The sequence below is a fragment of the Pseudonocardia sp. NPDC046786 genome (assembly GCF_040645415.1).
Taxonomy (GTDB): domain Bacteria; phylum Actinomycetota; class Actinomycetes; order Mycobacteriales; family Pseudonocardiaceae; genus Pseudonocardia; species Pseudonocardia kongjuensis.
This window is the reverse complement of record NZ_JBEYYF010000007.1, coordinates 115343-173013: the sequence shown is the minus strand read 5'-3', so window position 1 is coordinate 173013 and position 57671 is coordinate 115343. Positions and strand designations below refer to the sequence as shown.

52 protein-coding genes and 1 tRNA gene (2 of these 53 running past the window's edge) are annotated in these 57671 nt (G+C 73.8%); 23 read left to right on the top strand and 30 right to left on the bottom strand.

Annotated elements, in window-relative coordinates; all coding sequences use genetic code 11:
* Together ABZ881_RS11395 and ABZ881_RS11390 are read right to left on the bottom strand one after the other, a co-directional pair.
* A protein-coding gene (locus ABZ881_RS11395) for an ABC transporter ATP-binding protein (protein WP_358483804.1) crosses the window boundary here: on the bottom strand, positions 1-3246 show its 5' portion. The gene continues 207 nt to the left of window position 1, outside the view; the window shows 3246 of its 3453 coding nt (coding positions 1-3246); the start codon lies at positions 3244-3246; its stop codon lies beyond the left edge, outside the window.
* 424 nt (positions 3247-3670) lie between these two features.
* Positions 3671-5128, bottom strand: a complete 1458-nt coding sequence (locus ABZ881_RS11390; protein WP_344026377.1) for an RNA polymerase sigma factor — start codon at positions 5126-5128, stop codon at positions 3671-3673.
* A gap of 204 nt (positions 5129-5332) precedes the next feature.
* Between ABZ881_RS11390 and ABZ881_RS11385 the strand changes: the two genes are divergently transcribed.
* Positions 5333-6187, top strand: a complete 855-nt coding sequence (locus ABZ881_RS11385) for an inositol monophosphatase family protein (protein WP_358483802.1) — start codon at positions 5333-5335, stop codon at positions 6185-6187.
* A gap of 10 nt (positions 6188-6197) precedes the next feature.
* On the opposite strand, the gene cei is transcribed toward ABZ881_RS11385, so the two are convergent.
* Both cei and ABZ881_RS11375 read right to left on the bottom strand, forming a co-directional pair.
* Positions 6198-6827 carry an envelope integrity protein Cei gene (gene cei, locus ABZ881_RS11380; RefSeq protein WP_358483801.1) on the bottom strand — a complete coding sequence of 210 codons (630 nt, stop codon included), beginning with the start codon at positions 6825-6827 and terminating at the stop codon, positions 6198-6200.
* Complete coding sequence (locus ABZ881_RS11375; protein WP_358483799.1) at positions 6827-7945, bottom strand: phosphotransferase family protein; 1119 nt, start codon at positions 7943-7945, stop codon at positions 6827-6829. Before ABZ881_RS11375 ends, cei begins: the two co-directional genes overlap by 1 nt.
* 342 nt (positions 7946-8287) lie before the next feature.
* Between ABZ881_RS11375 and ABZ881_RS11370 the strand changes: the two genes are divergently transcribed.
* Entirely contained in the window at positions 8288-8590 is a 303-nt protein-coding gene (locus ABZ881_RS11370) for a DUF4193 domain-containing protein (RefSeq protein WP_020626973.1), read from the top strand.
* A 78-nt stretch (positions 8591-8668) separates the two neighbouring features.
* Here ABZ881_RS11370 and ABZ881_RS11365 read toward each other — a convergent pair whose 3' ends face one another.
* A complete protein-coding gene (locus ABZ881_RS11365; RefSeq protein WP_358483797.1) occupies positions 8669-9172 on the bottom strand; it encodes a DUF3093 domain-containing protein in 504 nt (167 codons plus the stop codon).
* A gap of 25 nt (positions 9173-9197) precedes the next feature.
* On the opposite strand from ABZ881_RS11365, the gene dut reads away from it, so the two are divergent.
* The 4 genes from dut (at position 9198) to ABZ881_RS11345 (ending at position 14631) form a co-directional block, all read left to right on the top strand.
* The gene (gene dut / locus ABZ881_RS11360; RefSeq protein WP_358483795.1) at positions 9198-9713 is read left to right on the top strand and encodes a dUTP diphosphatase; all 516 of its coding nucleotides are present in this window, start codon (positions 9198-9200) and stop codon (positions 9711-9713) included.
* Positions 9714-9736: 23 nt separating this feature from the next.
* Positions 9737-13273 carry a DUF3710 domain-containing protein gene (locus ABZ881_RS11355; protein ID WP_358483793.1) on the top strand — a complete coding sequence of 1179 codons (3537 nt, stop codon included), beginning with the start codon at positions 9737-9739 and terminating at the stop codon, positions 13271-13273.
* A gap of 217 nt (positions 13274-13490) precedes the next feature.
* Positions 13491-13871, top strand: coding sequence for an OB-fold nucleic acid binding domain-containing protein (locus ABZ881_RS11350; protein ID WP_344026310.1), 381 nt, complete (start codon positions 13491-13493; stop codon positions 13869-13871).
* Between the two features lie 46 nt (positions 13872-13917).
* Complete coding sequence (locus tag ABZ881_RS11345) at positions 13918-14631, top strand: DUF3159 domain-containing protein (RefSeq protein ID WP_344026308.1); 714 nt, start codon at positions 13918-13920, stop codon at positions 14629-14631.
* 22 nt (positions 14632-14653) lie between these two features.
* On the opposite strand, the gene ABZ881_RS11340 is transcribed toward ABZ881_RS11345, so the two are convergent.
* A complete protein-coding gene (locus tag ABZ881_RS11340) occupies positions 14654-15313 on the bottom strand; it encodes a TrkA family potassium uptake protein (protein WP_358483791.1) in 660 nt (219 codons plus the stop codon).
* Complete coding sequence (locus ABZ881_RS11335) at positions 15313-15975, bottom strand: TrkA family potassium uptake protein (protein ID WP_344026303.1); 663 nt, start codon at positions 15973-15975, stop codon at positions 15313-15315. Before ABZ881_RS11335 ends, ABZ881_RS11340 begins: the two co-directional genes overlap by 1 nt.
* Positions 15976-16101: 126 nt before the next feature.
* On the opposite strand from ABZ881_RS11335, the gene ABZ881_RS11330 reads away from it, so the two are divergent.
* The 4 genes from ABZ881_RS11330 (at position 16102) to ABZ881_RS11315 (ending at position 20324) form a co-directional block, all read left to right on the top strand.
* Entirely contained in the window at positions 16102-18156 is a 2055-nt protein-coding gene (locus ABZ881_RS11330; protein WP_358483789.1) for an APC family permease, read from the top strand.
* 17 nt (positions 18157-18173) lie between these two features.
* The gene (locus tag ABZ881_RS11325) at positions 18174-19355 is read left to right on the top strand and encodes a class I SAM-dependent RNA methyltransferase (protein ID WP_358483972.1); all 1182 of its coding nucleotides are present in this window, start codon (positions 18174-18176) and stop codon (positions 19353-19355) included.
* Between the two features lie 98 nt (positions 19356-19453).
* Positions 19454-19527 (top strand) — tRNA-Leu (locus ABZ881_RS11320).
* 149 nt (positions 19528-19676) lie between these two features.
* Complete coding sequence (locus ABZ881_RS11315) at positions 19677-20324, top strand: universal stress protein (protein ID WP_358483787.1); 648 nt, start codon at positions 19677-19679, stop codon at positions 20322-20324.
* A 96-nt stretch (positions 20325-20420) separates the two neighbouring features.
* On the opposite strand, the gene ABZ881_RS11310 is transcribed toward ABZ881_RS11315, so the two are convergent.
* Positions 20421-20690, bottom strand: coding sequence for a hypothetical protein (locus ABZ881_RS11310; RefSeq protein ID WP_358483786.1), 270 nt, complete (start codon positions 20688-20690; stop codon positions 20421-20423).
* 315 nt (positions 20691-21005) lie between these two features.
* On the opposite strand from ABZ881_RS11310, the gene ABZ881_RS11305 reads away from it, so the two are divergent.
* Positions 21006-21641, top strand: a complete 636-nt coding sequence (locus ABZ881_RS11305) for a response regulator (protein WP_358483785.1) — start codon at positions 21006-21008, stop codon at positions 21639-21641.
* 345 nt (positions 21642-21986) lie between these two features.
* On the top strand, positions 21987-23315 hold the full coding sequence (locus tag ABZ881_RS11300) for an ABC transporter substrate-binding protein (RefSeq protein WP_358483783.1): 1329 nt from the start codon (positions 21987-21989) through the stop codon (positions 23313-23315).
* 400 nt (positions 23316-23715) lie between these two features.
* On the opposite strand, the gene ABZ881_RS11295 is transcribed toward ABZ881_RS11300, so the two are convergent.
* The 5 genes from ABZ881_RS11295 to ABZ881_RS11275 form a co-directional block, all read right to left on the bottom strand.
* A complete protein-coding gene (locus tag ABZ881_RS11295) occupies positions 23716-24531 on the bottom strand; it encodes an ABC transporter ATP-binding protein (protein WP_358483781.1) in 816 nt (271 codons plus the stop codon).
* Entirely contained in the window at positions 24528-25589 is a 1062-nt protein-coding gene (locus ABZ881_RS11290; protein WP_358483779.1) for an ABC transporter ATP-binding protein, read from the bottom strand. The genes ABZ881_RS11295 and ABZ881_RS11290 overlap by 4 nt, the downstream gene beginning before the upstream one ends.
* Positions 25579-26574 (bottom strand): branched-chain amino acid ABC transporter permease, encoded by a 996-nt coding sequence (locus ABZ881_RS11285; protein WP_344026284.1) that lies wholly within the window; start codon positions 26572-26574, stop codon positions 25579-25581. Before ABZ881_RS11285 ends, ABZ881_RS11290 begins: the two co-directional genes overlap by 11 nt.
* A gap of 10 nt (positions 26575-26584) precedes the next feature.
* A complete protein-coding gene (locus tag ABZ881_RS11280) occupies positions 26585-27991 on the bottom strand; it encodes a branched-chain amino acid ABC transporter permease (protein WP_358483778.1) in 1407 nt (468 codons plus the stop codon).
* Positions 27992-28130: 139 nt separating this feature from the next.
* On the bottom strand, positions 28131-28559 hold the full coding sequence (locus tag ABZ881_RS11275; RefSeq protein ID WP_358483776.1) for a hotdog fold thioesterase: 429 nt from the start codon (positions 28557-28559) through the stop codon (positions 28131-28133).
* A 136-nt stretch (positions 28560-28695) separates the two neighbouring features.
* On the opposite strand from ABZ881_RS11275, the gene ABZ881_RS11270 reads away from it, so the two are divergent.
* Positions 28696-29295 carry a carbonic anhydrase gene (locus tag ABZ881_RS11270; protein WP_358483774.1) on the top strand — a complete coding sequence of 200 codons (600 nt, stop codon included), beginning with the start codon at positions 28696-28698 and terminating at the stop codon, positions 29293-29295.
* On the opposite strand, the gene ABZ881_RS11265 is transcribed toward ABZ881_RS11270, so the two are convergent.
* Positions 29259-30146 (bottom strand): class I SAM-dependent methyltransferase, encoded by an 888-nt coding sequence (locus ABZ881_RS11265; RefSeq protein ID WP_358483773.1) that lies wholly within the window; start codon positions 30144-30146, stop codon positions 29259-29261. The genes ABZ881_RS11270 and ABZ881_RS11265 overlap by 37 nt on opposite strands.
* Before the next feature lie 316 nt (positions 30147-30462).
* On the opposite strand from ABZ881_RS11265, the gene rpsA reads away from it, so the two are divergent.
* The 4 genes from rpsA (at position 30463) to ABZ881_RS11245 (ending at position 35154) form a co-directional block, all read left to right on the top strand.
* Positions 30463-31953 (top strand): 30S ribosomal protein S1, encoded by a 1491-nt coding sequence (gene rpsA, locus ABZ881_RS11260; protein WP_344026274.1) that lies wholly within the window; start codon positions 30463-30465, stop codon positions 31951-31953.
* Between the two features lie 247 nt (positions 31954-32200).
* A complete protein-coding gene (locus ABZ881_RS11255; protein ID WP_358483771.1) occupies positions 32201-33022 on the top strand; it encodes a hypothetical protein in 822 nt (273 codons plus the stop codon).
* A gap of 13 nt (positions 33023-33035) precedes the next feature.
* On the top strand, positions 33036-34193 hold the full coding sequence (coaE, locus tag ABZ881_RS11250) for a dephospho-CoA kinase (RefSeq protein ID WP_358483769.1): 1158 nt from the start codon (positions 33036-33038) through the stop codon (positions 34191-34193).
* Positions 34194-34377: 184 nt separating this feature from the next.
* Positions 34378-35154 carry an RNA polymerase sigma factor gene (locus ABZ881_RS11245; protein ID WP_358483971.1) on the top strand — a complete coding sequence of 259 codons (777 nt, stop codon included), beginning with the start codon at positions 34378-34380 and terminating at the stop codon, positions 35152-35154.
* A 4-nt stretch (positions 35155-35158) separates the two neighbouring features.
* Here ABZ881_RS11245 and ABZ881_RS11240 read toward each other — a convergent pair whose 3' ends face one another.
* Both ABZ881_RS11240 and ABZ881_RS11235 read right to left on the bottom strand, forming a co-directional pair.
* A complete protein-coding gene (locus ABZ881_RS11240) occupies positions 35159-35863 on the bottom strand; it encodes a hypothetical protein (protein ID WP_358483768.1) in 705 nt (234 codons plus the stop codon).
* Positions 35864-35928: 65 nt separating this feature from the next.
* Positions 35929-36471, bottom strand: a complete 543-nt coding sequence (locus ABZ881_RS11235) for a DUF402 domain-containing protein (protein ID WP_358483766.1) — start codon at positions 36469-36471, stop codon at positions 35929-35931.
* Positions 36472-36555: 84 nt separating this feature from the next.
* Here ABZ881_RS11235 and uvrB point away from each other — a divergent pair, with 84 nt between their 5' ends.
* The 3 genes from uvrB (at position 36556) to ABZ881_RS11220 (ending at position 41607) form a co-directional block, all read left to right on the top strand.
* Positions 36556-38775, top strand: a complete 2220-nt coding sequence (gene uvrB / locus ABZ881_RS11230; RefSeq protein ID WP_358483764.1) for an excinuclease ABC subunit UvrB — start codon at positions 36556-36558, stop codon at positions 38773-38775.
* Between the two features lie 126 nt (positions 38776-38901).
* A complete protein-coding gene (locus ABZ881_RS11225; RefSeq protein ID WP_358483762.1) occupies positions 38902-40200 on the top strand; it encodes a glycosyltransferase family 87 protein in 1299 nt (432 codons plus the stop codon).
* Between the two features lie 66 nt (positions 40201-40266).
* The gene (locus tag ABZ881_RS11220) at positions 40267-41607 is read left to right on the top strand and encodes a GAF domain-containing protein (protein WP_358483761.1); all 1341 of its coding nucleotides are present in this window, start codon (positions 40267-40269) and stop codon (positions 41605-41607) included.
* Between the two features lie 51 nt (positions 41608-41658).
* On the opposite strand, the gene ABZ881_RS11215 is transcribed toward ABZ881_RS11220, so the two are convergent.
* Positions 41659-42573, bottom strand: a complete 915-nt coding sequence (locus ABZ881_RS11215; protein ID WP_358483760.1) for an ABC transporter permease subunit — start codon at positions 42571-42573, stop codon at positions 41659-41661.
* A complete protein-coding gene (locus tag ABZ881_RS11210; protein ID WP_358483758.1) occupies positions 42570-45677 on the bottom strand; it encodes an ATP-binding cassette domain-containing protein in 3108 nt (1035 codons plus the stop codon). The genes ABZ881_RS11215 and ABZ881_RS11210 overlap by 4 nt, the downstream gene beginning before the upstream one ends.
* A gap of 497 nt (positions 45678-46174) precedes the next feature.
* Between ABZ881_RS11210 and ABZ881_RS11205 the strand changes: the two genes are divergently transcribed.
* Positions 46175-47269 (top strand): TerC family protein, encoded by a 1095-nt coding sequence (locus tag ABZ881_RS11205; RefSeq protein ID WP_358483756.1) that lies wholly within the window; start codon positions 46175-46177, stop codon positions 47267-47269.
* Between the two features lie 170 nt (positions 47270-47439).
* Here ABZ881_RS11205 and ABZ881_RS11200 read toward each other — a convergent pair whose 3' ends face one another.
* Together ABZ881_RS11200 and ABZ881_RS11195 are read right to left on the bottom strand one after the other, a co-directional pair.
* Entirely contained in the window at positions 47440-47949 is a 510-nt protein-coding gene (locus ABZ881_RS11200) for a YfcE family phosphodiesterase (RefSeq protein WP_358483970.1), read from the bottom strand.
* Entirely contained in the window at positions 47946-48323 is a 378-nt protein-coding gene (locus ABZ881_RS11195) for an FKBP-type peptidyl-prolyl cis-trans isomerase (RefSeq protein WP_344026243.1), read from the bottom strand. The genes ABZ881_RS11200 and ABZ881_RS11195 overlap by 4 nt, the downstream gene beginning before the upstream one ends.
* Before the next feature lie 115 nt (positions 48324-48438).
* On the opposite strand from ABZ881_RS11195, the gene ABZ881_RS11190 reads away from it, so the two are divergent.
* Both ABZ881_RS11190 and ABZ881_RS11185 read left to right on the top strand, forming a co-directional pair.
* Positions 48439-49065, top strand: coding sequence for an SMI1/KNR4 family protein (locus ABZ881_RS11190; protein WP_358483755.1), 627 nt, complete (start codon positions 48439-48441; stop codon positions 49063-49065).
* 249 nt (positions 49066-49314) lie between these two features.
* Positions 49315-50340 (top strand): sodium:proton exchanger, encoded by a 1026-nt coding sequence (locus ABZ881_RS11185; RefSeq protein ID WP_344026239.1) that lies wholly within the window; start codon positions 49315-49317, stop codon positions 50338-50340.
* A gap of 7 nt (positions 50341-50347) precedes the next feature.
* Here ABZ881_RS11185 and pqqE read toward each other — a convergent pair whose 3' ends face one another.
* From pqqE to ABZ881_RS11135, 10 genes are all read right to left on the bottom strand, one after another.
* Positions 50348-51448, bottom strand: coding sequence for a pyrroloquinoline quinone biosynthesis protein PqqE (pqqE, locus tag ABZ881_RS11180; protein ID WP_358483753.1), 1101 nt, complete (start codon positions 51446-51448; stop codon positions 50348-50350).
* Positions 51445-51789, bottom strand: a complete 345-nt coding sequence (gene pqqD / locus ABZ881_RS11175; RefSeq protein ID WP_358483752.1) for a pyrroloquinoline quinone biosynthesis peptide chaperone PqqD — start codon at positions 51787-51789, stop codon at positions 51445-51447. The genes pqqE and pqqD overlap by 4 nt, the downstream gene beginning before the upstream one ends.
* A complete protein-coding gene (gene pqqC, locus ABZ881_RS11170; protein WP_358483750.1) occupies positions 51776-52471 on the bottom strand; it encodes a pyrroloquinoline-quinone synthase PqqC in 696 nt (231 codons plus the stop codon). Before pqqC ends, pqqD begins: the two co-directional genes overlap by 14 nt.
* Positions 52472-53377, bottom strand: a complete 906-nt coding sequence (gene pqqB, locus ABZ881_RS11165) for a pyrroloquinoline quinone biosynthesis protein PqqB (RefSeq protein WP_358483748.1) — start codon at positions 53375-53377, stop codon at positions 52472-52474.
* Between the two features lie 75 nt (positions 53378-53452).
* Complete coding sequence (pqqA, locus tag ABZ881_RS11160; RefSeq protein WP_060712366.1) at positions 53453-53545, bottom strand: pyrroloquinoline quinone precursor peptide PqqA; 93 nt, start codon at positions 53543-53545, stop codon at positions 53453-53455.
* Positions 53546-53590: 45 nt separating this feature from the next.
* Positions 53591-55279, bottom strand: coding sequence for a PQQ-dependent dehydrogenase, methanol/ethanol family (locus ABZ881_RS11155; RefSeq protein ID WP_358483746.1), 1689 nt, complete (start codon positions 55277-55279; stop codon positions 53591-53593).
* A gap of 14 nt (positions 55280-55293) precedes the next feature.
* On the bottom strand, positions 55294-55755 hold the full coding sequence (locus ABZ881_RS11150) for an MSMEG_3727 family PQQ-associated protein (RefSeq protein ID WP_344026226.1): 462 nt from the start codon (positions 55753-55755) through the stop codon (positions 55294-55296).
* A 46-nt stretch (positions 55756-55801) separates the two neighbouring features.
* On the bottom strand, positions 55802-56188 hold the full coding sequence (locus tag ABZ881_RS11145) for a hypothetical protein (protein ID WP_358483744.1): 387 nt from the start codon (positions 56186-56188) through the stop codon (positions 55802-55804).
* A gap of 610 nt (positions 56189-56798) precedes the next feature.
* The gene (locus ABZ881_RS11140; protein WP_358483743.1) at positions 56799-57536 is read right to left on the bottom strand and encodes a ribonucleotide-diphosphate reductase subunit beta; all 738 of its coding nucleotides are present in this window, start codon (positions 57534-57536) and stop codon (positions 56799-56801) included.
* 43 nt (positions 57537-57579) lie between these two features.
* On the bottom strand, positions 57580-57671 hold the 3' portion of the coding sequence (locus ABZ881_RS11135; protein WP_344026222.1) for a rubredoxin. 118 nt of this gene lie beyond the right edge of the window; 92 of the gene's 210 nt are visible here — the last part of the coding sequence; its start codon lies off the right edge, out of view; its stop codon occupies positions 57580-57582.

Below are 57671 nucleotides of genomic sequence, written 5' to 3'. Positions count from 1 at the left end.
GGCGACGATCAGTTCGGCCCCGGTGGCCAGCGCCCTGGCCATCGCGAGCCGTTGCACCTGGCCACCGGAGAGCCGGATGCCCCGGTGCCCGACGACGGCGCCCGGGCCGCCCGCCGCCGTGACGTCGCGGGCCAGCCGGGCGTCGTCCACGGCGGTGGCGACCGGCCGCCGGTGGGAGAGCGCGATGTTGTCGTCGAAGGTGCCGGACAGCACCCGCGGCACCTGGCCCACGAACGCGACCTGACCGGGCCGCAGGAACCGCTGCGGATCGTCGATCGCGTTCCCGTTCCACCGGATGACGCCCTCGTGCCCGACCAGCCCGGCCAGGCCGGCGAGCAGGCTGGACTTCCCGGACCCGACCTGGCCGGTGACCAGCACCAGCTCGCCCGCGTCGATGTCGAGGTCGACGCCCTCCACCCCGACGGTGCCGTCGTCGTGCACCGCGGTGACCTTTTCCAGGGTCAGCCGGTGCAGCGGCTCGCGCGGCACCGGCGGCGGCTCCGGCGCGGTCCCGGCGACGATGTCGACGCCTGCCGGGAGCCGGGTCGGGTCGGTGGGCCCGGTGAACGGCGCGATCGCGCGCAGCCAGCGCCGGGCGATCGGCGCCTCGGTGACCGCGGCCGCGCAGACCTGGCCGAGGAACCCGGCGCCGTTCAGCGTCGTGGACACCAGCAGCGCGATCGCGAGGTCCCAGTGCCCGGTCAGGTACATGGCCCAGGTCAGCACGACGGCCGACTGCATCAGCACACCCGGGACGCCCTCCAGCAGCACCCGGACCCGGTACTCCCGCACGGTCGCCTGCACGCGGCGGGCGTCGACCTCCCCGAGGTGACGCGCCACCACGCCGGTGGCGGCGGCCAGCTTCACCGTGCGGGCCGCGTCGAGCGCCGAGCCGAGCGAGGTGCCGAACCGCGCGCGGGCGTCGGCCGCGGCCCGCCCGGCCCGCCCGGCGAACGGCGCACCGACCGCGGCGATCCCGGCACACAGCAGCAGGAACGCCCCGATCACCGCGGCCACCCGGACGTCGCCGGCGACCAGCCCGGCCACCACCACGACGATCGCCGAGTTCACGACGTCCACCCAGCGGTCGACGTAGAGCACCATCCGGTCCGAGTCGAGCGCGCGCGCCACCACCTCGCCGGCCGGTGCGCGGCCGCCGCGGTGCTGCATGGTCTGGCCGCGCAGCACCGCCAGCCGCAGCCGCAGGGTGGTCGCCGTCCACCAGCGCGGGTAGGTGCGGAACGCGACCGCGATCCACACCGGGAACAGCAGCAGCACCCCGGTGAGGACGACCGCCGGGCCCCACGGCGTCCCGCCGCCCTGCAGGGCGGCGGCGACCTGCCCCCACAACCAGCCGGTGACGACACCGGTCGCGCCGGCCAGCGTGGCGATGGTGAACATGAGCCCGCCGAGGAGCCCCCAGCGCGGGTGCACGAACGCCAGCCGCAGCGTCGTCCGCCACAGCTTCGGGGCCGGGACCGGCGCGGCTGCGGGCACCGGGCGGCGGGCCGACCGGTGCGGCAGGCCGTTCCCGGCCGGCCCGGACCGCTCGGCCGGGCCGGCCTGCGGCCCGTCGAGGTCGCCGGTGGAGGCGAGCAGCTCGGCGTAGTGCCCGGTCCCGGCGGCCAGCTGCGCCCGGTCGCCGTGCTCGACCAGCCGGCCGTCGTCCAGCACGGCGACCGTGTCGGCCCGCCGGATCGTCGAGAGCCGGTGCGCGACGACGATCCCGGTCCGGTCGGCCAGCAGCGCCTGCGCCGCGCCGGTGACCCGCTCCTCGGTCCGCGGGTCCATCCGGGCGGTCGCCTCGTCCAGCACGACGACGGCGACGTCGCGCACCAGCAGCCGGGCGAACGCCACGAGCTGCTGCTCACCCGCGGACAGCGTGATCCCGCCGCTGCCCAGGCGGGTGTCCAGGCCGTCGGGCAGCGCGTCCACCCAGCCGTCCAGGCCGAGTGCCGACACCGCGGCCCGGACCGCGTCCCGGGACACCGCGGGATCGAGCAGCGCGATGTTCCCGGCGAGCGTCGTCGTCAGGATCTCGGTGCGCTGGGTGACGACGCCGATCCCGCGGCGCAGGTCGTCGAGGGCGATCGTGCGGACGTCGCGCCCGCCGATCAGCACCTGCCCGTGCGGCGGCTCGATCGCCCGGGACAGCACCTTGGCCACCGTCGACTTCCCGGATCCGGTGCGCCCGACGAGCGCGCAGGTCGTCCCGGCCGGGACGTCCAGGTCGATCCCGGCGAGCCGGAACCCGCCGTCGTACCCGGCGGTGAGGCCGCGCAGCTGCACGCCGACCGGGCCGTCGGGGAGCGGCAGGCCGCCGTCCGGCTCCCGCTCGGCGAGCAGCAGCGAGCGGACCCGGGTCAGTGCGCCGATGCCGGCCTGGATGTCGGGCATCCGGTCGACGACCGCGTCCACCTGGGAGACGAAGGCGGTCACCAGGATCCACAACGTGACCAGCGCGGCGATCCCGCCCGGGTCGCCCGCGACGAGCCACACCCCGCCGAGCGCGACCGCGCCGAGCAGGGCGTGCGCGACGAACCCGGCGCGCAGCCCGACCTGGGTGGCGGCGACACAGGTGGCGTGCACCCGCGCGATCACCGCGGCGGCCCGCGCCGCGTAGCCGCGCACGACGTGTGGCTGCCCGAGCGAGGTACGGACGTCGTCCTGCCCGGCGATCGCCTCCTCCAGCTGCGCCGAGTGATCGGACCAGGCGGTCTCCTCGGCGACCTTGCAGCGCGCCAGCCGAGGTGTCAGCGGCCGGACCACCAGCACGACCAGCGCCGCGACCAGTGGGAACGCGATCCAGGCCGGCCAGAACACGATCCCGGCGGCGGTCCAGGCCAGCACCGAGCGGATCAGCGCCCGCCCGGTCTCCCAGCCGATCCGGCGGATCAGCTGGGCGAGCTGGCGGGAGTCGTCGTCGACCCGGTCGAGCAGCTCGCCGACCGCCTGGTCCTCGAGCCGGGGGAGGGGCTGGGCGAACGCGGAGTCCAGCAGGTCGGCCCGCAGCCGGCCCTCGGCGCGGCCGACGACCCCGGCGAACAGCACGCGCCCGATCGTGTCCAGCACGGCCGCACCCAGCAGCAGCGCGGCGAGCAGCATGACCAGGGTGCCGGTCGGGCTCGCGGCGACCCGTCCGACGACGGTCGCGGCGATCGCCTCCGCCGCCGCCGCGACCACGGCGGTGCCCACCGCGACGGCGGAGGCGGGCCCACCGAGCCGACGCCACGTCAGCGCGCGCACCAGACACCCCCCGGGGAACGGACCGTGCGGGCGCGGGATCTCCGGCGCCGGTCCGTGATCGACGCTAGCCCGGCGGGGCGGCCGGCGCCGCCGGTTTTCGGGGTCCGATGTGGACGGACATCAGATGGTCTCTACCAGGTTCCGGCCCGGACGAGCCGGTCGATCTCGTCCAGGGTGCGCCGGAGGCTGGGGGCCCGCTCCGCCGCGACCTCGGGCCGCCATGCGGTGCGGCAGTACTCCGCCACGAGGGAGGCGTACTCCGGTCCCGGTCCGGACGCCACCCCGGGTGGCGGCACCATTCCGGACCGCACGGCGCCGTAGCTGCCTGCCCGCAGCCTAGTCAGCGCCGTGCCCCGGAGGCCCGTCACACACGAGTGCCCCGGTCGCATCGCGACCGGGGCACTCGTCGACCGGAGTCGTCGGATCAGTCCAGGTAGTCCCGCAGCACCTGGGACCGCGACGGGTGGCGCAGCTTCGACATCGTCTTCGACTCGATCTGGCGGATCCGCTCGCGGGTCACGCCGTAGACCTGGCCGATCTCGTCGAGCGTGCGCGGCTGACCGTCGGTCAGGCCGAACCGCAGCCGGACCACGCCCGCCTCGCGCTCGGACAGCGTCGCGAGCACCGACTGGAGCTGGTCCTGCAGCAGGGTGAAGGAGACCGCGTCCACGGCCACCACGGCCTCGGAGTCCTCGATGAAGTCACCGAGCTGCGAGTCGCCCTCGTCGCCGATGGTCTGGTCCAGCGAGATGGGCTCCCGGGCGTACTGCTGGATCTCCAGCACCTTCTCCGGGGTGATGTCCATCTCCTTGGCGAGCTCCTCGGGAGTGGGCTCGCGCCCGAGATCCTGGAGCAGCTCACGCTGTATGCGGCCGAGCTTGTTGATGACCTCCACCATGTGCACCGGGATGCGGATGGTGCGGGCCTGGTCGGCCATCGCGCGGGTGATGGCCTGCCGGATCCACCACGTCGCGTACGTCGAGAACTTGTAGCCCTTGGTGTAGTCGAACTTCTCGACCGCACGGATCAGGCCCAGGTTGCCCTCCTGGATCAGGTCCAGGAACGCCATGCCGCGGCCGGTGTAGCGCTTGGCCAGCGACACCACCAGTCGCAGGTTGGCCTCGAGCAGGTGGTTCTTGGCGCGTTCGCCGTCCCGGACGATCCAGCGCAGGTCGCGCCGCATCTGCGGGGAGAGCTTCTCGTTCGACTCGAACAGCTTGCGGATCCGCTCCGCGCCGTAGAGGCCGGCCTCGATCCGCTTGGCGAGCTCGACCTCCTCCTCGGCGTTGAGCAGCGCCACCTTGCCGATCTGCTTGAGGTAGGCCCGGACGGAGTCGGCGGAGGCGGTGAGCTCCGCGTCCTTGCGCGCCTGGCGCAGCGCCTCGGACTCCTCTTCGTCCCAGACGAAGTCGGCCGACTTCTGCTGCGACGCCCGGGTGGTCGGCGCCACCCGGTTCTTGCCGGTGTTGGTCTCGTCGTCGGAGTCGTCGTCCTCGTCCGGCTCGTCGGCGGTGTCGGTCTCGTCGGCCGCCGCCTCGGCGATGTCGGCCTCGATGTCCTCGGCCTCGATCTCGCCGTCCTCGAGGTCGACCGCGGCCTCGTCGAGCTCGACGCCCTCGCCGTCCGTCGCCGGGTCGGTCCCCTTCTTCGGGGCCGCCTTCTTCGGACCGGTCTTCGGAGCCGCGGTCTTGCGGGTACGCGTGGCCGCCTTCTTGACGGTGCTGTTCGCCGTGGTGGTGGACGCGGCCGCACCGGACGTACGGCGGCTGCGGGATGCGGGACCCGACGTCGGTTCGACGGTCGAGTCGCTGCGTGCTGCGGAGTCTGCGGCTGCCACCTGGGCCCTCTCGCTACGTGCGCTGGAGTCGTTACGCGACCGGATCGCCGGGATGTCCGCCGGGCGGCGGGATCACGGATCGGTCGGAATGTTCTGTCCTGGCACCGCCTCGGTCGCCGGCGTCGATGGTGGTCGCCGCGCGTTCCGGAGACGGGGTGCGCGTTCCATTGTAACTGCGCACCGCGGGACGGGACGCACCTCACGCCGCCCCGCGCGTCCGGGTGGTCCCGCGCGTGGTCGGATGGGGCCGTGAGCCTGCACGAGACCAGCGATCCCGCCACCCTCCGCGCCGTCGCCGAGCAGGTCGCGGCGGAGGCCACCGAGCACCTGCGCGGCCTGCCCGCCCCGCGGGACGCGAGCGCTGCCGGTGCGGTGTCCACCAAGTCGTCCCCGACCGACGTCGTGACCGCGTCCGACGCCTCGGTGGAGCGGTTCGTCCGGGACCGGCTGGCGCAGCTGCGCCCGGGCGAGCCGGTGTACGGGGAGGAGGGCGCGGGTGACGCGGCCACCGCCCGCTGGGTGGTCGACCCGATCGACGGCACCGTCAACTACCTGTACGGACTGCCCTGGTACGCGATCTCGGTCGCCGCGGTCGACGGCGGTGCGACCGTCGCGGGCGCGGTCGCCGAGCCCGCCGCGGGACGGCTCTGGTCGGCCGGCCGGGGGCTCGGCGCGACCTGCGACGGGCGGCCGCTGGCGGTGGCGGCGACCACCGAGATCGGCCAGGCGCTGATCGGCACCGGCTTCGCCTACCGGTCCGAGCGCCGCGCCCGCCAGGCGCGGATGGTCGCCGCGATGCTGCCCGAGGTGCGCGACGTGCGCCGGGCCGGCGCGGCGGCGCTCGACCTGTGCGCGGTCGCGGCCGGCTGGCTGGACGGCTACCTCGAGCACGGCTGCAACTGGTGGGACTGGGCGGCCGGCGCGCTGATCGCCCGCGAGGCGGGCGCGGTGCTGCACATCGCCGTCCCGCCGGGCATGTCCGACCTGGCCGACGCGGGCGGGACGACCGGGGGACTGGGCGACGACGTCACCCTGGCCGCCGCCCCGGGGATCGCCCACGAGCTGGCCGGGCTGGCCCGCCGCAGCGGCGCCGCGCAGGTCTGAGTCCCGGAGGTCAGCAGACCCCGTCGCGGGCCTGGACCAGCAGCCCCTCGTCGGCCCGCGGGCCGCCCTCGACCCCCGGCGACGACAGCTGGTCCAGCACGTCGCGGGCGGCGCGGCCGGGTGCGACGTCGGTGAAGGCGGTGCCGACCACGACGTCGACGACGGCGCCCGGGCGGTCGTCGCGGATCAGCTCGACGCAGGGCAGGGCGAGCGCCAGGGTGGCCGCGGCCGGTTCGCCGTCCGCGCCGAACCGCATCTGCCCGATGCAGCCCAGGTCGCCGTCCGGGAACGCCGGGTCGTTGCCCGGCGCGGTCGCCTCGCCGAACTCCAGGTCCTTGAGCTGCGCGGAGACCAGGTTCGCCTGGCCGCGCTGGCCGCCGGCGTTGAGCACCTGGAACCGGACGTCGCGCGGGGCGGCGGGGGAGACCCCGGCCAGCTCGCTGCGGTCCAGCTCGGTGCCGGGCAGTGCGCCGGCGGCGGGGGCCGGGCAGTCGGTCGACGACGGCCCGTCCGACGCGGTGCCGAGCACCACCGTCCAGGTGGCGACGGCGAGCACGGCCAGCGCCGCGGCGGTCAGGATGATCGGCCGGCTGCGCCGGCGCTCGTAGGGCCGTTCGCGGCGGGACGTGTCCGGGAACATCAGAACCCGCCCCCGTCCAGCACGTGATGGCCGAGCGCGACGAGCGGACCGACCGAGCCGTCCAGGCCGTCGGCCATCTGCGCGGGCACCGACCCGGCGCGGACCCGGGCCAGGATCCCGGCGAGCACCACGGCCAGCTTGAACGCGCCGAACGCGACGTACCAGGGCAGCGGCGCGGGATCGAGACCGGTCCGGGCGGCGTAACCGTCGACCAGCTCCCGGCGGGTCGGGAAGCCGGGCAGGGTGGTCGGCCCGGGCAGCGGCTGGGCGTCCGCCCAGATCCCGGTGTCCCCGGCCTGCTTCCAGTAGACGAGCAGCAGGCCCACGTCGGCGAGCGGATCGCCGAGGGTCGACATCTCCCAGTCCAGGACGGCCCGGATCCGGCCCGGATCGGCGGCGTCGAACACGCAGTTGTCCAGCCGGTAGTCGCCGTGCACGATCGTGTGCCGCTGGGTGGCGGGGACGTCGGCGGCGAGCCGCTCGGCGAGCCGGGTGAGATCGGTCTCCACCGCCTCGTCGACCGGGATCGGGTCGGCGCCGTCGCGGGCGGCCGCCCACTGCTTGCCCCAGCGCCGGATCTGGCGCTCCATGAAGCCCTCGGGGCGGCCGAAGTCGGCCAGCCCGATCTCCGCCGGGTCGACGGCGTGCAGGGCGGCCAGGACGTCGACCAGGGCCTCCCCGATCCGCCGCCGGTCGTCCCCGGTCGTCGCCCAGCCGTCCGGCAGGTCGGCCAGCGGCACGACGCCGTCGACGAGCTCCATCACGAAGCACGGCGCGTCGGTCGGCCCCGCCGGGCCGTCGTGCCCGGCTGCGTCGGCCGTGCCCGGGTAGGTGGCGAGCACCGCGGGCACCGGCACCGCGGTGCCGGCGAGCGCGGCGATGACCCGCTGCTCGCGGCCCATGTCGTGGGCCGTGGCGGCGACGTCGCCGACCGGCGGGCGGCGCAGCACCACGGACCCGGCTGCGGAGTCGACCCGGTAGGTGAGGTTCGAGCGGCCCGCACCGATCGGCGCCAGCCGCGCGGAGGTCCACCGCTCGTCGTCGAGGACGGTGGCGAGCCACCCGCCGACCGCGGCGGGATCGGCACCGGGTGTGGGCGTGCGGGCACTCGTCGTCACGCCGACAGACCCTAGTCGCGACGACGGCGGGGCGGCCGCCACGACACCCTGGCGTGGCCGGCGGCGTACTCTCGCGGTCGCCGGTGGGACACCCCTCGCGACGCCCGCCGGGCGCTGGGCTACCCTGCCGCCCGCCGGTGGCGGACCGGTTCCTCCGGACGGGCGCGAGTCGATCACTGCCGAACCGTCGGCGGAGTGAGACCGGCGTCACTACCGCTGCCGGGCACAAACCTGCTCGCCGCGACGTTCCCCTGCGGCACGCGACGACTGAACCAAGGCGAAGGACCTGCTGCTCACCGGGCCGGAGTGGGCAGCACGACGTGAATGGCAAGGGTGAGACCCATGGCGACCGACTACGACGCTCCGCGTCGCAACGAGGCCGATGAGATGGCCGAGGACTCGCTCGACGAGCTCAAGCAGCGCCGCAACGAGGCGCAGTCCGCGGTCGTCGACGTCGAGGAGACCGACACCGCGGAGAGCTACGAGCTCCCGGGCGCGGATCTGTCCGGCGAGGAGCTGACGGTGAACGTGCTGCCCAAGCAGGCGGACGAGTTCACCTGTGCCAGCTGCTTCCTGGTGCACCACCGCAGCCGGCTGGCCAGCTCCTCGGGCGGACAGTTCCTCTGCCGCGACTGCGCGGCCTGACCTTCCACCGACATCGGACGGGCCCCGGCGGAACTCCGCCGGGGCCCGTCCGCGTCTGCGGGGCCGGTCCGCGATCCGTCAGGGGGCCTGCGGATGCGGTGCCTGCGCCGCGATCGCCGACCGCAGCTCCTCCGGGTGGCGAGTGCTCAGCACCCAGTACGGCTCGTAGACGGCCGGATCGGTGACCTCCACCCGCACCAGCGGGCCGACCCAGGCCCGGTGCAGGACGTAGGCCGTCGGATCGAGGTCCGGACCCATCGCCTGCTGCTTGTCCCTCGGTTGCACCGTGTCGGTGACGCCGACCTGCGACAGCAGCAGCTCCCGCCCGTTCGAGACGAGCCTGCCGTCACGCACCGTGGTGCGGCTGCGCCCCATCCACCACAGGACGCCGATGCACAGCGGGATCATCGTGGCGTAGCCGATCCAGGCCCGCAGGCCCGGATAGCCCATGTGGATCTGGGCGCCCATCAGGCTGCCGAGACCCAACGCCAGCAGGTACCACCACACCGGGACGGACAACCGCTCGTCGAACGCAGTGGGGCCGGACGTCGCAGAGTCGCTCTCCGGAAGCCGATCGCTCACGGGTCCCAGGGTAGCGTCGCCCGCCGTGCCCGGTTCCGCGCCCGCTCCCCCGGACGAGCCGCTGGTCGCACCGTCTGTCGACGTGTTGCTGACCCGGCTCGACCCCGACGTCCCGCCACCCGCCTATGCGCGGCCGGGGGACGCCGGGGCCGACCTGGTGACCACCGAGGACCTGGTGCTCGCGCCCGGCGAACGCGCGCTGGTCGGCACCGGCATCGCGATCGCACTGCCCGCGGGCTTCGCCGGGTTCGTGCACCCCCGGTCCGGGCTGGCGGCCCGCTGCGGGCTGTCGATCGTCAACGCGCCCGGCACCGTCGACGCCGGCTACCGCGGCGAGATCAAGGTCTGCCTGGTCAACCTCGACCCGGTCGAGCCGGTCACGCTGCGCCGGGGCGACCGGATCGCGCAGCTCGTCGTGCAGCGGATCGAGACCGCACGGTTCGTCGAGGTCCCGGCCCTGCCGGAGTCCGCGCGTGGCGTCGCGGGCCACGGCTCGACCGGAGGCACTACCGCGCTCGGACCCGCTGGAGGCACCGACTGATGCCCGGACGTACACGGGGGCGGATGTTCGACATCCAGCCCGAGCACGGGGTCGAGGACACCGGGACCGGGACCTACCCCGGCTACCCGGGGTACGGCGTCGACTCCGACGTCGCGCCCTACGACGACTACGCCGACCACTACGCGGGAGCCGACGCCGCCCGCACCGGTCGTCCGGCCGGCCGGGCGGGCGGGCCGATCGGCGGGCCCAACGGCCGTGCCGGTGGGCCGGACGGCCGTGCCGGTGGGCCGGACGGCCGTGCCGCGCGGCCGTCCGGACGTGCAGCCGGGCCGGCCGACGGTGCCGGTGGGCCGGCCGGTCGGAACGGTGCGCCGGGTGACGTCCCCGGGCGGGGCCCCGGCGGCCCGCGCGGGGCCGCCGGTCCCGCCGGGCAGCCCCGGGCGACCGACGGCGCCGGCCGCAACGGCACGGGGCGCAGGCCCCCGGCGCCGGACCGCGCCTCGGCCACCGCGGCGGTCCCGCAGGTCCGCCGCGACGCCTCCGGCCGGTTCCGCAGCGCCACCCCCGAGGAGCGCGACGAGCGGGTCGCCCCGGACGGCCGCTGGGACCGCTCCGAGCCCCCGCTGCTCAGCCACCGCAGCGAGGGCGACGAGCCGGCCTACGCCCGCGACCGCACCCCGCAGGGCTTCGACGGCGGTGACCCCGACGATCCCGGGTGGGGCCGCGCGGGATCCGGCGCAGCGGCGTACCGCGACGGCGGTGACGATGGGTACGACGAGCGGGACGAGGCCGACGAGTACGGCGACGACCAGTACGACGACGACCAGTACGACGACGACGAGTACGGCGTCGGCGACGCCCCGCTGTCGGTGCCGCCGCCCGGCAGCGGCGGCCGCCCGCTCGGCCCGGCCGACGTCGAGGAGCTCGACCCGTCGATGACCGACGCGCTCGCCCGCGTCGATCTCGGGGCGATCCACGTCCCGGTGCCCTACGGCGCCGAGCTGAAGCTCGAACCGGCGGGCGCCGAGCGCCCGCAGGCCGTCCACCTGCTGCTGCCCGAGGGCCGGATCGCGGTCAGCGCGCTCGCCGCACCCCGCTCGTCGGGGTTGTGGGCCGACCTGTCGGCCGAGATCGAGCAGTCGCTGCGCAACGGCGGTGCGCGGATCCGCACCACGCGCGGCGACTGGGGTCGCGAGCTGCACGCCCGCACCGAGAACGCCGCGTCGGTGTTCGTCGGCTGCGACGGGCCGCGCTGGATGGTCTACGGCGTCGCGACGGCGGCGCTGGAGACCGTCGAGGCGCTGGACGTGGAGCTCCGCCGGGTGCTGCGCGGGATCATCGTCGTGCGCGGGAAGTCGCCGTACCCGCCGCGGACGGTGCTGCCGCTCGAGCTGCCCGAGCACATGCGCGAGGAGCAGCCCGACGTCGCGCCGCAGAAGCCGAGCATCACGGTGTCGGTGCCCCGGCCCGCCGGGGAGTCGGGGGCCACGAAGGCACCCGCGACCGGTGCGACGCCGCGGCCGGGCGCCGCCCCGCAGCGCGAGGACGCGCGCCCCGCGCCCGCCGCGGCCCGTCGCGCCCCGGCCGGCGGGCCGGTGTCCGCGCCGCTGCGGCGCCCCGACGGTCCCGCACCGGAGCCGGAGACCCGGGCCCTGCCGATGGTGGGCCGGCGTCCCGCCGCGGCCTCGGCGGTCCCCGACGAGACCGCCGCCGAGCGGACGGCCCTCGCCCGGCCGATCCCGCCGGAGGCACCCGCCGAGCGCACCACGATCGCCGCAGGTCCCCAGGACCTCGACGAGCCGGACGCCCTCGCCCAGCCGGCGACCGGCCGCTACGGCAGGCCCGACCGGCGCACCCGGCCGGCGGAGCCGGCCCGCGGCGCCCCGGTGCGCGACGACCGCGAGCAGGCCGCCCCGCCGCGCCGGCGGACCGGTCCGGCGACCGGGGCCGGCCGGGTGCCCGCTCCCACGGCCCAGACCCCCCGGGGGCCGATCCACGCGCCGCGCCCGGCGCACGCCCCGGAGCCGGTTCGTGAGTCCGCCCGCGCCGCGGAATCGGTCCGGGAGCCGGTTCGCGCCGCGGAATCGGCCCTGGAGTCCGCTCGCGTCGCAGAACCGGTTCGTGATCCCGCGCGTGCTGCGGAGCCGGTTCGCAACCCGGAACCGTCGCTGCGTGACCGGGCGCCGGAGCCGGCGCCGGAGCCGCCGGTCCGCCGCGACCCGGCGGTGACCTCGCTGTCGGTGGCGGATCTGCTGGCCGAGGCGGAGGCCGCCCGGGAGGAGCAGGCCCGCAGCGAGCGCGCCGACCGCAACCGGCGCGAGCGCGCCGACCGGAGCGACCGGGCCGAGCGTGCCGACCTCGGTGACGGTGCCGGTCGTCCCGGCCGGTCGGGGGATGACACACCGCCGTTCGGCGCGGGTGCATCGGACATCCCACCGGCCGCCGACCCGGACGCCGGTCGGCGGACCCGGCGTCGCCGGTCCGAGGACCGCGACCCGGGGGACCGGGTCGAGGCAGCAGAGCTGCTCGCCGGTCGCGACGGCACCGAGCCCGACGACCGGGCCGGGACCGACCGGCCGGGGACCGACCGGGCCGGGACCGGGCCGCGTCCCGCGCTGGCGATCGAGGACATCCCCCTGTCCGACGTCCCACTGATGGAGGCGACGCTCGACCGGATCCCCGAACCGCCGCCCGCGCTGCCGCGCCGCGAACGACACGAACGTCCGGCCGCCGCGGACCGGCCGGAACGCACCACCGGCCGCCGCCGGGACGACGATCCGGCAGGTGGCGCCGACGAGGGCTGGATGTCGGCGGAGATCGCCGCGGCCCGCCGCTCCGGGCGACACGGCGAGGGCACCGGCGGCGGGATGTCGGTCGCCGACATCCTGGCCTCGGCCGCGCTGGACGCCGGGACCGGTCGCCGCCGGTCCGGGACCGCGCCCAGCGCGACGCCCGGTGGCGAGCGGTCCGGATCTGGTCTGAGAGAGCCGGGGGAGACCCGGTACGGGACCACCGGCCGGGCGCGATCGAACGGGAACGCGCCGCACCGGGACGCCGCTGCCCGGTCCACGGAGCGACGGTCCGGTGGCCGGGTGAACGGGGACCACCGGACCGGCGGCCACGCCGCCGAGCCCGGCGGCCACGACCGGGACGGCCAGGTGAACGGCACCCACCCCGTCGAGTCCGCCGACCGGCCCACCGTGGATCCCGGGCCCGGGGGAGACGACCTGTTCCGGGCACCGTCGGCCGCCGACCGATACCGCGACGGCGGCCCGACCTCGGCCGACGAGGCCCGCAGCGCCCTGCAGGACCTGCTGCGCAGCGCGTCGGCCGGGCGCCCGGACGGTGCCGGGCCCGCCCCGTACGACGACGAGCCGGTCCGGCGCCCGAACGGCGTCACCGGCCTCGCCGACTACCGTGCGAGCCGGGCCATGGCGTCCTCCCGCGGCACCGCGGGCGACCCGGGGGACGGCCCGGACGAACCGGTCGGAGAGGCCGGTCGCGCGGCGGGCGTCTCCGGTGTGACCGGGCAGTGGTCGTCCGGTCGGCGCAGCAACGGCACCGATCCCCGCGACCTCGGGAAGCACCGGCGGGACTGAACGGCGGGCGCACCACCGGCCCGGTCCGCCGGTCCGCCCGGCAGCGACCACCGGGCGCCGGCGGGTGACCGGTGGTCGCGCCCGGCCACCCGCTGTGAGCTGCCGTTGCGCGGGCACAAACCGGGGCCCGCGCGCGTTACCCTTGGCGCGCGACACCACGGCCCGGCGGGTCGCCGCACGATGTGCGGAACACGGGCCACGCGGGGCGAGGAGGGACATGGGCAGCACGGACGGCGGGGCGTTCCGCCGGATGCTCCGCACACTCACCAGCGACGTCGACGAGCTCGACGCCCGCGACCTGGCCGAGGACGTCGAGGAGACCGGTGCACGGCCGGCCCGCGACTGCACCTGCGGCGAGGAGGTCACGATGCTCGGCCGGATCCGCAGCGTCGAGCTCTGCCCGCAGAGCGCCGACGCCACGCTGAAGGCCGAGCTGTTCGACGGCACCGACGGCGTCACCCTGGTCTGGATGGGCCGCCGGCGCATCCCCGGTATCGAGGCGGGCCGCACGATGCGCGTGCGCGGGCGGATCTCCGTCCGTGACGGGCAGAAGGTGCTGTACAACCCGTACTACGAGATCTGCCAGCCCCAGCAGTAGCCCGCCCCGGCCCGGTGCACCGGGCCGCGACGAACGATCGGAATCCGTGAGCGACCACCACGAGGCCCCGACCACCCGGCTCCCGCGGGTCGACCCGCCGCCGGCAGGCGACGAGCAGACCGGCCCCGTCGGGCCACCGGTGCCCGGCGGTGGGCGCGACCCGCAGGCCGGGCCGACCCTGATGGAACAGATGGGCGGCCTCTCCGGGATCGTCGCCTCCTCGGTGCCGGTCGCGGTGTTCGTACTGGTCAACCTGATCGCCGGGCTGCAGCCGGGGCTGTACGCGGCGCTCGCCGTCGGCGTCGCGGTGATGGTGTGGCGGCTGGTCCGCCGTGACCCGATCCAGCCGGCCGTGTCCGGCCTGCTCGGCGTCGGCATCTGCGCGCTGGTCGCGCGGCAGACCGGCGAGGCCCGCGGCTTCTACCTGCCCGGCCTGCTCATCAGCTCGTTCTTCGCGCTCACCGCGATCGTGTCGATGATCGTGCGCTGGCCGATCGCCGGGGTGATCTGGAACGGCATCAACTCGCGCGGCATGGAATGGCGGGAGAACCCGGTCCTGCTTCGGGCGTACACGATCGCCACCGGGTTGCTCGCGGTCGTCTTCGTCTCCAGGGTGGTCGTGCAGGGACTGCTCTACGACGCCAACGCCGAGACCTGGCTGGGCATCGCCCGGCTCGCGATGGGCTACCCGCTGCTGGGCCTCGCGCTGCTGGCGACCGTGCTGATCGTGCGGCGGGCGGAGAGCGCCACCCGCGTCTGACGGCCGGGCCCACGACCGGGGCTCACGGCCGGGCCAGGGCCTCCCGGATGTCGTCCTCGACCGCGGTCGTCGCGACGAACAACAGCTCGTCACCCGGCTCCAGGGCGTCGTCGGGCTGGGGCACGATCACCCGGCCGCCACGCAGGATCGTCACCAGCGCCGAGTCCGGCGGCAGCGACACCGAGCGTACCGGGCGGCCGGCCAGCGGCGTGTCCTCGGGCAGCGTCACCTCGACCAGGTTCGCCTGGCCCTGGCGCAGCGTCAGCAGCCGCACCAGGTCGCCGACGGCGACGGCCTCCTCGACCAGCGCCGCCAGCAGCCGCGGGGTGGACACGGCGACGTCGACCCCCCAGTTCTCGCCGAACAGCCACTCGTTGCGCGGGTCGTTCACCCGGGCCACCACCCGGCGCACCCCGAACTCGGTCTTCGCCAGCAGCGACACCACGAGATTGACCTTGTCGTCGCCGGTCGCCGCGATGACCACGTCGCATCCCTCGACGCCGGCGTCCTCCAGCGAGGCCAGCTCGCAGGCGTCGGCGTGCACCCACTCGGCGTCCGGGACCGCGCCCGGGTCGATCTGGGCGAGCTCGCGCTCGATCAGCATCACCCGGTGCCCGGACTCGACGAGCTCCAGCGCGATGGAACGCCCGACGGCGCCCGCCCCGGCGATCGCGACCCGCATCAGTCCTCCTCCGGCGGCGCCGCGGCGGCCGCCGTCACGTCGCTGACCGTGCCCGACACCGCGGCCACGTACACCGTGTCCTCGGCCTGCACGATGGTCGTCGCGGTCGGGAGCACCCCGCTGCCGAACCGGACGATGAACGCCACCCGCGACGCGGTCGCCTCCTCCAGGTCGCGCACCGACCGGCCGACCCAGTCCTCGTGCAGCGGCAACGGCAGCACCGCGACCGTGCCGGTCGGCTCCCGCCAGGCGGTGGCGACGCCGTCGGGCAGCAGCATCCGCAGCAGCCGGTCGGTCGTCCACGGCACGGTGGCGACGGTCGGGATGCCGAGCCGCTCGTAGACCGCGGCCCGCTTCGCGTCGTAGATCCGGGCGACGACCTTCTCCACGCCGTAGCTCTCCCGGGCCACCCGGGCCGCGATGATGTTCGAGTTGTCCCCGGAGGAGACGGCGGCGAACGCGTCCGCCGAGTCCAGCCCGGCCTCGTCGAGCACGCTGCGGTGGAAGCCGAACCCGACCACCTGCCGGCCCCGGAAGTCCGGGCCGAGCCTGCGGAACGCCTGCGGGTCCCGGTCGATCACGGCGACCTCGTGCCCGAGCCGCTCCAGCCCGGAGGCGAGGGACGAGCCGACGCGTCCACATCCCATGATCACGACGTGCATGGCGAGCTGGGTCCTTCCGGCGGGCAACAGCCCGGGATGTACGATTCGTTCCGTCTGTGCCGCACCGGGTCACGACGGGGCGCACGTTATCGCGTCGCCGTGTTGCACGAGGCATAGGCTGCGCTCGTGTCCACGCTCGTCGTCGCCCTGAAGCGGCTCGTCGTCGGCCGACCGCAGCGCAGCGACCGCCTGACCAGCACACTCCTCCCCAAGCGGATCGCGCTCCCGGTGTTCGCCTCGGACGCGATGTCGTCGGTGGCCTACGCCCCCGAGGAGATCTTCCTGACGCTGTCGGTGGCCGGCGTCGCGTCGTACGTGATGTCGCCGTGGATCGGGCTGGCGGTCGTCGTCGTCCTGCTGACGGTGGTGGCGAGCTATCGGCAGAACGTGCACGCCTACCCGTCCGGCGGCGGCGACTACGAGGTCGCCACGGTCAACCTGGGCCGCAACGCCGGGCTCACCGTCGCCAGCGCGCTGCTGGTCGACTACACGCTCACCGTCGCGGTGTCGATCTCCGCGGCGGCGGCGAACATCGGCGCGCTGGTGCCCTACGTCGCCGAGCACAAGGTGCTGTTCGCGGTGTCCGCGATCGCCGTGCTCACCGCGATCAACCTGCGCGGGATCCGGGAGTCCGGGGCCGCGTTCGCGGTGCCGGTGTACGCGTTCGTGTTCGGCGTCGGCACGATGATCATCTGGGGGCTGACCCGGATCCTGATCCTCGGCGACGACGTCCGGGCCGCGAGCGCCGATCTCGACCTGGTCGCCGAGGGCGACGCCTTCACCGGTCTGGCGCTGGTGCTGCTGGTGCTGCGGTCGTTCACCCAGGGCGCAGCCGCGCTGACCGGTGTCGAGGCCATCTCCAACGGGGTGCCCGCGTTCCGCAAGCCCAAGTCGCGCAACGCGGCGACCACGCTGCTGCTGCTCGGCGTGATGTCGGTGTCGCTGTTCATGGGCCTGATCGCGCTGGCCCAGCTGACCCACGTGCAGATCGCGGAGGACCCGGCGCGGCAGTTCCCGGACGCCCCGGAGGGCTACCGCCAGCAGACGCTGATCGCGCAGCTCGCCGACGCCGTGTTCGACAACTTCCCGCCGGGCTACCTGTTCGTGATCGTGATGACCGCGCTGATCCTGGTGCTGGCCGCGAATACCGCCTTCAACGGCTTCCCGGTGCTCGGCTCGATCCTGTCCCAGGACCGCTACCTGCCCCGCCAGCTGCACACCCGGGGCGACCGGCTGGCGTTCTCCAACGGCATCGTCGTGCTGGCGCTGTTCGCGATCCTGCTGGTGGTCGGCTTCCAGGCCGAGGTGACCCGGCTGATCCCGCTCTACACCGTCGGCGTGTTCGTGTCCTTCACGCTGTCCCAGGCCGGGATGGTCCGGCACTGGAACCGGGAGCTGGAGCTGGGCCCCGAGCAGGCGCAGCGCCGCCGGATCCGGCGCAGTCAGGCGATCAACGGGTTCGGGGCCTGCATGACCGGCCTGGTCCTGGTCACCGTGCTGATCACCAAGTTCACCCTCGGCGCCTGGATCGCGATCGTCGCCATGGCCGGCTTCTTCCTGCTCATGCGCGGCATCCAGCTGCACTACGACCGGGTCGCCGCCGCGCTGGTGGCCGACGAGACCGACGACGTGCTGCCGTCGCGCAACCACGCCGTCGTCCTGGTGTCCACCCTGCACAAGCCGACGCTGCGGGCCCTCGCCTACGCCCGCGCGACCCGGCCGGACATACTGGAGGCCGTCACCGTCAACGTCGACGACGCCGAGACCAAGAAGCTGGTCGACCAGTGGCACCGGCGCGGGGTCCCGGTCCCGCTCAAGGTGGTGGAGTCCCCCTACCGGGAGATCACCCGGCCCGTGCTGGACTACGTGAAGCGGATCCGCACCGACTCGCCGCGCAACGTCGTCACCGTCTACATCCCGGAGTACGTCGTCGGGCACTGGTGGGAGCAGGTGCTGCACAATCAGAGCGCGCTGCGGCTCAAGACGCGGCTGCTGTTCCAGCCGGGGGTGATGGTGACGAGCGTGCCGTGGCAGCTGCCGTCGTCGTCGCGGGCCAGGGCGCTGTCGCCGCTGCAGGCGCCGGGCGCGTCCCGGCGCGGCTACCCGGACGGCACCGCCGGACCGGGCGAGGACACACGTACGACGACGGGCAGCGCTCGCACGAAGGAGACACGCCGGTGACCGACTGGACCGACCGGATGCTGGAGCTGCTGGTCGGCCCGGTCGCGCACGGCGGGCACTTCGTGGCCAGGGCCGCCGAGGACGGCACCCCGGGGGTCGACGGCGACGGCCGGGTCGTGTTCGTCCGGCACGCGCTGCCGGGGGAGCGGGTCCGGGCGGTGGTGACCGAGGACCCGGGCGGCGCGTTCTGCCGGGCCGACACGGTCGCCGTGCTGGATCCCTCCCCGGACCGGGTGGAACCGGCGTGCCCGTGGGCCGGTCCCGGCGGCTGCGGCGGCTGCGACTTCCAGCACGCGGCACCGCCGGCCCAGCGCGAGCTGAAGACCGCGGTGCTGCGCGAACAGCTGGACCGGCTCGCGTGGCCGGCCGCCGGGCTGTCGTCGGTGCCGCTGCACGAGGTCGTCGTCGAGGAGCTGCCCGGTGGCCCGTTCGGCTGGCGGACCCGGGCCCGGCTCGCCGTCGACGACGCGGGCGTGCCCGGCCTGCGCGCGCACCGCAGCCACGACGTGTGCGAGATCGCGGACTGCTCGCTGGTCCCCGCCGGCGCGCTCGGGCCGGTGCTGGAGCAGCGGTTCGCCCCGGGGACCGAGCTGGAGGTGACGGTCGGCGACGACGGCGCCGCCCGGGTCGGTACCGGCACCACGGTGCGCGCCGCCGGCCGGACCTGGGAGCTGTCGCCGGGGACGTTCTGGCAGGTGCACCCGGCGCTGGCGGACACCCTCGCCGGCGTCGTCGGGGACTGGGCGGACGCCCCGGCCGGCGGTGTCGCCTGGGACCTCTACGGCGGCGTCGGGCTGCTCGGGTCGGTGCTGGCCGGGCAGGTCGGGCCGGACGGCACGGTGATCGTGGTGGAGTCCTCGTGGTCCGCGGCGCAGGACGGCCGGGCCGCGCTCGCCGACCTGCCGCAGGTCAGGTTCGTGCCCGGCCGGGCCGAGCGGGAGATCGCCCGACTCGGCCCGGACCCGGACGTCGTCGTCACCGACCCGCCGCGGGCCGGGCTCGGCGCCGCCACCGTGCGCGCGCTCGCCGACCGCCGCCCGCGCCGGGTGGTGCACGTCGCCTGCGACCCGGCCGCGCTCGGCCGGGACCTCGCGCTGTTCGCCCGGGCCGGCTACCGGGTGGCCGCGCTGCGCGGGTTCGACGCGTTCCCGATGACCCATCACCTGGAGGCCGCCGTGCTGCTCGAACGGCTCGGCTGACCGGTCGCCGGGGGCCCGGCGCGGGCCGCGCCCGGATTCCGCGGCCGTCCGGCGGCCCGCTAGGCTGGGAACGGAAGCGAATACGCCGAACGTTTCACGCCCTCGTATTCCAATTGGCAGAGAAGGCGGTCTCAAACACCGTACAGTGTGGGTTCGAATCCCACCGGGGGCACGGTCCAGCAGATCCACCGGCCGTTCCGGCACGGTTCCGCCTCGCCCGCCCGGGTCCTTCGTCCCGACCGCCCGGGGACCGCGGCCCGCGGCGCACCCTCCCGCCGCAGGCCATCGTCGGTGTCACCGACGACGGAGAGGGACCGGTAGATGGACGACCCGACGGTGGCCCCGGTGGTGTGCGGGGTGGACGGTTCCGGGCAGGCGCTGGCCGCGGTCCGCTGGGCCGCGCAGGACGCGCTCGCCCGGGACCTCCCGCTGCGGCTCGTCGCCGCGACCGGGCGGCTCGACGACGACGGCGGGCTCGCCCCGATCGGCGCCGCGGACCGGGCCCGCCGGGCCAGGGAGACCGCGGCCCGCAACCTGGAGGACGCGGTCGTCGTGGCCCGGGAGGTGCTGCCCGCGCACCGGATCTGCACCGCGGTCGCGGAGGCCTCCGCGGTCACCGCGCTGCACCACGAGTCGGTGCACGCCCGCCTGCTGGTGCTGGGCGACCGCGGCCGCGGCGGCTTCGCCGAGCTGCTCGCCGGCTCGGTCGCGGTCGGCACGGCGGCGACCGCCCGCTGCCCGGTCGTCGTGCTGCGCGGGTTGCACACCCCCGGCGGTCCGGTGGTCGTCGGCGTCGACGGCGCCGCCCGGGCACTCGTCGCGGCCTCCGCCGGCGCCAGGCTGGTCGTGGTCGGGTCCCGCGGCCGCGGCGGCATCGCCGGGCTGCTGCTCGGCTCGGTCAGCCGGGCGCTGCTGCACCACGCGCACTGCCCGGTGCTGGTCGCGCGCAACGAATCCGCACCGGCCTGAGGTCCGCTCACGACCCCGTTCCGGGCCGGCGGCCCGGCTCGGGCCCGCCGGCCACGGCCAGGCCCCGGGGTGCGGCCCGCCGGGACCCGGCGCCGGTCACGGCTCCGCCGGCCCGCACCCAGGCCGCCGCCCAGCCGATCGCGAGCGCCCATCATCGGCATCGCCCGCAGGCCGACCCGCAGGTCCTCCCACAGGGCGTCCGGTTCCAGCCCGGTGAACGCCCGGATCGACGACGCAGAGCAGCCGCAGCCGTCGCCGCTCGGCGTCGGCCCGGTCGAACACCGGGACCACCACCTGTTCGTAGTCGGCCACGGAGATCCGCCCGACCGGGCGGAAGCCGTAGACGCCGTCCAGGAGCTCGATCATGGTGCTGTCCCCTCTCGTGCCTGTCCGGCCGACGATCGGCACCCGCGGCCGGCCGGGCCAGGGCACTTGGGGTGCGCCCGCGCCGGGTCCGACGGCGTGAACCGGGAAATGAGGGACGGTGCGCCCCTGGCCGATCGGACGGGTAACGCGTCCACGGTGGCGTGTTTCCGCACACGAAAGGCCGAAGTGAGACGACCCGGACGGGGGTCCGCGAGTAGCCTCGGGGTCCGGTCCCAGTGGCCCTGTACTCCAGTGGCCCCGTGTGTCAGTGCCCCGAGTGCCCGTGCCCCGTACGTACCCCGAAGGAGTTCCCCGGTGACCGACAACGTTCCCGCAGAGAAGCCGGCCGAGGGCGGCCCGCAGCCCGGGTGGCGGGTGCTGGTCGTCGAGGACGAGGCCCTGATCCGGATGGATCTCGCCGAGATGCTCTCCGAGGAGGGCTACCAGATCGCCGGCGAGGCGGGCGACGGCGAGGCGGCCATCAGCCAGGCCCGCGAGCTGTCCCCGGATCTGGTGATCATGGACGTCAAGATGCCCAAGAAGGACGGCATCGAGGCGGCCGCGACGATCGTCGAGGAGAAGATCGCCCCGGTCGTCATGCTGACCGCGTTCAGCCAGCGTGACCTGATCGAGCGCGCCCGCGACGCCGGCGCCATGGCCTACCTGGTCAAGCCGTTCGCCCGGCACGAGCTGGTGCCGGCGATCGAGCTCGCCGTCTCCCGGTTCGCCGAGAAGAAGGCGCTCGAGGACGAGGTGGCCTCGCTCAACGAGCGGTTCGAGACCCGCAAGGTCGTCGACCGGGCCAAGGGCCTGCTGATGACCCACCAGAAGATGTCCGAGCCCGAGGCGTTCCGCTGGATCCAGCGCACCGCGATGGACCGCCGGACGACGATGAAGGCGGTTGCCGAGGCCGTCGTCGACGGGCTGGCGCCCGCCAAGTCGTCCTCCTGACGCACCGCCGCACCGGCTCCCACTGCAGCCCCCGCAGCCACCCGGCCGCGGGGGCTGCGGTGCGTTCCGGGGCCGGATCACATCGTGCGCACCCGGCCCGGCGTTACAGCACCGACAGTTTCAGAACGATTCCGATTCTGCCGATCCGGTTCACCGAGAACTGACCGGTCACTGCGCGTGGCAAGGTGCACACCCGGAAAGATCATTACGTGACGGTCGTGAGTCGAATCATCACATTCGTGTCACGAGCGGTGATCGGCTCCCATTTCCTGGTTCGCGCGTACTAGTTTTCCGCCATCCTCCCGCGCGACTTCGACGGCGGGGGGCGGTCGAAGGGGAACCTGTATGACGCGATCAACGTGGCGATTCGCCGCCCTGGCCGGGGTGACGACGCTGGTACTTGCCGGCTGTGGCGGCGGTGGGGACGCCGGCGCCGGTGGAGAGGACACGGCGGGGAGCGAGGCTCCGGCCGCCGCCGGCCAGGAGTGCACACCGCCGCAGGCGCAGCCCACCGGTAACCCCAGCACCGAGCCGCTGAAGATCGGCACGCTGCTGCCCGAGACCGGCAGCCTGGCCTTCCTCGGCCCGCCGGAGTTCGCCGGTGTCGAGGTGGCGCTCGCGGAGATCAACGAGGCGGGTGGCGTCGTCGGCAGCCCGGTCGAGCACCTGCGCGGCGACTCCGGTGACGACACCACCGACATCGCCAACCAGACGGTCGACCGGCACCTGGCCTCCGGGACCCAGGTCATTGTCGGCGCCGCGGCGTCCGGCGTGTCCAAGCTGGTGATCGACAAGATCACCGGTGCGGGTGTGGTGCAGTTCTCGCCGGCGAACACCTCGGACGAGTTCACCTGCTGGGAGGACGCCGGGCTGTACTTCCGGACCGCTCCGCCGGACGTCCTGCAGGCGCAGGCGCTCGCGCAGCTGATCACCTCCGACGGTGGTCAGCGGGTGAGCATCCTGGCCCGTAACGACCCGTACGGCGCCGGGCTGGCCGACAACACCGAGCAGAACCTGGTCTCCGCGGGCATCCCGCAGGACCAGATCCAGAAGATCATCTACGACCCGAACGCGGCGTCGTTCAACCCGGAGATCGACCAGATCGCGCAGTTCGATCCTGACTCGATCGCGGTGATCGGCTTCGACGAGTCGAAGCGCATCATCACCCGGATGAGCGAGGTCCAGATCGGGCCGGCCCAGAAGGGCGTCTACGGCACCGACGGCAACATGGGCAACGCCCTCGGCGAGGGTCTGCCGCCCGGGCTGCTGGAGGGCATGAAGGGCACCACGCCGCTCACCGAGCTCTCCGGGGACTTCGAGCAGCGGCTGCGGGCCGAGGACCCGAGCCTGACCGACGTCAACTACGCCGGTGAGTCGTACGACGCCGTGATCATCTCGGCGCTGGCGGCCGAGGCGGCGCAGTCGACGAACGGTGCCGACATCGCGTCCGAGATCAACGGGATCACCAAGGACGGCGAGAAGTGCACCACCTTCGCCGACTGCAAGGCGATCCTCGACCAGGGCGGTGACGTCGACTACGACGGCGTGACCGGCACCCTGGACTTCACCGACGCCGGTGAGCCCGGTTCCGGCTCGTACGGTGTGCTCACCTTCACGGGGGAGAACACGCTGGCCGACGACCCCACCTTCATCCGGGTGGGTGCGCAGGGCTGAGTCCCGACGCACGACGAGGGGGCGGGCCCGCGGGTCCGCCCCCTCGTCGTGCGCCGGCCCGGGAGCCGTGGGTCGTGTGCACGTCCCGCGGATCGCACCCGCGGCCCTGGCGGCACGCGCCGGGGTCGGCTCCGACTTCGGTGCCCTGCCGGGTGGTTCGTGCCGCTGCCGGGCCGCTCGGAGAAGGCGCCGTCTGCCCCACGGCGATCTCGCGACCTCGCACCTCCAGCGCGACGTCGCACCGTGTAGTCGGGGTGCGCCGTCGTGCTGGGGGTGCGACGAGCTGCGCCGGAGACCGCGACGCCCGCTCCCGCCGCACCCGCGCCGGCCCACGGACCCGGCCCGGACCACGAACGGCCCCGCACCCCGGGGAGGGGTGCGGGGCCGTCGTCGTCGCGGCTCAGCCCTTCTTCTCGCTGCTCCCGGCCAGGGTGCCCAGGTACAGTTCGATCACTTTCGGGTCGTTCAGCAGCTCCGCCCCACCGGCGGTGTAGGCGGCGCGGCCCTGGTCCAGCACGTACCCGCGGTCGCAGATCTGCAGGCACCGGCGGGCGTTCTGCTCGACCATGATGACCGAGACGCCGGCGGCGTTGATCCGCTTGCAGCGCACGAACACCTCGTCCTGCAGCATCGGCGAGAGCCCGGCCGACGGCTCGTCGAGCAGCAGCACCGACGGTTCCATCATCAGGGCGCGGCCCATCGCCACCATCTGGCGCTCACCGCCGGACAGCGACCCGGCCTTGGTCCTGCGGCGCTGCCCGAGCATCGGGAACAGGTCCGCGACCTCGTCGAACCGCTTGCTGAACGAGCGCGGCCGCAGGAACACCCCCATCTGCATGTTCTCCTCGATGGAGAGCGAGGGGAACACGTTGTCCCGCTGCGGGACGTAGCCGACGCCCTTGGTGACCAGTACGTGCGCCTTCGCCCCGGTGATCTCGGTGTCCCGCAGCCGGACGGTGCCAGTCCGGACCGGGATGAGCCCGAACATCGCCTTGAGCAGCGTGGACTTGCCCGCGCCGTTCGGGCCGATGATCCCGACGATCTCGCCGTCGCGGAGGAAGAAGTCGCTACCGGTCAGGATGTCGACGCCGGGGACGTACCCGGCGACGAGCGAGTCGATCCGCAGCAGCGCGCCCTCGGCGAGCCGGTTGTGCGCCTCGGAGGTGGCGGCCTCCTCCGGGGTCATCACGGGTGTGGCGTCGCTGTTGTCGCTCATGTGCGCTTCCCCTCCGGGCCGCCGGCCTCGGGCGGGGGCCCCTCGAGCCCACCCTCGGCCTCGGCGGCCTCCATCTCGGCCACGATCTCCGCGGTCTCGCCGACCGGGTTGCCGTCGGCGTCGAACTCCAGGACCTGGTCGTGGTGCGAGCCGAGGTAGGCGTCGACGACGGCCTGGTTGGACGACAGCGCCGACGGCGGCCCCTCCGCGATCACCTGCCCCTGTGCCATGACGACGACCCAGTCGCTGATGTCGCGGATGACGTCCATGTCGTGCTCGACGAACACCACGCTCATGCCCTCGTCGCGCAGCGACTTGACGTGTCCGAGCAGGCTCTGGGTGAGCGCCGGGTTCACGCCGGCCATCGGCTCGTCGAGCATCACGACCTTGGGCTCCATCATCAGCGCCCGGGCCATCTCCAGCAGCTTGCGCTGCCCGCCGGAGAGCGACCCGGCCAGGTCCTCGGACTTGGCGTCGAGCTTGAACCGGGCCAGCAGTTCGCGGGCCTGCTCGGTGATCTGGCGCTCCTGCGCACCCCAGCCGGTGAACAGCGCGCCGAGGAAGCTCTCGCCGCGCTGGCCGGTGGCGCCCAGCTTCATGTTCTCCATGACGGTCATGCCGGCGAGCGCCTTGGTCAGCTGGAAGGTGCGGACGACGCCGCGCCGGGCGACCCGGTGCGGCGGCAGCTTGTCCAGCGGCGTGCCCTCGTACACCCAGGATCCGGTGTCGGCCCGGTCGAACCCGGTGAGCAGGTTGAACAGGGTCGTCTTGCCGGCGCCGTTCGGCCCGATCAGGCCGGTGATGGCGCCGCGCTGGAACTCCAGGTGCGCGACGTCGACGGCGGTGAGGCCGCCGAACGTGCGGGTCACGCCGTCCACGGTCAGCACCGGATCGGGCTTGGCGACGCCCGGTTCCGGGGGGACGCCGGCGAGCGCGTGTGCGGGGTCCGGCCCGCCGGCCGGGACGACCGGGATGACGGCCGTCCCGTCGGCGCCGCCGTCGCGCGTGACGTCGGTCCGGTCGTCGTTGCTGTGGTCGTTGGTGTGGTCAGCGGCCATCGCCGAGCACCTCCCTCCGGCGTCCGAAGATGCCCTGTGGTCGGAACACCATCATGAGGCCCAGGAAGACGCCGACGAGCACGAACCGGATCGCGCCGACGTCCTGGGACGAGATGAAGGGCAGCAGCGGGTTCTCACCGGCGGTGGCCTGGCGCAGGAACGCGTCCGACACCGACAGCAGGAACCAGAACAGCATGGCACCGACGACCGGTCCGAAGACCCGGCCGGCGCCGCCGAGGATGAGCGCCGCGTAGGCGAAGAAGGTCTGCGGCGGCGAGTAGAAGTCCGGGGTCAGCGACTGGGTCGCCAGCGCGAACACGATGCCGCCGAGTGCGCCGAACACACCGCCGAGCGCGAGCGCCTGCATCTTGTAGGCGAACACGTTCTTGCCGAGGGCGCGGGCGGCGTCCTCGTCCTCCCGGATCGCCTTGAGAACGCGGCCCCACGGGCTGCGCACGAGCAGCCAGGTGAGCAGCACGCACAGGCCGACCACGGTCCAGCCGACGACGATCGACCACAGGTCGGGCCCGCGGACGGTGAGCCCGAGGATGTTGTACGTGGGCTGGGTGAACGGGTTCGCGGCGGCGAAGGCGTCGCCGAAGCCGGTGAGGCCCTGGGTGCCGCCGGTGAAGCCGGTCTGCGACGTCGACCGGGTGATCAGGCGCAGGATCTCGGACGCGGCGATCGTGACGATCGCCAGGTAGTCGGCGCGCAGCCGGAGCGTCGGGATGCCCAGCACCAGCGCGAGCACGACACCGCAGGCCATGCCGATCAGGACGCCGAGCCAGAGCGGGGCGCCGTAGTTCGCCACCGAGATGCCCATGCCGTAGGCGCCGACCAGCGCAAAGCCGATCTGGCCGAAGTTGAGCAGGCCGGTGTACCCGAAGTGGATGTTGAGGCCGAGTGCGAGCAGCGCGAAGAAGATGGCCGACGGCCCGATGAGCTGCGAGAACCCGACGGTGAGGAGCTGTCCGAAGTCGATCATGATGTCCTCCTCAGCCGATCCGGGCCTTGGACCCGAGCAGGCCCTGCGGCCGGAACACGAGGATCACGATCAGCACCGCCAGTCCGCCGAGGTACTTGAGGTCCAGCGGCAGCACCAGCGTGGACAGCTGGACCAGGATCCCGACGATCAGGCAGCCCAGCAGCGCGCCGTAGGCGGTGCCGAGGCCACCGAGGATGACCCCGGCGAACATCAGCAGCAGCAGCCGGAAGCCCATCTCGTACTGGACCGTGCTGGAGAGCTCGGAGAGCGCGAACAGCACGCCGCCGAGGGTGGCGAGCGCCCCGCCGAGCATCCAGACGAACAGGATCACCCGGTCGACGTTGATGCCGGACGACGCGGCCAGGTCCCGGTTGTCGGAGACGGCGCGCATCGCCTTGCCGATGCGGGTCTTCTGCAGCAGCAGTGCGACCGCGAGCAGCACCACGACCGACACGATGATCGCCGACAGGTCCTTGTCGGTGAGCGCGATCGGCCCGTAGTTGCGGACGGTCTGCGCGGTGTAGTCCGCGAACGACTCGGAGCGGCCGCCGAAGAAGATCAGCACCAGGTACCGCAGCGCGATGCCGAGGCCGATCGACACGACGAGCTGGGCGATCAGGCCCGCTCCCCGGCGTCTCAGCCGCCGCCATATCCCTAGCTCGTTGGCCGCGCCCAGGAGTGCGCCGACGAACATCGCGATGATCGTCGCCGGGATCAGCTGCACCCCGCCGCCGACGTTGATGAACCAGGCGACGACCGCGCCGATGGTGACCATCTCGCCGTGTGCGAAGTTGGTCAGCCCGGTGGTGCCGAAGATCAGCGACAGGCCGACCGCGGCGATGCCGATGACCAGCCCGAACCGGATGCCGTCGACGAGCAGGCGCAGGAACGTGGCGAAACCGCCGCCCGCCGCCCCGGCGACCTCCTCGCCGAACCGGAAGACGACGGTGTTCAGCGAGCCGTCGCTGACCTCGCGGGTCGTCTCGCCCTGCAGCACCTCGGTACCGGCGGGCAGCGTGGACTCGTCCAGCCGAAAGGTGTAGCTGCCGGCGGCGGGGACGGTCAGCTCCCAGCGGCCGTTCTCGTCGGAGACCGCCTCGGCGGCCGGGGCGCCGTTCTGCTCGGCGACGATCGTCACGCCGTCCAGCGGCTCGCCGTCCTGGTCGCGCAGGGTGCCGCTGACGTCGATGCCGTCGGTCTGCTGGGCGGGTGAGACGGCCGCCTGCGGGGCGGCCGGGGGAGCGGCGGTGGCGGCGAGCGCGGTGCCGGACAGGGCGAGCCCGCCGACGAGTACGACGAGCAGGCCGATCAGCCAGCGTGCTGCGGCGGGGACCGATGTCCGTCGCGGGACGGCGCCCGCGCGGACGGTCCCCGCGCTGTCGGCGCGGTCGCGGCGCGGAGTGCGGGGTGGTGACAACGTTCGTCCGTCCTCGTGGGGCGTCGTGCGGACACCCGGGTGGGTGATCTGGGGGAACGTAGCCGAGGAGAGGACTGGTACGAACGTCTCGAACCAGGCCGTAGCCGAGACGTAACCCGTGACTAGCGGATTGCGATGGTCAGGACACGAGGGGTCGTGTGTCGCGGTGCAGACAGGTGAGCCGCGCGGTGCAGATGCGCCGTCCGTCGTCGTCGACGAGCACGATCTCCGAGGTCGAGGTGGATCGTCCGACGTGGATCGGCCGGGCCGTCCCGGTGACGTGCCCGGCGGTGGCCGAGCGGTGGTGGGTGCAGGCCAGCTCCAGGCCGACCGGGAAGCGCTCCGGGAGGGCGTGCAGCGCTGACAGCGTGGAGCCGAGGGTCTCGGCCAGCACGCCGCTCGCGCCGCCGTGCAGCAGGCCGAACGGCTGCAGGTTGCCCGCGACCGGCATCCGGCCGACGACCTCCTCCAGGCTCAGGGAGACGATCTCGATCCCCATCCGGTCGTTGAGCTGGCCACCGGCGTGTTCCGGCGGGATCTGGGGGAGCTGGGCGGGATCGATCGGCACCGGGGCACCCTAGACCGACCCGGCGTGCCCGGTGGAGCGGTTCCGGACACATCACGGCGTGCGCACTTGCCGTCGGGGTCCGGGTCGGCGATCTTGACCGAGAAAGTGGCAGCACCGGGAAGGAACGAGAGAGCGCATGGTCAACGACACCAGGCCGACGGCGACCGAGGCGTGGTCGATGATGCTCGAGGGCAACCTGCGCTGGCAGCGCGACGAGCGTCAGGAGCCGCGCCGGTCGGCGGAGGAGCGGGCCGCGGTGCTCGCGGAGCAGAAGCCGGCCGCGATGATCCTGTCCTGCTCGGACTCGCGGGTGCCCGCCGAGCTGGTGTTCGACCTGGGACTGGGGGACCTGTTCGTGGTCCGGACGGCGGGCCAGGTCGTCGACGACGCGGTCCGCGGCACGCTGGCGTTCGGCGCCGGTGCGCTCGGCATCCCGCTGCTGGTCGTGCTCGGCCACTCGCAGTGCGGTGCGGTGAAGGCCGCGGTGGAGGTGGCGGGCGGGGCGCCGTCGCCCGCGCCGGCGACGCTCGGTGCGCTGGTGCAGGACATCGTCCCGGTGTGCGCGGGCGCGGCGGACGGGGACGAGGGGATCGCCTCGGCGGTGGACGCCAACGTCCGCCGGGTGGTCGCCCAGCTGACCGCGGACCCGTCGTTGTCCGGGGCGGTCTGCAACAACCGGCTGACGATCGTCGGGGCCCGCTACGACCTGCCGACCGGCGCGGTGCTCGAGGTCTGAGCCCCGCCGGGCCTGTGGGTCACGAAGATCGCCGTGCCGGGGAACAGCTCCCCGCGCAGCGGCGACCACTGCCCCCACACCCGATCGTGCCCCTCCGGCCACTCCGGCTCGACCAGGTCCTCCAGGACGAGCCCGGCGGCGACCACGTCCCGGACCCGGTCGCCGAGCGTGCGGTGGTGCTCGACGTAGGTGGCCCGGCCGGTGGCGTCCACCTCCAGGTACGGGGTGCGGTCGAAGTAGGACTGGGTGACGGTGAGCCCGTCCGGGCCGGGATCGTCCGGGAACGCCCAGCGCATCGGGTGGTTCACCGCGAACACCCAGCGGCCGCCGGGACGGAGCACCCGGTGCACCTCGCGCATCACCCGGGCCGGGTCGGCGACGAACGGGATCGCCCCGAACGCCGAGCACGCCAGGTCGAAGCTGGCGTCGGCGAACGGCAGGTGCTCGGCACCGGCCTGCACCAGCGGGACGTGCGTGCCGAGCTCGCGGTTGAGCCGGGCGGCGTGCCGGAGCATCCCGCCGGAGACGTCGAGCGCGACCGGCAGCGCGCCCTGGCCGGCCAGCCACCGGCTGCACGGCGCGGAGCCGGCGCCGACCTCGAGCACCCGGGCGCCGGGTAGCGACGCCGCCGGGCCGAGCAGCCGGGCGTCGGCCTCGTGCAGATTCTCCGGGCACCAGACGAACTCGGCGTCGCCGATGTCCGAGCCGTGCTCGGCGAGGTAGTCGTCGGCGTCGGCGTCCCACCACCGCCGTCCCGCGCTCTCGGACTCGGCGCTGCCCACCCGGCGGCGGGCGAGACCGGCGGTGCCGACGACCGACTCGGCGGTGCCGTACTCGTCCCGGCTGCTCATGACCACCCGATCGTCATCACCCGATCGTCGCAGAGCCCGGGCCGGTCGTTGCCGCTCACCCGTTCACCCGGACCCGCATTGCCCCGGTCATCACGGCCCGCGTAGCATGTTGTGCGCACTGTGGTCAACGTGGCGGAGGACCGTCGACGCCGGGCTCGCCCGCACGACCGTTCCGCCGCACACCGGTACCGACCACGGGAATCGACGCCAGAGGGTGACTGTTAGAACGTCACAGCTACACACACCAGAAGCGGGTGCTGCTGCAGCAGCGTCCGCACCGAGACCGCCAGAGAAATCCATCGGAGCACCCCACTACATGTCCACCGACACCACCGCCGCCCCGACCACGCCGCAGGTCGCTATCAACGACATCGGGTCGGAGGAGGACTTCCTCGCCGCCATCGACCTGACGATCAAGTACTTCAACGATGGCGACATCGTCGAGGGCACGATCGTCAAGGTCGACCGCGACGAGGTCCTGCTCGACATCGGCTACAAGACCGAGGGCGTCATCCCCTCGCGTGAGCTGTCGATCAAGCACGACGTCGACCCCGCAGAGGTGGTCGAGGTCGGCGAGTTCGTCGAGGCCCTGGTTCTCCAGAAGGAGGACAAGGAGGGCCGCCTGATCCTGTCCAAGAAGCGCGCTCAGTACGAGCGCGCCTGGGGCACGATCGAGGCCCTCAAGGAGGCCGACGAGCCGGTCGAGGGCACCGTCATCGAGGTCGTCAAGGGCGGCCTGATCCTGGACATCGGGCTCCGGGGCTTCCTGCCGGCGTCGCTGGTGGAGATGCGCCGGGTGCGCGACCTCCAGCCCTACGTCGGCCGCAAGATCGAGGCCAAGATCATCGAGCTGGACAAGAACCGCAACAACGTGGTCCTGTCCCGTCGCGCCTGGCTGGAGCAGACCCAGTCCGAGGTCCGCAGCGAGTTCCTCAACCAGCTGCAGCGCGGTCAGGTCCGCAAGGGCGTCGTCTCCTCGGTGGTCAACTTCGGTGCCTTCGTCGACCTGGGCGGTGTCGACGGCCTGGTGCACGTCTCCGAGCTGTCCTGGAAGCACATCGACCACCCGAGCGAGGTCGTCGAGGTCGGCCAGGAGGTCACCGTCGAGGTCCTCGACGTCGACCTGGACCGCGAGCGCGTCTCCCTGTCGCTGAAGGCGACCCAGGAGGACCCGTGGCGGCTCTACGCCCGGACCCACGCGATCGGCCAGATCGTCCCGGGCAAGGTCACCAAGCTCGTCCCGTTCGGCGCGTTCGTCCGCGTCGAGGAGGGCATCGAGGGCCTGGTGCACATCTCCGAGCTGGCCGAGCGCCACGTCGAGATCCCGGAGCAGGTCGTCCAGGTCGGCGACGACGCCATGGTCAAGGTCATCGACATCGACCTCGACCGGCGCCGCATCTCGCTCTCGCTGAAGCAGGCCAACGAGGGCATGACGGTCGACACCGAGTTCGACCCGACCCGCTACGGCATGGCCGCCGAGTACGACGACCAGGGGAACTACATCTACCCCGAGGGCTTCGACGTCGACACCGGCGACTGGAAGGAGGGCTTCGACGAGGCCCGCGCCGCGTGGGAGAAGCAGTACGCCGAGGCGCACACCCGCTACGAGCAGCACATCGCCCAGCTCCGCAAGGCAGCCGAGGCCGAGGCGGCCGGTGGCGACGATGTCGCTCCGGCGAACTACTCGTCGGGCGGTGACACCGAGGAGCGCTCGTCCGGCCCGGCCGAGACCAGCAGCAGCGGTGGCTCGCTCGCCAGCGACGAGCAGCTCGCCGCCCTGCGGGAGAAGCTCTCCGGCGGAGCCTGATCGACCGGTCCGGTCCGGTCCCGCTCCGGGCCGGATCACGATCCACACCGAGCCCCGGTGACCCACGTGGTCACCGGGGCTCGGTGCGTATGCGGGACCGGGCGGGTGGACGGGCCGCCGCGGTTCGGTTGCGTTGCACGGCGTGTCGCCCGATACGCGCCGGGGAGAGGTCACGGTTCGGCACCGGTCCATGACGCTCCGGGGGCGTTCCCGGAGTCGATCTCGGGGTCCGGCCTAGATTGTGCGCATGGCCGGCTGCTCCGTCCGCCGGACGCGATCCGGCGCGCCCCTGCTCTCGCCCGCGACCCGCCTGCGACCCGGGCGGGTCGCCCTGCTCGCCGGCGCCGCGCTGCTCACCGGGATGATCAGCGGCTGCGGGATCGCCTCCGGGGACCCGGGGATCGCGGTGCCGACGTTCGCCGCGGAGGAGAGCACCGTCGCCGGAGCGGACGGCGGCCCGCCGCCGATCGCGCTGCCCACCGACTGCGCGCGGCTGATGGACCCGGAGCAGGCGGGCGCCCTGTTCGGGCAGGTGCTCGGCTCGGTCTCGGTCCAGTCGGTGCGCGGCGTCGCCGAGCCGGCGGTGAACCGCACCGAGCGCACCGCCTGCACCTACCGGGCCGGCGGCCAGGCGTTCGACGGGGCCGGGAACCGCGGCCCGGTGCTGTACCAGCTCAACATCGGCCGCTACGGCGACGCCGCCTCGGCGACCCGGCAGTGGCAGTTCAACACCAACGCCGAACGCTCGAACGCGATCGCCTCCCGGGACATCACCGTGGGGAACGTGCCGGGCGTGCTGATCGAGCGGCCGGACGAGACGACGCTCGCTCTCGTCTACGGCGTGGACACGCTGACCTTCGTGCTGCCGGTCGCGGCGCCGGGCCAGAACCGGTCGGCCGCCGAGACCCTGCCGGACCTCGCGCAGCGGATCATCCCGGCGCTCACCCCGACCCAGCCGCCCACCGCGGAACCACCGCCGCCGGCCACCCCGTCGGCGACCCCGCCTGCCGGGGGACCGGCGCCGCAGGCGAACCGGGCGCCCGCCGGGGACGTGCCCGGCACCACCTGATTACGGTGGGCCGGTGCTGCGGACAGGGCTGACCGGGGGAATCGGGGCCGGCAAGTCGACGGTCGCCCGTCGTCTCGTCGAACGCGGGGCGGTGCTGGTCGACTCCGACCTGCTTGCCCGCGAGGTCGTCGCCGCCGGTTCCGAGGGGCTCGCCGCGATCGTGGCGGCCTTCGGCGACCGGGTGCTGCGGGCGGACGGCGAGCTGGACCGGCCAGCGCTGGCCTCGATCGTCTTCGCCGACGCCGACGCCCGCCGCGAGCTCGACGGCATCGTGCACCCGCTGGTGCGGGCCCGGTCCGACGAGCTGGTCGCCGCCGCCACGCCGGACGCGATCGTCGTGCAGGACGTGCCGCTGCTCGTCGAGGGCGGGATGGCGGCGGCGTTCCCGCTGGTCGTCGTGGTCGGGGTGGACGCCGAGGAGCGGATCAGGCGGCTGGTGTCCGTCCGCGGGATGGCCGAGCAGGACGCCCGCGCCCGGGTCGCCGCCCAGGCGAGCGACGAGCGCCGCCGGGCCGCCGCGGACGTCTGGCTGGACAACTCCGGCGCCGAGGAGGACACCCGGCGCCGGGTGGACGCGCTGTGGGACGGCCGGCTGGTCGGGTTCGAGGAGAACCTGCGGCTCGGCCGCCCGGTGCCGGACGGCCCGCCCCGGCTGGTCGACGCCGACCCGGACTGGGCGGAGCAGGCCCGCCGGCTCGCCGAGCGGATCGGGTACGCGGCGGGCGGGCACGGCCGGGGTGTGGAGCACGTCGGCGCCACCGCGGTGCCCGGCCTGCCCGCCCGCGACGTGCTGGACCTGCAGCTCGCGGTGGAGACCCGGTCGGACGCCGGTGCGCTCGGCGACCGGCTGGCCGCCGCCGGGTTCCCGGCCGACCCGGCCGCCGCCGGGGACGGGGCGGGGACGGTGAGCGTGCACCGGTCCGCGGACCCGGGGCGGCCCGCGGTCGTCGTCGTGCGGGTGCACGGCTCGCCGGCCTGGCAGCACGCCCTCGGGACCCGGGACCGGCTGCGGGCCGACCCGCGCGCCCGGGACGGCTACACCGAGCGCCGGCGGCGGGCGGCCGCCCTGTACGGGGCGGATCCGGACGCCCGCCGCTACACCGCGCACACGGCCGCCTGGCGGGATGACCCGGACGAGTGGTCCGCCCGGCCCGGATCACACGGTTCGTGACGGACGCGTGAAGATCCACCCGTTTCTGTAACGACGTCCGCTCGTTGGTCGATTCAGGCGGGCAGGGAGCGTCGGCGCTCGGTGTCCCGCCGGAGTACGGGCGGGTTTCCGCCGATCGGACCGGTCCCCGGTGCGATCGCGGGAGGCCGGGATGCGGCGACGAGAGGACACGGGGTTGAGCACGGTGGTGCATCGATACGGGGCGGACGGCGGAGGCGCCGAGCCCGGTCGCGCCCCGGACCTCACCCGTCCGGCCGAGTACGGCGAGCCCGACCCGTGGCCGGGCGACGGCGGGACCGAGCAGATCGACCACGACGCGTGGATCGGCGGCGCCGAGCCCCCGCCGATCAGCGGCGCGATGGTGCAGCAGCATCGCACGCTGCCGCACGGCGAGCTGCGCGCGGACTTCGGCGCGCACCTGGAGACCTACTACCCGCGGCTGGTCGCCCAGCTGTACGCGATCACGCTGAACCCGCAGGACGCGCACGACGCCGTCCAGGACGCCTACTCCCGGGCCTGGCGCCGCTGGTCGGCGCTGCGCAACCGGGGCGCGGCCGAGCACGAGGACGCGGCGGTCGGCTGGGTCCGGCGGGTCGCCATCCGGACCTCGATGCGCGGCCGGTTCCTGCGCTTCGGCAGGCGCCGCAGGCCGGCCGCGGAGGAGACCGACCCGCGGACCGGGGCGCTGCTGCAGGCGCTGGGCCGGCTGGCCCCGCCGGACCGGCGGGCGGTGGTGCTGCACCACATGGCCGGCCTGTCGCCCGGTGCGGTCGCCGAGCTGGAGGCGACCGACGAGCGGGAGATCGGCAGGCGGCTCGCCAGGGGGCGCGAGGTCGTCACCGAGGGGATGGCAGAGGTGCTGGAGGAGATCGTGGGGGCGCCGGCACCGTACGTGGCGCGCCCCGCGTACGGCGGCCACGGCGGGTACGACCTGCGCGCCGCCGAGGGGGGACGGGGATGAACGGCTACCAGGACATCGACCACGAGTTCCACCGGCTCGACGACGTGCTGTCGGCGGCGGTGCCGCTGCCCGCAGTCGACGACGTGATCGCCCGCGCCGCGGGGGCGCGCCGGGCGACCTCGGCCGCCGCGGCGGCCGTGCTGACCGTGGGCTCGCTGGGCGGGATCACCGCGGTCGCGACGGCCGCGGCGCCGGAGGGCAGCTTCGTCGGCTCGCCGTTCGCGATCGCCTCGCCGGGCAGCACCGCGCCGACGCCGGAGCGGATCGTCACCGGTGAGCCGCCGGCCGAGGCACCGGCGGACGGCGCCGTGCCGCCCGCCTTCGACCCGGCGACCGCCGGGTACGAGGGTGCCGGCGCGCCGGCTCCGGGCACGCAGCCGCCACCCGGCGGCGCCGCACCGGTCGTCCCGGCTCCGCCGCCGGGTGGCGGGGTGGCCCCGCCACCCGGCGGGGGAGTGGCGCCGCCGCCGGCTCCGCCGCCCCCGTCGACCACGCCGCCTCCGCCCAGCACCCCGAAGCCGCCGGAGGGCACGCCGGACCCGAGCACGCCGCCGACCACGCCGCCGGACGACTCGGAGACGCCGGACCCGTCGACCCCGCCGACGACCCCGCCGACCTCGACGTCCGGCAGCGAGGGCACGCCGGACCCGTCGACGTCGAACTCGGCGGCGCCGACCAGCACGTCGGACAGTCCCTCGCCGACCAGCACGACCGGGTCGTCGACCCGCGCGGTGGGGCAGGGACCGGCCCAGCACCCGGCGCTCTGAGCGGCGCTCAGCCCGCCAGGTCGGCGGGCGGCGCGGGCTCGGCCCGCGGGCCGAGCGCGATCCCGTGCCCGGCCAGCCACGCCTCGTGGTCGTGGCCGTGCCCGGCCAGTCCGGCGAGCACGGTGTGCGAGCGCTCCAGCGCATACTCCGCGGTCGCCGGGTCCAGCAGGCCCTGCGCGACGGCGCCGACGAACTCGTCGGCGTCGAGCAGCTCGGTCCCACGGCCCCGGCGCACCACCAGGTCCAGGTACAGGTCGGTCATCCGCAGCCGGCGACCGTCCCGGGTGATCCGGGCGATGTCGATGTAGATGTCCTGGTCGCGCTCGTGCCCGGGCCGCCATCGCCAGTCGGACAGGCAGATCCCCAGATCGGGGACCAGCCAGGACTCGATCCACCAGGCGTTCGGCCGGGCCACGACCGGGCGGGACAGGTAGATCCCCCAGTCCTCCTCGCGCAGCGTCTCGATCTCGCGGCGGGTGCCCTTGGTGTCGTACTGGGCGCGGTCGCCGGGATCGACGACCTGAGTCTTGGGCGGGTGCACGGCACGCATCCTGCCGGTGCCGGGGCGAGCTGTCAGGGGAGCCGTCAGGGCGTGCGACGGGAAACTGTCGGGGGTCGCTCGTACCCTGGTGTCATGGCATTCGCGACCGAGGTCCCGGGCAGCGCGGCGGACCAGCACGGACACCCCGAGGCCGCCGCCGGGCTGCCGCTCGCGCACTCCGAGCACCGGCCGGTCGGCGACATCGAGCGGAAGGACGGGCGGTTCCGCGTCGTCAGCGACCTGCAGCCGGCAGGCGACCAGCCGACTGCCATCGCCGAGCTCGACCGGCGGCTGCTCGCCGGCGAGGAGGATGTCGTGCTGCTCGGCGCCACCGGCACCGGCAAGTCGGCGACCACGGCCTGGCTGATCGAGAAGCAGCAGCGGCCGACCCTGGTGATGGCCCCGAACAAGACGCTCGCGGCGCAGCTGGCGAACGAGCTGCGCGAGATGCTCCCGCACAACGCGGTGGAGTACTTCGTCTCGTACTACGACTACTACCAGCCCGAGGCGTACATCGCGCAGACCGATACCTACATCGAGAAGGACAGCTCCATCAACGACGACGTCGAGCGGCTCCGCCACTCGGCGACGATGAACCTGCTGTCCCGGCGCGACGTCGTCGTGGTCGCCTCCGTGTCGTGCATCTACGGCCTGGGCACGCCGCAGTCGTACCTGGACCGGTCGGTGCCGCTGAAGGCGGGCGACGAGATCGAGCGGGACCGGCTGCTGCGGCTGCTGGTCGACGTGCAGTACACGCGCAACGACATGTCGTTCACCCGCGGCACCTTCCGGGTCCGCGGGGACACCGTGGAGATCATCCCGGCGTACGAGGAGCTGGCGCTGCGGATCGAGTTCTTCGGCGACGAGATCGAGGCGCTCTACCACCTGAACCCGCTGACCGGCGACGTCGTGGAGCAGGTCGACGAGATCCGGATCTTCCCCGCCACGCACTATGTGGCCGGCCCGGACCGGATGGAGCGGGCCGTCCGCGACATCGAGGCCGAGCTGGAGCAGCGGCTCGCCACCCTGGAGAACCAGGGCAAGCTGCTGGAGGCCCAGCGGCTGCGGATGCGCACCCAGTACGACATCGAGATGATCCGCCAGGTCGGCTTCTGCTCCGGCATCGAGAACTACTCGCGGCACATCGACGGCCGCGGCGCCGGCACCGCACCGGCCACGCTGATCGACTACTTCCCGGACGACTTCCTGCTCGTCATCGACGAGTCGCACGTCACGGTGCCGCAGATCGGTGGCATGTACGAGGGCGACATGTCCCGCAAGCGCAATCTCGTCGATTACGGGTTCCGGCTGCCCTCCGCGGTCGACAACCGCCCGCTGACCTGGGAGGAGTTCGCGGACCGGATCGGGCAGACGGTCTACCTGTCGGCAACCCCGGGCCCCTACGAGCTGAACCGGACCGGCGGCGAGTTCGTCGAGCAGGTGATCCGGCCGACCGGCCTGGTCGACCCGGAGGTCGTCGTGAAGCCGACCAAGGGCCAGATCGACGACCTGGTCGCCGAGATCCGGGACCGCACCGAGCGCGACGAGCGGGTGCTGGTCACCACGCTCACCAAGAAGATGGCCGAGGACCTCACCGACTACCTGCTGGAGCTGGGGATCAAGGTCCGCTACCTGCACTCCGAGGTCGACACGCTGCGCCGGGTCGAGCTGCTCCGCCAGCTCCGCTCCGGCGAGTACGACGTGCTGGTCGGCATCAACCTGCTCCGCGAGGGCCTCGACCTGCCCGAGGTGTCGCTGGTCGCGATCCTCGACGCGGACAAGGAAGGCTTCCTGCGCTCCGGGACCTCGCTGATCCAGACGATCGGCCGCGCCGCCCGGAACGTGTCCGGCCAGGTGCACATGTACGCCGACACGATCACCGACTCGATGCGCTACGCGATCGACGAGACCGACCGGCGCCGCGCCAAGCAGGTCGCCTACAACACCGAGCGCGGGATCGACCCGCAGCCGCTGCGGAAGCGGATCGCCGACATCCTCGACCAGGTCTACCGGGAGGCCGAGGACACCGAGTCGGTCCCGGTCGGCGGATCCGGCCGGAACGCCTCGCGCGGCAAGCGGGCCGCCGGCGAGGCCGGGCGCTCCGGTGCGGCGGCGCAGAGCTCCGGGGTGGCCGGTGCCAAGGACACCGCGGGGATGCCGCGCGCCGAGCTCGCCGACCTGATCCAGCAGATGAACGACCAGATGCTGGCCGCCGCCCGCGATCTCCAGTTCGAGCTGGCCGCCCGGCTCCGCGACGAGATCGCCGACCTGAAGAAGGAGCTCCGCGGGATGGACGCGGCGGGGGTGCAGTAGGCCGGGTCCGCGCGGATCACGGCGGGGCGCCCCGCTACCGTGGACCCCCGTTCCCGCACACCCGGCCGCTCCGGCACGCTCCCCGCGTCGTCCGGTGCCGCCCCGCCGCGCAGCGGAGGAGCCCGCGTGACCGTCACCCGCACCACGCCCGACCCGGACGTCCCGCCCGGGGCCGGCTCCGACGGGCACCTCGGCATCGTGTCGTGGCTGCGGTCCGCGGCGACCGCGTGGGTGACGCTGCTGCTGACGGTGCCGCTGCTCGTGGCGTCGCTGTACTGGTCCTGGATCCGGCTCCGGAACTACGCGCTCGACCTGGACATCTACCGGATCGGGGTGCAGGTCTGGCTGGCCGGCGGGGACATGTACGGCGAGCTGCCGCCACCGCTGCACGGCCCGGTGCTGCCGTTCATCTATCCGGTGTTCGCGGCCATCACGATGATCCCGCTCGCCGTCGTCCCCTACGCGGTCGCCTTCACCACCCAGTTCGTCGTCTCGGTGGTGTCGCTGGCGATCTGCATCGCGCTGGCGATCCGGATCGCCTGGCCGGCCGGCGGCCGGCGCGCCGGCGTGGTGCTCGGCGTCCCGGTGCTGGCGGCGGCGCTGCTGACCGAACCGGTCGCCCAGACGTTCGCGTTCGGCCAGATCAACCTCGTGCTGATGGTGCTCGTGCTGGTCGACTGCCTGGCCCCGCGCACGCTGTGGCCGCGCGGGATGCTGCTCGGCCTCGCCGCCGCGATCAAGCTGACACCGGCCGGGTTCGTGCTGTTCCTGCTGGTCCGGCGGGACTGGAAGGCGTGCGCCGTCGCCGCAGTCACCGGGATCGTCGCCACCCTGGTCGGGTTCGTGGTCGATCCGGCGTCGTCCTACCGGTACTGGTTCGTCGGCGGCCCGGCCGCCGGGGTCAGCGGATCGACGTTCTTCTCCAACGAGACCGTGCAGGCGGTGCTCGCCCGCCAGGAGGTCCCCGAGCCCTGGTTCACCGTGCTGTGGCTGGCCATCGTCGCGGTGCTGCTGGCACTGGCGGTTCCGGTGATCCGCCGCTCGGAGCCGGTGCTCGCGCTGGCCGCCACGGCGGCGGTGGTGCTGATGGCGACCCCGACCGCCTGGTCGCACCACTGGGTCTGGGTGGTGCCCGGGCTGATCGCGATCGGCGCGCACGCCATCCGGCACCGTTCGGTCGCCTGGGCGGCGCTGGGCGCGGTGATCGCCGCGATCTTCTACATCGCACCGTTCCGGTGGATGCCGAACGTGTGGGGCGTCGAGATGAAGTGGAGCCTCTGGGAGCAGGTGCTCGGAGCGAGCTACGTCATCCCCTCGGCGATCGCGCTCGGGCTGGGCTGCTGGTACGTCACGCGCGGACCGGGCCGCCCCGGCGGGCCGCAGGCGCCCGCACCGGAGCGGCTGCGGGTCGACGAACCTCGCTGACCGCGGTGCGCAGGTCCGCCCGTCCTGCTATGGCGCGGGCCACACCGCGGACCTAACCTGGGTGCGGTGGAGGTGGATGTGGACCCTGCCGGCGGTGACGCCCGGGACCAGGCGAGCATCTGCGCGGTCCGGCCGGGCACCGACCTGGGCCGGCACGCCCGGATGCTGTCCCGCCTGCACGACGCCGTGCTGTCCGGCGACGCCGCCCCCGGCCGGGCCCGCAGCCTGGTCGCGCGGTCCTGGGACCGGGTGCGCGCGCAGGGTGTGAACCCCGATGCCGGCGACCCGCCCGGCCCGCTCGACGCCGGCGTCGTCGAGCGGCGGCGGTCGGAGTCCCCGCTGGTGCCGGTCCTGCCCGCGCTGCGGTCCGCGCTGACCTCGGTCGCCGAGGACGCCCGGCACGTCATGGTCGTCACAGACGCCGACGGGGTCCTGCTGTGGCGGGAGGGCTCCTCGGCGGTCCGCCGCCGCGCCGACTCGCTCGGCTTCACCGAGGGGGCGGACTGGTCGGAGTTCTCGGTCGGCACCAACGCCATCGGCACCGCGCTCGCCGAGGACGGGCCGGTGCAGATCTTCTCCGCCGAGCACTTCGTCCGCAGCCACCACGGCTGGACCTGCACCGCGGCGCCGGTGCACGACCCGCGCAGCGGTGAGCTGCTCGGCGTCGTCGACATCTCCGGCCCGGCCGAGACCATCCACCCGACGACGGTCGCGCTGGTGAACACCGCCGTGCGGCTCGCCGAGGTCGGGCTCTGGCAGCGGCACGAGGCGCGGCTCGACGCGCTGCGCACCATCGGCGCACCGATGCTGGCCCGCACCTCCGGCCCCGGGCTGGTCGTCGACGACCACGGCTGGGTGGCCGCCGCGACCGGCCTGCCCGCGGTGGAGCGGGTCGCCGCGCCCACCGCGGACCGGCTCCTCGCGGTGCACGGGCTCGGGCCCTGCCTGCCCGAGCCGGTGCCCGGCGGCTGGCTGCTGCGCCCGGCGTCCGGCGGCGGCGCCCAGCGGATGCGGCTGAGGCTGAGCCTGGACCTGGACGCCCGCCCGCCGAGCGCCGTCATCGAGGGCACCGGCCGCTGGGTGCATCCGCTGTCCACCCGGCACGCCGAGGTGCTGGTCCTGCTCGCGCTGGCCGGCTCGACCGGGCTGGACGCCGCGGCGCTGTCCGAGCAGCTCTACGGCGACTGCGCCCACCTGGTCACGGTGCGCGCCGAGATGTCCCGGCTGCGCCGCGGGCTCGGCGGGATCCTGCTGGCCCGGCCCTACCGGATCGCCCCCGGCGTCGATCTGGACCTGGCCGGGCTGGCGCACAGCCGCGTTGTCCGCGGGTCGACCGCCCCGGGGGTCGCCGCGCTGGCGCGCGGCCGACCGGCCCGCCCCGCCGAGATGCAGCGGAGCGGGCCGTGACGATCGACAACTCGCGCCGGGACGCAGCCGGCGGGCCGGCGCGGCGTCGTCTCAGCTGGTGATGTCCTTGCGGGTGAACCGCCAGGCCGCGGCGGCCATGAACACCGTCGCGTAGCAGACCGCGGAGAACGCGCCGTAGGTCATGTCGGCCCAGTCGACGTCGGTCGCGAGCAGCGCCGACCAGGCGTCGCCGTAGTGCGTCGGCAGGAAGTTCCGGATCACCCCGAGGTCCTCGATCTGGTCGATGATCTGCGACACGATCGACGCCATCACCGCCCCGCCGACCGCGCCCAGCGGGGCGTCGGTGCTCACCGACAGCAGCAGCGCCAGCCCGGCCACCCAGCTGAGCTGGATCATCAGGAACACCGAGCCGAGCATGACCCGGCCGACCGCTGTCCAGAACGGCAGCGATTCGCCGATCGGGGACACCAGGTCCCCGGTGCCGTAGGCGACCGCGCCGACCACCAGCGCCGCCACCGGCAGCAGCAGCAACGCCGCCACCGACAGCAGACCGGCGACGATCGCCTTCTGCCGCAGCAGCCGGGCCCGGGGGACCGGCACCGCGAGCAGGTAGCGCAGCGACGACCAGGACGCCTCCGAGGCGACGGTGTCGCCGAAGAACAGCGCGACCAGCACCACGAGCAGGAAGCTCGCCGACGCGAACAGCGTGAACACGGCGAAGTTCGCGGCGCTGCCCGACGCCAGGTCGACCAGGTTCGGGCCGGACGCCCGGCCGTCGTCGTCACCGAGGGAGAACGCGGCCAGCAGGATCAGCGGCATCGCCAGGACCAGGCCGAACACCACCTGGGTGCGCCGACGGCCCAGCTGGCGGGCCAGCTCGGTGCGCAACGGCAGCGTCCGGCCGGGGACGGCGGGCGGTGCCGCCTCGCCGGCGACCAGGTCACCGACGTGCCCCCGCCGGGTGGAGAGCTGGCGCTCGTCGTCCGTCGCCGTCCGGTCCGTCACTGCATGCCCCCGCTCACGTCGCGCCCCTCCGGGCCCACCAGGTCGAGGAACGCGTCCTCCAGCCGTCCGCGGGGCCCGGCCGCGCTCACCGCGACACCCGCGGCGACCAGCGCCGTCACCACCTCGGCCCGGCCCACGTCGGCCAGGTGGGCGTGCACCACGTCCGGCTGCTCACCCGGGACGACGTCGCTGACCCCGTCCATCCCGGACAGCACCTCGGTGGCCCGCCCGGCCGGCTCGACGGTGAACGTCGATCCGCCGCCGGCCGCGGTCAGCTCGGCGACCGTGCCGGAGGCGACGACCGTGCCCCGGTGCATGACGACGACGTCGGTGCAGGTCTGCTCGACCTCGCCCAGCAGGTGGCTGGACACCAGCACCGTCCGCCCGCCGGAGGCGTAGCGGCGCAGCAGCTCGCGCATCGCGTGGATCTGCGGCGGATCGAGCCCGTTGGTGGGTTCGTCGAGGATCAGCAGCTCCGGCAGCCCGAGCATGGCCTGGGCGATCGCCAGCCGCTGCCGCATCCCCTGCGAGTAGGTGCCGACCTTGCGGTGCACCGAGTCGCCGAGCCCGGCGATCTCCAGCGTCTCGGCCATCCGGGCCTGCTCGATCGGGCGGCCGGTGGCCTCCCAGTAGAGCCGCAGGTTGTCGGCGCCGGACAGGTGCGGCAGGAAGCCGGGGCCCTCGACGAAGGCGCCGATCCGGGACAGCACCGCGGCGCCGGGCCGGATCGGCCTGCCGAACGCGCGCATCTCACCGGACGTCGGCGCGATCAGCCCCATCAGCATCCGCAGCACGGTGGTCTTTCCGGCGCCGTTCGGCCCGAGCAGGCCGAGCACGGCGCCGCGCCGGACGGTGAAGGACACGTCGGAGACCGCCCGGAAGCCGTTGCGGTACGTCTTGGCGAGCGCGCGAACCTCCAGCGGCGGCGGGTCCGAGCCATCCGGCGCCGCGGCGTCCGGGTCGGCGTGCCGGAACGGGCGCCGGGCGAGCAGCCACAGCACGAACGCGGCGGCGAGCACGCCGGCGGTCCCGAGCACCGGCCACAGCGGGACGGTGCCGGCGCTCTCGGTGCGGCCGGGTACCTCCGGAACGGACAGCACCGGGTCGCGGGCCAGCCCGACCTGCCAGACGGCCGGATCGGTCCCGGAGGCGAAGCCCTGGTCGGTCGTCGACAGCTGGACCATCAGCCTGCTGCCCGCGGTGACCGGGGCGACGACGCCGGGGAGGGTCACCGTCGTCTCGACGGGGGAGCCGTCGGCGGGGACGGCGACCCGGATCGGGGCGACCGCGTTGCCGAGCAGCGTGCTGCGACCGTCCGGGGACAGCGCGGTGACCGAGCCGAAAAGCACCGCGGTCTGCGGCGCGGGCTGGCCGGGGACCCGGGCGACCTGCACGGTGACCCGGGCGGAACCGGACGGCTGCATCGGCTCGGCGACCGGCTCGGACACGAACCGGGCGGCCTGCCCCGGCGTGGCGAGCCCGGACAACGAGCCCACCGAGCCGAGCGACCCGAGCGCCGATCCGAGGCCCGGCAGCGAGGTGATCGTGGCCGGGTTGCCGCCGGGCGGGTGCACGACGAGCTGCTCGTCGCCGGACAGCGGCACCCCGGTCGTGGGGGTCTCGCCGCCGGTCAGGCCGGGATAGGCGTCGGCGAGGACGGTGCGTCCGGTTGGCGTGTCGCCGCTGGTCCGGACGTTGCTGCGCACCTGGTAGGCGAACGGCGCCTCGGCCAGCGATCCGGCGGTGCCCTCGGCGGCCGGGAGCCCGCGCAGGTGCTCGTCGAACCAGTCGCCGATCCGGCCGCGGACCTCGGAGTCGGCGGCGCCGCCGTCGTGCCCGCCGGCGAACCACAGCACGGACACCGGGGTGCCGTTCGCGGCGATCCCGCGCGCGTTGGCGTCGGCCTGGTCGAGGCCGAACAGGGTGTCCTGCTCGCCCTGTACCAGCAGCGTCGGGGCGGTGATCCGGTCGAGGACGGTCGCCGGCGAGGACCGGTCCATCAGCGCGGCCAGCTCGGGAGAGATCCGGCCGGTCCGGGCCGCCTCGGAGTAGGCGGCGCACAGCTCCGGCGCGAAGCGGCCGCAGGTCAGCTGGGCTCCGAGGGTGGGACCGGGCTGGAGCTGCGGGACGGCCCCGGGCTCCGGGACGGACCCGGTGCCGCCGGTCGGTGCGGTCTCGCCCGGGCCTGCCGCGCCTGCGTCCCCGGGTGATTCCGTGGCGTCCCCGGTGCCGGCGGGCGTGCCCGCGCCGAGTCCGCCGCCGCCGTCCGGGCCGGCGCCGCCGGTGCCGTCGGTGCTGCCTGCGCCTGCTGTACCGTCCGGGCCCTCGGTGCCGCCGCCGAACGAGCCCGCACCGGCGTCACCCGCGTCGTCCGCCCCCGCACCACCGCCGGGGACCTGGCCGCCGGAGCCGAAGAACATCCCGGCCCAGCCGCTCTTGAACACCCCGTCCGGTGCGTCCGCGGCGGCGGCCGGGGTGCCCGGCAGCGGCCCGCCGGCCGGTGCCGCGTTGTTCGGGAACAGCGACTGCCCGAGGTCGTTCCAGGTGATCGACGGGGCGATCGCGTCGACCCGGTCGTCGTACCCGGCGAGCAGCAACGCCAGCCCGCCGCCGTAGGAGCCGCCGGTGACGCCCACCCGCGGATCGCCGTCGCCGTCGCGCTGCACCTCGGGCCGCTCGGCGAGCCGGTCGATCAGCCGGGACGCGTCGGCCACCTCACGGTCCGGGTCGTTCAGCCCGATGACACCGCCCGATGCGCCGAAGCCGCGCGCCGTCCAGGTCTGGACGACGTAACCGCGGTCGGCGAGCTCGCGGGCGTCGCGATCGACACCGGCCTTGCTGCCGCCGAAGCCGTGCGCCACCAGCACTGCCGGCGCCGGGGCGTCCGCGGAGGCCGAGGCCGGCAGGTAGAGGGAGGTGTCGATCTCCACCGTCCCGGGCTCGCCGGGGCCGGCGGGTACCGCCACCCGCTCCTCGGTGACGGCGACGCTCCCGCCGTCGTCACCGGTCGCCGCTGCGGCGACCGGCGCGACCGAGACCAGCAGGCCCGCGGTGAGCAGGGCGATCAGCGGGCCGGGGGTGGCCCGGCGGAGGAGGGGGCGCACGTGCACCTCTTCGAAACTACGCAGATCGCGTCGGGCCCGCCGTCGCGGCCCCACCGGTGTCCGCATGATCACTTCGGCGGGTGGGGTGCGGGGTGTCGGGCGCCGGCGAGGACCGCGCCGGCGAGGACCGCGCCGGCGAGGACCGCGCGGGCGGTACGACCACGACCCGACCCACGGGGGCACCCCGGCGCATCCCCCGGACCACACCGGACCGCGCCGGAGCAGGCACAACACCGACGAACCGGACGGACGGGGACATCCATCGGGTACGTCGGGGTGCCGTCGGTCACCCGGTCTCGCCACGCAACGCACCGGGGAGCAGACTCGACCCGATCCGCAGGGGAGTATCCCGTTCGCGGTGGTGTCGTCAGCACGGTGACGGCGGGCAGCGTCCCGCACGTTCCCCGGCACCACCGGCCACGCCGGACGCCGACAGCGGCGTCGTGGCGGGAGAGACCTCGGGCCACTCGACGACGCCCTGGTCCTGGAGGCACTACGTGAACGTCCCGCTGTGGGTCTGGCTGGTCACGATCGCCGGCTTCGTGCTGGTGATCGGCTTCGACCTGTTCGTGAACGACCACAAGCCGCATGCGGTGACCCTCGGCGAGGTGACCCGCTGGGTGGTCTTCTACGTCGCGCTGGCCGTCGCGTTCGGCGTCGGCGTGTGGCTGGTCGCCGGTGGCGGCTACGCCGGGGAGTTCTTCGCCGGCTACCTGACCGAGTACTCGCTCTCGGTCGACAACCTGTTCGTCTTCCTGATCATCATGTCGGCGTTCAAGGTGCCGGTGATCCACCAGCACCGGGTGCTGCTGGTCGGCATCGTGATCGCCCTGGTCATGCGGAGCATCTTCATCGCCGCGGGCGCCGCGGTCATCGACCGCTTCAGCTGGGTGTTCTACCTGTTCGCCGCGTTCCTGATCTACACGGCGTTCTCGCTGGTCAGGCAGGCCGCCCGCAGCGACGAGGAGGAGTGGCAGGAGGGAAGGGTGCTGCGCCTGGTCCGCCGCGTCTTCCCGGTCACCGAGGACTACCACGGCTCGCGGACCACCGTGCGGATCGACGGCAAGCTCTGGCTGACCCCGATGCTCGTCGTGATGATCGCGATCGGCGTCACCGACATCATGTTCGCGCTGGACTCGATCCCGGCGATCTTCGGCCTGACCCAGGAGCCGTACCTGGTGTTCACCGCGAACGCGTTCGCGCTGATGGGGCTGCGCCAGCTGTACTTCCTGCTGGGCGGCCTGCTGAACAAGCTGGTCTTCCTGTCCTACGGGCTGGCGGTGCTGCTCGCCTTCATCGGCGCCAAGCTCGCCCTGCACGCGCTGCACGAGAACGAGCTGCCGTTCCTCAACGGCGGCGAGCCGCTGCCGGTGCCCGACACCGGGATCGGCGTGTCACTGGCCGTCATCGTCGGGGTGCTGGCCGTCACCACGATCAGCAGCCTGGTCGCGGTCCGGATCCGCCCCGAGCTGGCCGAGCGGGGCGGTGCGATCACCGCGCCGCCGCTGGCCCGCACCCGGGAGGAGGCGGACCGGCTGGTCGCCGAGGACGAGCAGGCCGACCACCACGTCACGGCGCCGCGCAGCGAGTAGCTCCGCGGGCCGGACGGCCGGCAACCCTGAACGTTCCGCCATGGCCGCCGGGGAGTTCTGCACGATCTCGATGCTCTCGCTCGACGTCGCGCGGGTGCTGCGGCGCGAACGCCCGGTGTACCCGGTCAACGAGATCGGGGCGCTGCCGGCCCGCTGACGTCCGGCGGGCGTCAGCGTTGCGGGGGCTGTTCCCGGTGGTGCAGCACCACGTCGCCGATCCGGCCGCCGTCGAGGGTCAGCGTCATCCAGGTGTGCGTGGGCATCCGCCGCCGGTCGGTGGGGGAGCCCGGGTTCAGCAGGCGCAGACCCTCGGCGGTGGAGTCCCACGGGATGTGCGAGTGCCCGAACACGAGCAGATCGGTGTCCGGGTGCGCGGCGAGCGCGCGGCGTTCCCGGCCCTGCCGGGCGCCGCTCTCATGGGTGACGGCGACGCGGACGCCGTCGATCGTGACCCGGGCCGTCTCCGGCAGCCGGGCACGCAGCTCGTCGCCGTCGTTGTTGCCCCAGCACGCCACCAGCCGGGCGGCCCGCTCCTCGAGCCGGTCGAGCAGGTCGACCGCGCACCAGTCACCGGCGTGCACGACGACGTCGGCGGCGTCCACCGCTGCCCACACCGGCCCGGGCAGGTCCTTCGCCCGGGCCGGGAGGTGGGTGTCGGAGATCAGCAGCAGCGAGCTCAGTTCACGCCCACCAGGTCCACCACGAACACCAGGGTCTCGTTGGGCGCGATGACGCCCCCGGCGCCGCGCTCGCCGTAGCCCAGGTGCGGCGGGATGACGAGCCGGCGGCGGCCGCCGACCTTCATACCGGTGACGCCGGTGTCCCAGCCGGAGATGACCTGGCCGGCGCCGAGGCCGAAGCGCAGCGGCTGGCCGCGGTCGTAGGAGTTGTCGAACTCGCGGCCGGTGGACTGCGACACGCCGACGTAGTGCACGGCGACGGCGTCGCCGGGCTTCGCCTCGGTGCCGTCGCCGAGGCTGATGTCCTCGGCGAGCAGGTCGGTGGGCAGGGGGCCGTCGACGATCTCGACGGCGGGCTTCTGCGGTGCGGTCACGGCTGCTCCCTGGGCGCGGTGCGGTGCGGTTCCGACGTCGGTCGGCTGTCCGGGGCGACCCTGCCAGAGCCGCGCCACCGGGCCGCGGCGGGGCACGGCGTGGCAGGCTGCCCGGGTGCGCGATTCCGACGGTGACGTCCGGGATGCCTGGCTGACCTGGCTGGGCGCCCTGGACCGGGCCGGTTACCCCGGTTCGGCGATGGCCGCGCCGCCCGCCGGGCCCGGCGCGGTGGACGCCGCGGAGCGGGAGTTCGGCCGGCCGTTCCCGCCCGGGCTGCGCGCGCTCTACGCGCTGTCCGACGGCCAGCAGCCGGACTCCGGACCGCTCCCGGTGACGACGACGATCTTCCCCGGCACGTACGCGCTGCTCCCGCTCGGCCAGGCGCTGCGCGAGTACCGGAACTGGGTGCAGATCGTCGGGCCGGGGGAGTCGAACCCGGACTTCGACGACGTGATCACCGTCCGGCCGGGCCACCCGGTGCGCGCCCGCTACTGGGACCCGGGCTGGTGGCCGCTCGCGACCGACGGCGGCGGCAACTCGATCGCTGTCGACACGGTCCCGGAGCCCGGCGGCACGGTCGGCCAGCTGGTCGTCGCGGGGCCGGACGAGGACGAGCGCCGCCTCGTCGGCACCGGCGTGGCGGACTACCTGCGGCGCCTCGCCGCGTCCCCGCTGCCCGCGCCGCCGGCGCCGCGGCCGGGCGATCCGTTCCTGTTCTGGGACGTCCGCAACCTGCGCTGACCGCGGCCAATCGGCCGCCGGGGACGTTTCGGGCAACCCGGCATCGTGCTCCGATGCGCCGCGAAAATCAACACTGTTCTCTGCAACACATGTTTGCGAGCATCTACTGCGTCGCGGGTCCCGGACGGGCTACTCCGGATTCGTGCTGCCCAGAGAACAATTCGTGTGCAGTGACTGCCGATCGTGACCGCCGGCGCGTTCGCGCTGTTCGGTGGCGTCCGGCATCGTGAAAGGGCCCGATCGCCGATGATGTCGATCCTGATTTTCGCCGCCGGCGCGGCGCTGTTGATCTACAGTGCCGAGAAGCTGATCACCTATCTGGTCGGGGCCGCGCGAGGCCTCGCGATCTCGGTCTTCCTGCTCGCCGTCATCTTCACCGGAATCGAGTTCGACGATCTGGTGTTCGGTGTCGCGCTCAATCTGGAGGGAATGGAGGAGGTTGCGCTCGGCGTCGTCTTCGGCACCGTCGTCTCGATGGTCGGCGTCGTGCTCGCGCTGGCCGCGCTGCTGGTGCCCTGCCGGGTCGAGGTGCCCAAGGACTATCTCGTGATCTTCGCGCTGTCCCCGCTGGTGCTGGTGGGGCTGGCGTTCGTCGGTGAGGTCGGCGCCGGGCTGGCGATCCTGCTCATCGCGTTGTTCGTGGCCTTCGTCGCCTACGTCGCGGTGCGCGAACGGACCCGGGCGGTCCCGGTCTTCCGGGACAGCGAGGTCATGGAGCGGGCCGGCCACGTCCGCGGCGGCACCGCGTCCGACGACCTCTCGCACACCGGCGACATCCCGATCACCTCGAAGCGGCACCTGCCCGGCTGGGCGCTGCTCGGGCTGGCGTTCCTGTCCCTGGTCGGCCTGATCATCGGTGCCTGGGTGATGACCGAGGGCACCGAGGGGATCCTGGACGAGTTCGGCATCGCCGGAACCGTGTTCGGCGCGACCATCGCGACCCTGGTGCTGACCCTGGAGGACATCTTCCTCACCGTCGAGCCGGCCCGCCGCGGCGCACCGCTGATCGGCATCGGCAACGTGATCGGCTCGGTGGTGTTCTCGGTGACCGCCAAGCTCGGGATCATCGTGCTGGCCGGTGGCGCGATCGAGGTGACCGACGACGTGTTCGTCTGGCACCTACCGGCGCTGGCGCTGCTGATCGGGTTCTCCACCTACGCGCTGTGGACCGGGCGCCTGCGCCGCTGGCACGGCGTGGTGCTGCTGCTCGCCTACGTCGTGTACTGGATCGTCAGCTTCGTCGTGTTCGGCGTCGTCCCGGCCGACGACGACTGATTCCCGCTCACCGGTGCGGCCTGGGCACCAGCTCCAGGTCCACCGGGAGCGGCCGGTTCGCCTCCTCGACCGCACCGGTGACCAGGTGGTGGTCGGGGGAGAGGTGGCAGACCGGGTCGGTGGCCGCCGGATCGCCGGTCAGCTGGAACGCCTGGCAGCGGCAGCCGCCGTGGTCGATCTCGCGCCGGTCGCAGGTCCGGCACGGGTCCTGCATCCAGCTCTCCCCGCGGTAGGCGGTGAACAGCGGCGCCGAGTGCCAGATCTCGGACAGCGAGGCGTCCCGGACCGACGCCCGGGGCAGCGGCAGGGTCTGTGCGGCCGGGCAGGGCAGCGCGTCGCCGTCCGGGGCGACGGTGAGCTGGCGCTGCGCCCAGCCGCCCATGCACGGCTTGGGATACCGGCTGTAGTAGTCGGGCAGCACGTGCACGACCTCCATCCGGCCGGCCAGCCGCTCGCGGGCCGCGCCGACGATCTCCTCGGCCCGGTCGATCTGCTCGTGGCTGGGCAGCAGAGCCGTCCGGTTCTTCCACGCCCAGCCGTAGTACTGGGTGTTGGCCAGCTCCACCCGGTCGGCCTGCAGGCCCTCGACCAGGTCGAGGATCGCCGCGACCCGGTCGATGTTCTGCCGGTGCAGCACCACGTTCACGGTCAGCGGCCAGCCCAGTTCGCGGACCAGCCGGCACGCCTCCAGCTTGCGCTCGAACGACGGGATGCCGGCGATCCGGTCCGAGGTGGTCGACTCGTCGGCCTGCACGCTGACCTGCACGTGGTCCAGCCCGGCTGCGCGCAGCTCCTCGGCCCGCCGCCGGGACAGCCCCATCGCGCTGGTCACCAGGTTCGTGTACATCCCGAGCCCGGCCGCGGTGCGCACCAGCTCGGGCAGGTCGCGGCGCAGCAGCGGCTCGCCGCCGGACAGGTGGCACTGCAGGACGCCGAGATCGGCGGCCTCGGTGAACACCCGCTGCCAGTCCGTGGTGCCCAGCTCGTCGTCGTAGCGGGCCAGCTCGATCGGGTTGGAGCAGTACGCGCAGGCCAGCGGGCAGCGGTAGGTCAGCTCGGCGAGCAGCCCGAACGGGCGGGGAGCGGCCGCGCTCCGGTCGGTGCTCATGCCCAGGCCACCAGGTTCCGGTCGGCCAGCCGGCCCAGGTAGCCGCGCACCTGCTCGCCGACGGTGAGCTCGTCGGCGTCGTCGTGCCCCTCGACCAGCGCGGCGACGATCTGGTCGACGGTGCGTTCGCCGTCGCACAGCCGCAGCACCGCGTGCCCGGTCCGGTTCAGCACGACGACGGTCTCCGGCCCGAGCAGCACCCAGCCGCCGGTCGGCCGGTCCGGCCGCATCCGGACGTACCGGCCGAGCCGGGGCCGTGCCTGACCGCTGATCACCTCGGCCGCACCTCCCTCGCCGTGCCGGGGAGCGGGAACCGTGGCGACCCCGTCACGCGTAGGCATGGTCGATCCCGTCCATGATGGCCCACAGGACGTCGCACTTGAAGGACAGCGCGGCCGCGGCGGCGTCCTGCTCGGCCACGGTCCGGCAGTGCGCCACCACGATCTCGAGGGCGTGCTCGGAGTCGCGCGGCGCCTGGAGCAGCCGGTTGCGGAAGTACTCCAGGCCGTCCGGCTCGATCCAGGTGTAGTACTTCTCGAAAGCGGCGAGCCGCTCGGCCATCAGGTCCGGGGCGAACAGCTCGGTCAGCGACGACGCGACCGCCTCCACCCACGGCTTCCGGCGGGCGAAGTCGACGTAGGCGTGGACCGCGAACCGCACACCGGGCTGCAGGTGCCGGTGGTCGACGATCTCCTCGCGGGTCAGGCCGCACGCCTCGCCGAGCCGCAGCCACGCCTCGATGCCGCCGGAGGTGGGGCCGTCGGCCTCGGTGCCGTCGTGGTCGGTGATCCGCCGGATCCAGCGCCGCCGGACCGCGACGTCCGGGCAGTTCGACAGGATCGCCGCGTCCTTGACCGGGATGGCCTCCTGGTAGGCGAACCGGTTCGCGACCCAGCCGCGGATCTGCTCCGGCGACAGGGTGCCCTCGTTCATCCGCACGTGGAACGGGTGCGCGCTGTGGTAGCTGCGGGCGTGCGCGCGCAGGCGGTCCACCAGCTCGGCTGATGCAGCGGGTGCGGTCACTCAGACCTCCAGTTCCAGTCCGTCGTGGCCCACCGTGACGCCGGCCTTGTCGACCTCGGCGCGCTCGTCGGAGTCCTCGAGCAGGATCGGGTTGGTGTTGTTGATGTGCACGTAGACGATCCGGGGCAGGTCCAGTGCGGCGAGCACGTCCAGGCTGCCGCCGGGCCCGCCGACGTGCAGGTGGCCCATGTCGTGGGCGGTCTTCGCGGCCAGCCCGAGCCGGACCAGCTCGTCGTCGTGCCAGGTGGTGCCGTCGACGAGCAGCAGATCGGCCCCGGCGATCTCGTCGAGCACCTCGGGGGTCAGCGCCTGCACGCCGGGCAGGTACACCGCGACCCGGCTGCTGCCGGTGTCGGTGAACCGGTACCCGACGACGCGCCCGGCGCCCGCCGTGCCGGCAGCTCCGGACGGCGCGAACCGGTCGTGCTTGCTGGTGGGCGCGTCGAACGCGCGGTAGCTCAGGCCGCCCAGGTCGTGGGCCGCCCCGGGGACGACCTCGGTCCAGATGACCGGGCAAAAGCGTTCCAGGGTGGGGAGCAGGCCGGTGCCCTCGCGCAGCGTGCGGTGGGTGGCGGCGGTCGCGTGCAGGTGCACGCCGCCGCCCTCGCGGAGCAGCATCAGCCCCAGCGTGTGGTCGATCTCGGCATCGGTGAGGAGCACCCCCTGCAGGGGCGTGCCGCGGTCCCCGGTGGGGTGCAGCGCGGGCGTGTCGGCCAGCTGGGTGCGGACGTCGGGGGAGGCGTTGACCAGCCACCAACGGTCGCCGTCGGGGCTGATCGCGATCGACGACTGGGTGCGCGGCGTCGCGGGCCGCGATCCGTCGCGGACCGCCCGGCAGCCCGGGCAGCCACAGTTCCACTGTGGGAAGCCGCCACCGGCCGCGGCTCCGAGAACCCGCAGTCGCATCGCAGTCCTCCTCCGTTCTCCGGACGCCGCAGGGGCGCCGGACCCGTTGGTCCGGCGCCCCTGGGCGTCAGCCCGTCACGCCTCGGTACGGGCGATGTACATCGTGACCTCGGGTGCGCAGCCGATCTCCTCGAACTCGGGCGCCTCCCACTCGGTGGTGGACTCCATGTTCACCTCCTCTCGTGCGGTCTGCGGAACCAGTGTGCGGCCGGATCAGTCCTCGGGCAGGGCGAAGCAGAACAGCGCGTCACCCGCCGCGGCGCCGAGCAGACCGGGCAGGAACCCCTCGATCCAGCCACCCCAACCGGTCGGCACGGCGATGTACTGGCGGCCGTCGACGCTGAACGGGGTGGGGCTCGAGTGGTGCCCGCTGCCGCACTGGAACGACCACAGCTTCTCGCCGGTGTCGGCGTCCAGCGCGACGAACTCGCCGGTCGGCGTGCCCTGGAAGACCAGCCCGCCGGCGGTGGTGAGGGTGGACGCGCACATCGGGTACTCGTTGTTCCAGCGCCACTTCTCCTCGCCGGTGAGCGGATCGATGGCGGCGACGAAGCCGTAGAAGTCCTCGATGTCCACCGCGACGCCCGCGCCCCAGTACGGGATGGACTCCTTGAACTCGCGGCGGCGGCGGGTGGCGGTCGCACCGACCTCCTGGACCGGTACGTAGATCAGCCCGGTCTGGGGGTTGTAGGACATGTGCGTCCATTCCTTGCCCCCGGCCGGTCCCGGCCAGAAGTGCACCGGGACGCCCTCCTCGTCCGGATAGATCTTCGGCGTGACCTTGCCGTCCGGGGTGATCTCACCCCAGGTGATCCGGTCGACGAACGGGAAGACCCGCACCAGCTCGCCGTTCGTGCGGTCGAGGACGAAGAAGTACCCGTTCTTGTCCGCGTGCGCGAGCAGCTTGCGCCCGTCGGGTGCGTCGAAGAGCAGGTTCTCCATCGTGGAGTCGTAGTCCCACAGGTCGTGCGGGGTGAACTGGTAGTGCCACCGGATCTCGCCGGTGTTCACGTCCACCGCGACGACGCTGTCGGTGTAGAGGTTGTCGCCCGGGCGGACACCGCCGTCGAAGTCCGGTGCCGGGTTGCCGGTGCCCTGGTAGAGCAGCTCCAGCTCGGGGTCGTAGGTGGGGGTGACCCAGCAGTTCGCACCGCCGCGCTGCCACGCCTCGCCGTCGTCCGGCCAGGTCTCCGAGCCGGGCTCGCCGGGCTTCGGGACGGTGTAGCAGCGCCAGCGCCGCTCGCCGGTGTGCGCGTCGAAGGCGTCCAGGTGGCCGCGGACGCCGAACTCGCCGCCGGCGCTGCCGACGATCACCAGGTCCTTCACGACCAGCGGCGCGACCGAGCCGCTCTCGCCGGCCCGCACGTCCCCGTTGGTGACGTCCCAGACCTTCTCGCCGGTGGTCGCGTCGAGCGCGATGATGTGCGCGTTGAGGGTGTACATGTAGACCTTGCCGTGCCCGACGGCGAGGCCCCGGTTGACGTTGCCGCAGCACAGCGACACGTCGTACGGCGAGGCGTGCTTGTAGCGCCACAGCTCCTCGCCGGTCGTCGCGTCGATCGCCCAGGCCTTGCCGTCCGGGCCGGAGACGTACATGACGCCCTCGACGACCAGCGGGGACGCCTCGAACGAGTAGGTCGACGCGCCGGACTGCATGCCCGTCGCACCGGCCTGGAACACCCAGGCGGGGCTCAGCCGCCGGACGTTCTCCTTGTTGATCTGGTCCAGCGTGCTGTACCGCTTGCCGTCGTAGGTGCCGTAGTAGGTGAGCCAGTTCTGCGGCTCGGAGGTGGCGCCCTGGATGCGGTCGTAGTCCACGTTGGTGGTGGCGGGGGCGATGCCCTTCACCGCGCTGAGCTGGGTGTGCGGGATCGCCTCGCCCGCGTCGACGTAGTCGGTCATCTGGTGCTCCTGTTCTACGGGCGCGGCTGCGGGGGACGGTCGAGCTTCGCGTGGTCGGGTACCTCACCGCCGATGACGATGGCGCCGGTCAGGCCGCGGCCCTCGTCGTTGCCGCTGTGGGATCCGTAGTAGTAGGTGCCCGGTCCGTCGAGGTTGAGCCGGGCGATCCCCTTGGCGTGGTTCACCAGCCAGATGAACTTGGGATCACCGTTGCTCGGCAGGACGGCGCAGTGGGTGTTCTTGTCGTCGTTGATCAGGGTCAGCTCGATGTCGCCACCGCGGGGGAGGATGAGGATCGCGGGCTCGTAGCGCAGCTCGTCCTCCGGGATCCGGATGGTCGCCCGCAGCACGCCGTCGGTCCCCTCCTCGGCGTGCCCGATGCTGCCGGTGTTGATCAGCCGGCCGAGCGCCGTCCTGTTCTGGCCGTCCAGGCCGGCCGCGGCCAGCTCGGCCGATCGATCTTCGGTCGTCGTCATTGACATATCCTCCCGAGCGAAATTGTCGGCGGTGCCGTGATCACTTTCACACTGCGTCGAGGTGGGCGTCAACCCCGGGCGCACGCTCATTCACAAGAAAGATCACGGGCCCTCCGGAGGTGTCTCGAATGGTCAATCCCGGTGGTCGCCCGAGGCCCGGTGGATTGTGCAACGGTCCGTTGTGGTGCGGCCCGATCGGGCCCGGCGGGAGGCGCGCGGACGTGCCCGCGCCGATGTTCCGGTGCCTCTCCACGGGGCCGAGTTTACCGGTGATCGTCGAGGTCAGCGCGGTGATACTGATGCTCCCGCCGGTTTGCCGGCCGGTCACCCGCCGGAGCCGGCGGTGCGCCGTGCAGTGGATCTCCGGCGCGTCCGCGAGAGTGTCGTCGACCTGATTCGGTGGATGTCGGGGACGCTCGCCGGAAATCGTCATCCACTCCTTCGTGCTGCATTTCCTACAGAATTCGTTTCATTCTTCGCGCAGCTACAGCTGGCTCCGCGAGAGGGCGTCCGATGGTATTCGTGTGACCTTTGCGTGCGGCCCACGGAATTGTCCCCCGGTGTCCGCGGGATGGTCCGGCGGCCGGTGTCGGCCGGGGTGCGCGCCGGTGGACGGGGGTCCGCGTGAGCCTGTGACGTGCGGTCTTCGCCCGGTTCGTGATCGTCCCGGAACCGACGGTGTCCGGTGTGGATACTGCGTCCGGTACGTCGGTCGCCGGTGCCACGATCGCCGCGGTCCGGCATTCCCGGTGCTCCGCCGATGCAGCCCGTCGAATGAAACACGTGTTTCTCCGGAGGTGTCCGGCGAGGTCGGCCGGAGGTGAGCGGGTGACCCATTCGGGAGTGGGCGGGCCCGCCCGGTGCCGGCGGCGGCCCGGCCGCCGCACCGGTCCGCAGCGGGCCGGCGCGGCCGGGGGCGACGCCGGCCGACGTGCGCACGGCGGGGTCGGCGCACCTGACCTTCTGGTGAGGTGCCGGGGTCGGGCGGGCCCGGTGCGGAACGCCCGGACCGGGCCGCCGGTGCCGAACCGGGTGCCGCGTGATCACCAGAACTTGATCCCCGCGGCCTTGAGCCGCCGCCGGTGCTGGCGCATCGCCGTCTCGATCGCCTCGGCGGTGATGAGATCGCCCCAGACCTTCGCGGCGGTCTCGCCCTGCTCGAGCATGGCGGCCGCCTGCTCGTTGCAGATGTCGGCGCTCTGCACGATGCGCGAGCCGAACCCGATGTGCCAGCGCTCGTCGCGCAGTACGAGCTCCATCCCCTTGTGTACGCCGGGGAGCCCGGCCGAGAGCCCGTCCAGCGTCGCGAGCATCGCGTGCTGGCCGGCCAGCAGCACCACCCCCTCGATCACCATGTGGTATAAGCCGACCGCTGAGGTCAGGTCCCGCTGCTCATCGGCGAGCTGCCGCGCGGTCTCCGGCAGCCGCACCTCGAACAGGTCGACGAGCTCGGGCGCCGCCCGGTCGCGCAGCGCGTCCAGCCGCTGCGCGGGGGTGTCCCCGGGGATCCCGGCGACGTCGGCGGCCACCAGGTCGAAGAAGCGGGCGTGCCGGGCCTCGTCCCGGGCCTGGGCCCGGAAGCAGGCCTCCATCGAGTCGTCCAGCGCCGCGGCCTGGTAGGAGCCGAGCTGGCCGGCGACGGCGAACTCGGCGATGCAGAACCCGGCGAGCAGGCCGAGCACCCGGGTGCGCTCGTCGTCGGTGAGCTGCGGCCAGGCCGCCCGGTCGGTGGTGTAGTCGATCGCCGTCTCGTCCCACTGGATCGAGTCGGCGAGGGTCACGAAGTGTTGGTATCCGGTGATCATGAGGCTGCGTCCTCGCTCCCTAGAAGTCCTCGCCCGGTTCCAGCAGCCGGAAGTCCGCCTTGGTGGCACCGCAGATCGGGCACATCCAGTCGTCCGGGATGTCCTCGAACG

Coding starts and splice junctions, on each gene's coding strand:
- ABZ881_RS11310 (WP_358483786.1), bottom strand. CDS start 20,690: ATGATCGAGCTCCTGGACGGCGTCTACGGCTTCCGCCCGGTCGGGCGG.
- ABZ881_RS11145 (WP_358483744.1), bottom strand. CDS start 56,188: ATGACGATTTCCGGCGAGCGTCCCCGACATCCACCGAATCAGGTCGAC.
- ABZ881_RS11335 (WP_344026303.1), bottom strand. CDS start 15,975: ATGCACGTCGTGATCATGGGATGTGGACGCGTCGGCTCGTCCCTCGCC.
- ABZ881_RS11285 (WP_344026284.1), bottom strand. CDS start 26,574: ATGATCGACTTCGGACAGCTCCTCACCGTCGGGTTCTCGCAGCTCATC.
- ABZ881_RS11300 (WP_358483783.1), top strand. CDS start 21,987: ATGACGCGATCAACGTGGCGATTCGCCGCCCTGGCCGGGGTGACGACG.
- ABZ881_RS11150 (WP_344026226.1), bottom strand. CDS start 55,755: ATGACGACGACCGAAGATCGATCGGCCGAGCTGGCCGCGGCCGGCCTG.
- uvrB (WP_358483764.1), top strand. CDS start 36,556: ATGGCATTCGCGACCGAGGTCCCGGGCAGCGCGGCGGACCAGCACGGA.
- ABZ881_RS11265 (WP_358483773.1), bottom strand. CDS start 30,146: ATGAGCAGCCGGGACGAGTACGGCACCGCCGAGTCGGTCGTCGGCACC.
- ABZ881_RS11155 (WP_358483746.1), bottom strand. CDS start 55,279: ATGACCGACTACGTCGACGCGGGCGAGGCGATCCCGCACACCCAGCTC.
- cei (WP_358483801.1), bottom strand. CDS start 6,827: ATGTTCCCGGACACGTCCCGCCGCGAACGGCCCTACGAGCGCCGGCGC.
- ABZ881_RS11355 (WP_358483793.1), top strand. CDS start 9,737: ATGTTCGACATCCAGCCCGAGCACGGGGTCGAGGACACCGGGACCGGG.
- ABZ881_RS11325 (WP_358483972.1), top strand. CDS start 18,174: ATGCTGGAGCTGCTGGTCGGCCCGGTCGCGCACGGCGGGCACTTCGTG.
- ABZ881_RS11235 (WP_358483766.1), bottom strand. CDS start 36,471: ATGCGTGCCGTGCACCCGCCCAAGACTCAGGTCGTCGATCCCGGCGAC.
- pqqA (WP_060712366.1), bottom strand. CDS start 53,545: ATGGAGTCCACCACCGAGTGGGAGGCGCCCGAGTTCGAGGAGATCGGC.
- ABZ881_RS11350 (WP_344026310.1), top strand. CDS start 13,491: ATGGGCAGCACGGACGGCGGGGCGTTCCGCCGGATGCTCCGCACACTC.
- ABZ881_RS11290 (WP_358483779.1), bottom strand. CDS start 25,589: ATGGCCGCTGACCACACCAACGACCACAGCAACGACGACCGGACCGAC.
- ABZ881_RS11270 (WP_358483774.1), top strand. CDS start 28,696: ATGGTCAACGACACCAGGCCGACGGCGACCGAGGCGTGGTCGATGATG.
- rpsA (WP_344026274.1), top strand. CDS start 30,463: ATGTCCACCGACACCACCGCCGCCCCGACCACGCCGCAGGTCGCTATC.
- ABZ881_RS11295 (WP_358483781.1), bottom strand. CDS start 24,531: ATGAGCGACAACAGCGACGCCACACCCGTGATGACCCCGGAGGAGGCC.
- ABZ881_RS11340 (WP_358483791.1), bottom strand. CDS start 15,313: ATGCGGGTCGCGATCGCCGGGGCGGGCGCCGTCGGGCGTTCCATCGCG.
- pqqD (WP_358483752.1), bottom strand. CDS start 51,789: ATGCCTACGCGTGACGGGGTCGCCACGGTTCCCGCTCCCCGGCACGGC.
- ABZ881_RS11255 (WP_358483771.1), top strand. CDS start 32,201: ATGGCCGGCTGCTCCGTCCGCCGGACGCGATCCGGCGCGCCCCTGCTC.
- ABZ881_RS11315 (WP_358483787.1), top strand. CDS start 19,677: ATGGACGACCCGACGGTGGCCCCGGTGGTGTGCGGGGTGGACGGTTCC.
- ABZ881_RS11185 (WP_344026239.1), top strand. CDS start 49,315: ATGTCGATCCTGATTTTCGCCGCCGGCGCGGCGCTGTTGATCTACAGT.
- pqqB (WP_358483748.1), bottom strand. CDS start 53,377: ATGCGACTGCGGGTTCTCGGAGCCGCGGCCGGTGGCGGCTTCCCACAG.
- ABZ881_RS11370 (WP_020626973.1), top strand. CDS start 8,288: ATGGCGACCGACTACGACGCTCCGCGTCGCAACGAGGCCGATGAGATG.
- pqqE (WP_358483753.1), bottom strand. CDS start 51,448: ATGAGCACCGACCGGAGCGCGGCCGCTCCCCGCCCGTTCGGGCTGCTC.